Origin of the sequence: Corallococcus sp. RDP092CA, assembly GCF_041903675.1 — a bacterium.
Taxonomy (GTDB): domain Bacteria; phylum Myxococcota; class Myxococcia; order Myxococcales; family Myxococcaceae; genus Corallococcus.
In genome coordinates this window covers 56,937-108,537 of record NZ_JAYESI010000030.1, presented here as the reverse complement: position 1 = coordinate 108,537, position 51,601 = coordinate 56,937, and the positions used below count along the sequence as shown (strand labels likewise).

The 51,601-nt window shown below is 71.7% G+C and carries 48 protein-coding genes and 1 tRNA gene; 21 read left to right on the top strand and 28 right to left on the bottom strand.

Features of this window, described 5'->3' with window-relative positions; all coding sequences use genetic code 11:
* The 28 genes from U8525_RS27060 to U8525_RS26925 all read right to left on the bottom strand — a co-directional run.
* Positions 1-9,328, bottom strand: a 9,328-nt coding sequence (locus U8525_RS27060) for an amino acid adenylation domain-containing protein (RefSeq protein ID WP_374269448.1), incomplete at its 3' end; no start/stop codon positions are given.
* Positions 9,329-10,426: 1,098 nt separating this feature from the next.
* Entirely contained in the window at positions 10,427-11,260 is an 834-nt protein-coding gene (locus U8525_RS27055; RefSeq protein ID WP_374269446.1) for a mechanosensitive ion channel family protein, read from the bottom strand.
* 220 nt (positions 11,261-11,480) lie between these two features.
* Positions 11,481-12,026 carry a hypothetical protein gene (locus U8525_RS27050; protein WP_374269444.1) on the bottom strand — a complete coding sequence of 182 codons (546 nt, stop codon included), beginning with the start codon at positions 12,024-12,026 and terminating at the stop codon, positions 11,481-11,483.
* A 236-nt stretch (positions 12,027-12,262) separates the two neighbouring features.
* Positions 12,263-12,336, bottom strand: a tRNA-Arg gene (locus U8525_RS27045).
* A gap of 96 nt (positions 12,337-12,432) precedes the next feature.
* Positions 12,433-13,224 carry a DUF3626 domain-containing protein gene (locus U8525_RS27040; protein ID WP_374269442.1) on the bottom strand — a complete coding sequence of 264 codons (792 nt, stop codon included), beginning with the start codon at positions 13,222-13,224 and terminating at the stop codon, positions 12,433-12,435.
* Between the two features lie 67 nt (positions 13,225-13,291).
* A complete protein-coding gene (locus tag U8525_RS27035) occupies positions 13,292-14,389 on the bottom strand; it encodes a glycosyltransferase family 4 protein (RefSeq protein ID WP_374269440.1) in 1,098 nt (365 codons plus the stop codon).
* 121 nt (positions 14,390-14,510) lie between these two features.
* Positions 14,511-15,794: a hemolysin family protein gene (locus U8525_RS27030; protein WP_374269453.1), complete on the bottom strand. Its 1,284-nt coding sequence runs from the start codon at positions 15,792-15,794 to the stop codon at positions 14,511-14,513.
* A gap of 82 nt (positions 15,795-15,876) precedes the next feature.
* Entirely contained in the window at positions 15,877-16,260 is a 384-nt protein-coding gene (locus U8525_RS27025) for a response regulator (protein ID WP_374269438.1), read from the bottom strand.
* 95 nt (positions 16,261-16,355) lie between these two features.
* On the bottom strand, positions 16,356-17,189 hold the full coding sequence (locus tag U8525_RS27020; RefSeq protein ID WP_374269451.1) for a metallophosphoesterase: 834 nt from the start codon (positions 17,187-17,189) through the stop codon (positions 16,356-16,358).
* 91 nt (positions 17,190-17,280) lie between these two features.
* On the bottom strand, positions 17,281-18,468 hold the full coding sequence (locus tag U8525_RS27015; RefSeq protein ID WP_374269436.1) for a ceramide glucosyltransferase: 1,188 nt from the start codon (positions 18,466-18,468) through the stop codon (positions 17,281-17,283).
* An 89-nt stretch (positions 18,469-18,557) separates the two neighbouring features.
* The gene (gene phoU / locus U8525_RS27010) at positions 18,558-19,241 is read right to left on the bottom strand and encodes a phosphate signaling complex protein PhoU (protein ID WP_374269434.1); all 684 of its coding nucleotides are present in this window, start codon (positions 19,239-19,241) and stop codon (positions 18,558-18,560) included.
* 32 nt (positions 19,242-19,273) lie between these two features.
* A complete protein-coding gene (gene pstB, locus U8525_RS27005) occupies positions 19,274-20,017 on the bottom strand; it encodes a phosphate ABC transporter ATP-binding protein PstB (RefSeq protein ID WP_374269450.1) in 744 nt (247 codons plus the stop codon).
* Between the two features lie 49 nt (positions 20,018-20,066).
* Complete coding sequence (gene pstA, locus U8525_RS27000) at positions 20,067-20,978, bottom strand: phosphate ABC transporter permease PstA (protein WP_374269433.1); 912 nt, start codon at positions 20,976-20,978, stop codon at positions 20,067-20,069.
* Complete coding sequence (pstC, locus tag U8525_RS26995; protein ID WP_374269432.1) at positions 20,975-21,970, bottom strand: phosphate ABC transporter permease subunit PstC; 996 nt, start codon at positions 21,968-21,970, stop codon at positions 20,975-20,977. Before pstC ends, pstA begins: the two co-directional genes overlap by 4 nt.
* Before the next feature lie 58 nt (positions 21,971-22,028).
* Positions 22,029-22,853 (bottom strand): phosphate ABC transporter substrate-binding protein, encoded by an 825-nt coding sequence (locus U8525_RS26990; protein WP_374269431.1) that lies wholly within the window; start codon positions 22,851-22,853, stop codon positions 22,029-22,031.
* A 13-nt stretch (positions 22,854-22,866) separates the two neighbouring features.
* Positions 22,867-24,099: a porin gene (locus U8525_RS26985; protein WP_374269429.1), complete on the bottom strand. Its 1,233-nt coding sequence runs from the start codon at positions 24,097-24,099 to the stop codon at positions 22,867-22,869.
* Positions 24,100-24,259: 160 nt separating this feature from the next.
* The gene (locus tag U8525_RS26980) at positions 24,260-24,949 is read right to left on the bottom strand and encodes a response regulator (protein ID WP_374269427.1); all 690 of its coding nucleotides are present in this window, start codon (positions 24,947-24,949) and stop codon (positions 24,260-24,262) included.
* 89 nt (positions 24,950-25,038) lie between these two features.
* Complete coding sequence (locus U8525_RS26975) at positions 25,039-25,518, bottom strand: histidine phosphatase family protein (protein WP_374269425.1); 480 nt, start codon at positions 25,516-25,518, stop codon at positions 25,039-25,041.
* Between the two features lie 65 nt (positions 25,519-25,583).
* Positions 25,584-26,033 carry a DUF1634 domain-containing protein gene (locus U8525_RS26970; RefSeq protein WP_374269423.1) on the bottom strand — a complete coding sequence of 150 codons (450 nt, stop codon included), beginning with the start codon at positions 26,031-26,033 and terminating at the stop codon, positions 25,584-25,586.
* Positions 26,030-26,893: a sulfite exporter TauE/SafE family protein gene (locus tag U8525_RS26965; protein WP_374269421.1), complete on the bottom strand. Its 864-nt coding sequence runs from the start codon at positions 26,891-26,893 to the stop codon at positions 26,030-26,032. Before U8525_RS26965 ends, U8525_RS26970 begins: the two co-directional genes overlap by 4 nt.
* Before the next feature lie 96 nt (positions 26,894-26,989).
* The gene (locus tag U8525_RS26960) at positions 26,990-27,253 is read right to left on the bottom strand and encodes a hypothetical protein (RefSeq protein ID WP_374269419.1); all 264 of its coding nucleotides are present in this window, start codon (positions 27,251-27,253) and stop codon (positions 26,990-26,992) included.
* Positions 27,254-29,020, bottom strand: coding sequence for a chloride channel protein (locus U8525_RS26955; protein ID WP_374269417.1), 1,767 nt, complete (start codon positions 29,018-29,020; stop codon positions 27,254-27,256).
* A gap of 102 nt (positions 29,021-29,122) precedes the next feature.
* The gene (locus U8525_RS26950) at positions 29,123-30,730 is read right to left on the bottom strand and encodes a trypsin-like peptidase domain-containing protein (protein ID WP_374269415.1); all 1,608 of its coding nucleotides are present in this window, start codon (positions 30,728-30,730) and stop codon (positions 29,123-29,125) included.
* 186 nt (positions 30,731-30,916) lie between these two features.
* Positions 30,917-31,867 carry a metallophosphoesterase gene (locus tag U8525_RS26945; RefSeq protein WP_374269413.1) on the bottom strand — a complete coding sequence of 317 codons (951 nt, stop codon included), beginning with the start codon at positions 31,865-31,867 and terminating at the stop codon, positions 30,917-30,919.
* A 13-nt stretch (positions 31,868-31,880) separates the two neighbouring features.
* A complete protein-coding gene (locus U8525_RS26940; protein WP_374269411.1) occupies positions 31,881-33,239 on the bottom strand; it encodes a sensor histidine kinase in 1,359 nt (452 codons plus the stop codon).
* 7 nt (positions 33,240-33,246) lie between these two features.
* Entirely contained in the window at positions 33,247-33,927 is a 681-nt protein-coding gene (locus U8525_RS26935) for a response regulator (RefSeq protein ID WP_374269410.1), read from the bottom strand.
* Between the two features lie 135 nt (positions 33,928-34,062).
* Positions 34,063-34,560: a hypothetical protein gene (locus tag U8525_RS26930; RefSeq protein ID WP_374269408.1), complete on the bottom strand. Its 498-nt coding sequence runs from the start codon at positions 34,558-34,560 to the stop codon at positions 34,063-34,065.
* Positions 34,557-35,006, bottom strand: a complete 450-nt coding sequence (locus U8525_RS26925; RefSeq protein WP_374269406.1) for a hypothetical protein — start codon at positions 35,004-35,006, stop codon at positions 34,557-34,559. Before U8525_RS26925 ends, U8525_RS26930 begins: the two co-directional genes overlap by 4 nt.
* Positions 35,007-35,074: 68 nt before the next feature.
* On the opposite strand from U8525_RS26925, the gene U8525_RS26920 reads away from it, so the two are divergent.
* The 21 genes from U8525_RS26920 (at position 35,075) to U8525_RS26820 (ending at position 51,511) form a co-directional block, all read left to right on the top strand.
* A complete protein-coding gene (locus U8525_RS26920; protein WP_374269404.1) occupies positions 35,075-35,389 on the top strand; it encodes a hypothetical protein in 315 nt (104 codons plus the stop codon).
* Positions 35,390-35,616: 227 nt separating this feature from the next.
* Positions 35,617-36,216 (top strand): DUF177 domain-containing protein, encoded by a 600-nt coding sequence (locus U8525_RS26915; RefSeq protein ID WP_374269402.1) that lies wholly within the window; start codon positions 35,617-35,619, stop codon positions 36,214-36,216.
* Between the two features lie 58 nt (positions 36,217-36,274).
* Entirely contained in the window at positions 36,275-36,463 is a 189-nt protein-coding gene (gene rpmF / locus U8525_RS26910; RefSeq protein WP_014395447.1) for a 50S ribosomal protein L32, read from the top strand.
* Positions 36,464-36,483: 20 nt separating this feature from the next.
* Positions 36,484-37,545 carry a phosphate acyltransferase PlsX gene (gene plsX, locus U8525_RS26905; protein ID WP_374269400.1) on the top strand — a complete coding sequence of 354 codons (1,062 nt, stop codon included), beginning with the start codon at positions 36,484-36,486 and terminating at the stop codon, positions 37,543-37,545.
* A gap of 44 nt (positions 37,546-37,589) precedes the next feature.
* Complete coding sequence (locus tag U8525_RS26900) at positions 37,590-38,591, top strand: beta-ketoacyl-ACP synthase III (protein WP_374269399.1); 1,002 nt, start codon at positions 37,590-37,592, stop codon at positions 38,589-38,591.
* 28 nt (positions 38,592-38,619) lie between these two features.
* A complete protein-coding gene (gene fabD, locus U8525_RS26895) occupies positions 38,620-39,558 on the top strand; it encodes an ACP S-malonyltransferase (protein WP_374269398.1) in 939 nt (312 codons plus the stop codon).
* A complete protein-coding gene (gene fabG / locus U8525_RS26890; protein ID WP_374269396.1) occupies positions 39,555-40,304 on the top strand; it encodes a 3-oxoacyl-[acyl-carrier-protein] reductase in 750 nt (249 codons plus the stop codon). The genes fabD and fabG overlap by 4 nt, the downstream gene beginning before the upstream one ends.
* A 105-nt stretch (positions 40,305-40,409) precedes the next feature.
* Positions 40,410-40,658, top strand: coding sequence for an acyl carrier protein (gene acpP, locus U8525_RS26885; protein WP_014395452.1), 249 nt, complete (start codon positions 40,410-40,412; stop codon positions 40,656-40,658).
* A gap of 88 nt (positions 40,659-40,746) precedes the next feature.
* A complete protein-coding gene (gene fabF, locus U8525_RS26880; RefSeq protein ID WP_374269393.1) occupies positions 40,747-42,003 on the top strand; it encodes a beta-ketoacyl-ACP synthase II in 1,257 nt (418 codons plus the stop codon).
* A gap of 102 nt (positions 42,004-42,105) precedes the next feature.
* Positions 42,106-42,552, top strand: a complete 447-nt coding sequence (gene rpiB / locus U8525_RS26875) for a ribose 5-phosphate isomerase B (RefSeq protein ID WP_374269391.1) — start codon at positions 42,106-42,108, stop codon at positions 42,550-42,552.
* Positions 42,553-42,610: 58 nt separating this feature from the next.
* Positions 42,611-43,867 carry a serine hydroxymethyltransferase gene (gene glyA, locus U8525_RS26870; protein WP_374269390.1) on the top strand — a complete coding sequence of 419 codons (1,257 nt, stop codon included), beginning with the start codon at positions 42,611-42,613 and terminating at the stop codon, positions 43,865-43,867.
* A 9-nt stretch (positions 43,868-43,876) separates the two neighbouring features.
* Positions 43,877-44,380, top strand: a complete 504-nt coding sequence (gene nrdR, locus U8525_RS26865; RefSeq protein ID WP_374269388.1) for a transcriptional regulator NrdR — start codon at positions 43,877-43,879, stop codon at positions 44,378-44,380.
* A 10-nt stretch (positions 44,381-44,390) separates the two neighbouring features.
* Positions 44,391-45,554, top strand: a complete 1,164-nt coding sequence (gene ribD, locus U8525_RS26860; protein ID WP_374269386.1) for a bifunctional diaminohydroxyphosphoribosylaminopyrimidine deaminase/5-amino-6-(5-phosphoribosylamino)uracil reductase RibD — start codon at positions 44,391-44,393, stop codon at positions 45,552-45,554.
* Positions 45,555-45,593: 39 nt separating this feature from the next.
* Positions 45,594-46,259, top strand: coding sequence for a riboflavin synthase (locus U8525_RS26855; RefSeq protein WP_374269384.1), 666 nt, complete (start codon positions 45,594-45,596; stop codon positions 46,257-46,259).
* Positions 46,260-46,285: 26 nt separating this feature from the next.
* On the top strand, positions 46,286-46,786 hold the full coding sequence (ribE, locus tag U8525_RS26850) for a 6,7-dimethyl-8-ribityllumazine synthase (RefSeq protein WP_374269382.1): 501 nt from the start codon (positions 46,286-46,288) through the stop codon (positions 46,784-46,786).
* A gap of 5 nt (positions 46,787-46,791) precedes the next feature.
* The gene (gene nusB / locus U8525_RS26845; RefSeq protein WP_374269380.1) at positions 46,792-47,217 is read left to right on the top strand and encodes a transcription antitermination factor NusB; all 426 of its coding nucleotides are present in this window, start codon (positions 46,792-46,794) and stop codon (positions 47,215-47,217) included.
* The gene (locus tag U8525_RS26840) at positions 47,214-47,705 is read left to right on the top strand and encodes a M17 family peptidase N-terminal domain-containing protein (RefSeq protein WP_374269378.1); all 492 of its coding nucleotides are present in this window, start codon (positions 47,214-47,216) and stop codon (positions 47,703-47,705) included. The genes nusB and U8525_RS26840 overlap by 4 nt, the downstream gene beginning before the upstream one ends.
* A gap of 54 nt (positions 47,706-47,759) precedes the next feature.
* Complete coding sequence (locus tag U8525_RS26835) at positions 47,760-48,134, top strand: response regulator (RefSeq protein ID WP_374269376.1); 375 nt, start codon at positions 47,760-47,762, stop codon at positions 48,132-48,134.
* Complete coding sequence (locus tag U8525_RS26830; protein ID WP_374269374.1) at positions 48,131-50,389, top strand: chemotaxis protein CheA; 2,259 nt, start codon at positions 48,131-48,133, stop codon at positions 50,387-50,389. Before U8525_RS26835 ends, U8525_RS26830 begins: the two co-directional genes overlap by 4 nt.
* A 34-nt stretch (positions 50,390-50,423) precedes the next feature.
* On the top strand, positions 50,424-50,987 hold the full coding sequence (locus U8525_RS26825) for a chemotaxis protein CheW (RefSeq protein WP_374269372.1): 564 nt from the start codon (positions 50,424-50,426) through the stop codon (positions 50,985-50,987).
* Positions 50,984-51,511 (top strand): chemotaxis protein CheW, encoded by a 528-nt coding sequence (locus tag U8525_RS26820; RefSeq protein ID WP_374269370.1) that lies wholly within the window; start codon positions 50,984-50,986, stop codon positions 51,509-51,511. The genes U8525_RS26825 and U8525_RS26820 overlap by 4 nt, the downstream gene beginning before the upstream one ends.
* The last annotated feature ends 90 nt before the right edge of the window (positions 51,512-51,601 follow it).

Below are 51,601 nucleotides of genomic sequence, written 5' to 3'. Positions count from 1 at the left end.
CTTCGGGAGTGCGGGGTGCGACGAAGGAGGAGGCGGGAGCGGTGCCCTGGGGCGCGGGCAGGGCCTTGCGGTCCACCTTGCCGTTGGTGTTCAGCGGCAGGGACTCCAGCACCAGCAGCGCGGAGGGGCGCATGTGCTCCGGCAGGAACTGCTTGAGCCAGTCGCGGAGCTCCTCGGGCGTGGGGGCGGGCGTCGTGCCTTCCGGAGGCACCACGTAGGCCACGAGCCGCTTGTCGCCGGGCACGTCTTCGCGCGCCAGCACCACGGCGGCATGCACCTGGGGATGCTTGAGGAGGGTGGCCTCGATCTCACCCAGCTCGATGCGGAAGCCGCGGATCTTCACCTGGAAGTCGGCGCGGCCCAGGTAGTCGAGCATCCCGTCCGCGCGCCAGCGCACCACGTCGCCGGTGCGGTAGAGGCGTGCACCCGGGGAGGAGGAGAAGGCATCCGGGATGAAGCGGTCGGCCGTCAGCTCGGGACGGTGGAGGTAGCCGCGAGCGACGCCCTCACCGCCGATGAAGAGCTCCCCGGCGACCCCGACGGGGACGGGGCGCAGCGTCTTGTCCAGCACGTAGGCGCGGACGTTGGGCAGGGGCTTGCCGATGGTGGGGGTGGAGGAGGCATCGAAGGCGCAGGCGGTGGCGTCGACGGTGCACTCGGTGGGGCCGTAGACGTTGAAGGCGCGAGGACGCGGAGCCTGGGCCAGGCGGCGCCAGGTAGCCAGGTCCACGGCTTCACCACCGACGAGGAGGCGGCTGGGAACATCGGTGCGCTCCAGCAGGCCCTCATCCACCAGCAGGCGCAGGTGGGCCGGAGAGCAGTCGAGGACGTCCAGCGCGTCCTGGCTGATGCGCTTCACCAGCTCGCCGACGTCGGCGCGGGCCTCATTGGGGACGATGCAGAGGGTGCGGCCGTCGAGCAGCTGGACGAGCTGCTGGACGGAGGCGTCGAAGGAGAGAGGAGCGTTGATGCTGGCGCGCTCCCCCGGCCGGGCCTCCGCGTGGACGGTGGAGGCGAGGGCTGCACGCATGTTCAGCACGGAGCGGTGCTGGATCATCACGCCCTTGGGGCGGCCGGTGCTGCCAGAGGTGTAGATGATGTAGGCGAGGTGCTCCGGCGAGACGGAGGTGGAGGGGGCGTGAGAGGGCTCGCGAGAGAGGAGCTCGGAGTCGGAGTCGAGGAAGAGGGTGTGTGCGGAGTGAGGTGGCAGGGAGTCGCGCAGGCGCTGCTGGGTGAGGACGAGCGGGGCGGCGGTGTCGGCCAGGACGTGGGCAAGCCAGTCACGGGGGTAGCTGGGGTCGATGGGGACGTAGGCGCCGCCGGCCTTGAGGATGCCGAGGATGCCGACGAGGGCCTCGACGGAGCGCTCCACGCAGAGCACGACGAGGACGTCGGGGCGGACGCCGAGCTTCACCAGGCGGTGAGCGAGCTGGTTGGAGCGGACGTCGAGCTCGCGGAAGGAGAGGTGCTGGTCGCGGCAGATGACGGCGAGGGCGTCTGGGGTGAGGAGGGCCTGGGCGGAGAAGGCGTCATGGAAGCAGAGGTCGCGAGGGAAGTCCGCGCGGGGGCCGCTCCAGTCGACGAGGAGCTGCTGGCGCTCCGGAGCCGTGAGCAGGGGGAGGCTGGCGAGCGACGAGTCGGGCTGCGCGGCGATGGCCTCCAGCAGCACGCCCAGGTGTCCCACCATGCGCTGCACGGTCGAGGCCTCGAAGAGGTCGCTGCTGTACTCCAGGACCCCCATGAAGCCCTGGGGAAAGTCCTGGAGCGTCAGCGTCAGGTCGAACTTCGCCGAGTTCGATTCGAGCGGAAGCTGCTCGAACGTCAAGCCCGGTACGCGCAGGGCCTCCATGGGCGTGTTCTGCAGGGCGAACATCGACTGGAAGAGCGCGCTGCGGCTCAAGTCGCGCACGGGCTGGAGGGTCTCCACCAGCTTCTCGAACGGCACGTGCTGATGCTCGAAGGCCGCGAGCGTCGTGCCGCGCACCTGCGCGAGGAACTCACGGAAGGTCGACTGCGGCTGGACGCCTGCACGCAAGACCAGCGTGTTGACGAAGAAGCCGATGAGGCCTTCGGTCTCCGCCTGGGTGCGGCCGGCGATGGGCGTACCCACGCTGATGTCGTCCTGGCCGGAGTAGCGGGACAGGAGCACCTGCCACGCGGCCAGCAGCACCATGAAGGGCGTGGCGCCTTCGCGCTGGGCCAGGGCCTTGAGGGACTCGGAGAGCCGCGCGGAGACGCGCACGTCCACCGTGGCGCCCCGATGCGACTGCACGGGCGGACGCGGACGGTCCGTGGGCAGCTCCAGCGCGGCGGGCGCACCCGCGAGCTTCTCCTTCCAGTAGCCGAGCTGTGTCTCCAGCGTCTCGCCCTGGAGCCACGCCCGCTGCCAGACGGCGAAGTCCGCGTACTGCACAGGCAGCGGCGCGAGGGTCGGCAGGTGATGCGAGTGGAACGCCGCGTACAGCGCGGTGAGCTCACGAACGAGGACGCTCATGGACCAGCCGTCGGAGACGATGTGGTGCATCGTCACCAGCAGCAGGTGCTCCTCGGCGTCCAGGCGAACCAGCGAGGTGCGCAGGAGCGGTCCGGCCTCCAGGTCGAACGGCTGACGCGCCTCCAGGTTCGCGAGCCGGCGCGCCTCGCCCTCCCGCTGGGCCGCGGGCAGGGAGGACACGTCGAGCACGGGCAGCGTCCACGTCGCGTGCAGGTGGATCCGCTGCGCGGGTTGGCCCTGGTGCTGGAAGAAGGTGGTGCGCAGCGTCTCGTGCCGGGCGACCAGGGTCTCGAAGGCGCGGCGCAGGGACTCGACGTCCACCTGGCCCTTCAGGCGGAGGGCGGCGGGGATGTTGTACGCGGCGCTGCCCGGCTGGAGTTGATCCAGCAGCCACAGTCGCTGCTGGGCGAAGGAGAGCGGCGGCGGGCCCTCGTGGGTGATGGCGGGAAGCGCCGGGAGCCGGGGGGCCGAGGTGGCGGTGCTCAGGCGCTCGGCGAGCGCGGCGACGGTGGGCGCCTCGAAGAGGGCGCGCAGGGGCAGCTCCGCACCGAAGGCAGCGCGGACGCGGGAGACGAGCTGGGTGGCCAGCAGCGAGTGTCCCCCGAGCGAGAAGAAGTCGTCGTGGATGCCCACGCGCTCCACGCGCAGGAGCTGGGCGAAGAGGACCGCGAGCTGCTCTTCGGCGGAGCTTCGAGGAGCGACGAAGTCCGCGAGCGGTGCCGCATCCGGGACGGGCAGGGCCTTGCGGTCCACCTTGCCGTTGGCGTTGAGGGGCAGGGCGTCCAGGAAGACGAAGGCGGCGGGCACCATGTACTCAGGCAGGTGCTGCTTGAGGTGGGCGCGCAGGGCCGTGACGTCGGGGGCCTCCCCCACGACGTAGGCGACGAGGCGCTTGTCTCCCGGGGAGTCCTCGCGGGCGAGGACGATGGCCTGGTGCACGGAGGCGTGGGCGAGGAGCGAGGCCTCGATCTCGCCCAGCTCGATGCGGAAGCCGCGCACCTTCACCTGGAAGTCGAGGCGCTGGAGGTAGTCCAGCTGGCCGTCGGGGCGCCAGCGCACGACGTCGCCGGTGCGGTAGAGGCGGGCACCGGGAGTGGAGGAGAAGGGGTGGGGGATGAAGCGCTCGGCGCTGAGTGCGGGCTGGCCGAGGTAGCCCCAGGCGAGGCCCTCGCTGGCGAGGAAGAGCTCGCCGGGGACGCCGAGGGGCACGGGCTGGAGCTGGGCGTCGAGGACGTAGGTGCGGGTGTTGTCGATGGGGCGGCCGATGGGCGGCCGGTTGCCGTCGCCAGAAGTGACAGGCGTGGAGGTGGCGACGACGGTGCTCTCGGTGGGCCCGTAGTGGTTGAAGAAGGGGGTGGGCACCGAGGGAGGCGGGGCGAGGTGGAGCGCGTCGCCGCCCGTCAGGAGGGCGCGCAGGGCGATGGGGCGGGGCCACTCCTCGCGCAGCACGGCCTCGGCCAGGGGCGTCGGCATGAAGCAGGTGGTGATGGCCTCGCGGGCCAGCCACTGGAGCAGCTGAGAAGGCTCCGCGCGCACGGCGTCCGGAGGAATGACGAGGCATGCGCCGGAGGCAAGAGAGGGCCACACCTCCCAGGTGGAGGCGTCAAAGGCGACGCCCGCGGTGAGGGCGGTGGAGTCCTGGGGCGACAGCGCGTAGGTGCGCTGGTGCCAGGAGACGAGGTTCATCAGCGCGCGGTGGTGGACGGCGACGCCCTTGGGCCGGCCGGTGCTGCCGGAGGTGTAGATGACGTAGGCCAGGTCCTCCGGGCCCACGGGCGCCACCGGCAGCGGCTGTTGAGCCGTCGCGGCTTCCACCTCCAGCGACAGGACCCGCGCAGGGAGGGAAGGCAGCGAGTCGCGCAGGTGCTGCTGCGTGAGGAGGACGGAAGCCGCGCAGTCCTCCAGCATGAAGGAGAGGCGCTCCGGAGGGACGCCCGGAGAGACGGGGACGTAGGCGGCGCCCACCTTGAGGGCAGCCAGCAGGCCCGCCACCAACTCGGGGGAGCGCTCGGCGAGGACGGCGACGCGGCCTCCACGAGTGACACCGGCCGCATGCAACTGGACGGCAAGCGCGTGCGCCCAGGCGTCGAGGTCGGCGTAGCTGACGCTGCGCCCTCCCGCGCGCACGGCGAGGGAGGCAGGCGCGCGACGGGCCTGCCCGGCGACGACGTGGTGGACGCAGGTGTCGCGAGGGAAGGCGACGTCCGTCTGATTCCACTCGACGAGCAGTTGCTGCTGCTCCGCGGCCGTCATGAGGGGCAGCGTGGAGACGCGAGCGTCAGGCTGGGCGGCGAGCGCGGAGAGGAGGACGCCGAAGTGCGCCATGAGGCGCTGGACGGTGGAGGCGTCGAAGAGGTCGGTGCTGTACTCGAGGAAGCCGGTGAGGCCCTGGGGGACCTCGAAGAGGGTGAGGGCCAGGTCGAAGCGGGAGGAGTTGCCCTCCAGGGGAATGGGCTGGAAGGCCAGGCCCGGCACCCGCAGCGCCTCGGCGGGGGCGTTCTGCAGGACGAGCATCACCTGGAAGAGGGGGCTGCGGCTCAAGTCGCGCGAGGGCTGGAGGACCTCCACCAGCTTCTCGAAGGGGACGTGCTGGTGCTCATAGGCGGCGAGGGTGGTGGCCTTCACCTGGGAGAGCAGCTGGCGGAACGTCGCACGCGGGTCGACCTGGGTGCGGAGCACCAGCGTGTTGACGAAGAAGCCGATGAGGTCCTCGGCCTCGGAGTGGGTGCGGCCGGCGATGGGGGAGCCGACGCTGATGTCATCCTGGCCCGAGTAGCGCGAGAGCAGCAGCTGGAAGGCGGAGAGCAGCAGCATGAAGGGGGTGGCGCCCTCCCGCTGTGCGAGGCTGCGAAGGGAGTCCGTCAGCTGTGAAGGGAAGTGCACGGGCACGGTGGCACCGCGCAGCGACTGGACGGCCGGGCGAGGGCGGTCCGTGGGCAGCTCCAGGGCCGCGGGGGCGCCGGCGAGCTGCCGCTTCCAGTAGCCGAGCTGCGACTCCAGCGTCTCGCCCTGGAGCCACTGGCGCTGCCAGAGCGCGAAGTCCGCGTACCGCACCGGCAGCGGCGGGAGCGAGGGCGCCTGTCCGGCGCTGAAGGCCGCATAGAGGCTCGCCAGCTCGCGGATGAGGACGCCCATGGACCAGCCGTCGGAGACGATGTGGTGCATCGTCGCGAGGAGGACGTGGGACTCCTCCGAGAGCTTGAGGAGGGCGGTGCGCAGCAGGGGCCCATGGACGAGGTGGAAGGGACGCCGGGCCTCAAGGGTGGCGAGCCGCAGCGTCTCCGCTTCGCGCGCGGACTCTTCAAGAGAGGAGAGGTCCTCCACCGGGAGCGACCATGCGGCCGGAGCGTGGATGCGCTGGAAGGGCTGCCCCTCCTCCTCGAAGAAGGTGGTGCGCAGCGCTTCGTGGCGAGCCACGAGCGCTTCGAAGGCACGGCGAAGGGCCTCCACGTCCAGGCGCCCGATGAGGCGCAGCGCGACGGGAAGGTTGTAGGAGGCGTCGTCCGGGGTCAGCTGATCGAGGAACCAGAGGCGCTGCTGCGCGAAGGAGAGGGGCAGGGGGCCTTCGGTGCAGGTGCGCGTCAGGGATGGCAGGCGCGTACCGGTCGCGGCGCGCTGGAGGCGTTCGGCCAGGGCGGAGATGGTCGGGGCCTCGAAGAGGGCGCGGAGCGGCAGCTCCACGTCGAGGGCGGCCCGGACGCGAGCGACCAGCTGGGTGGCGAGCAGCGAGTGGCCACCCAGCTCGAAGAAGTTGTCCGTGCGGCCCACGGCGGGCACGCGCAGCACCTCGCTCCAGAGGGCCGAGAGCTGCTCCTCCAGCGGCGTCGCCGGTGCCTCGTAGGCGTGCGAAGCCCGGAGCACGCTTGCGTCCGGAGCCGGGAGGGCCTTGCGGTCCACCTTGCCGTTGGCCGTCAGCGGCAACGCCTCCAGGGGGACGAAGGCGGCGGGCACCATGTACTCGGGCAGGTGCTGCTTGAGGTGGGCGCGCAGGGCCGTGACGTCGAGGGCCTCTCCCACGACGTAGGCGACGAGGCGCTTGTCGCCCGGCGAATCCTCCCGGGCGAGCACGACGGCGTCCTTCACGGCGGGCGCGGCGCGCAGGGCGTTCTCGACCTCGCCCAACTCGATGCGGAAGCCGCGCACCTTCACCTGGGCGTCGATGCGGCCCACGAAGTCCAGCTGGCCGTCCGCGCGCCAGCGCACCACGTCGCCCGTGCGATAGAGACGGGCGCCCTCTTCACCCGAGAAGGCGTCGGGCACGAAGCGCTCGGCGGTGAGGCCCGGCCGTCCCGCGTACCCCCGCGCCACGCCCACGCCGCCGATGTGCAGCTCGCCGCGCACGCCCACCGGCACCGGCTGCCCGTGCGGGTCGAGCACGTAGACGCGCACGTTCGCCAGCGGCTTGCCGATGGACGGCACGCTCCCATCCGCCACCACGTCGCCAAACGTCGCGATGACGGTGGCTTCGGTGGGGCCGTAGGTATTGAGCAGGCGCCGTCCCGGAGCCCAGCGCGCCACGACTTCCGCGGGCAGGGCCTCACCGCCGGAGATGACGGTGCGCACCTTGGGCAGTCCTTCGGAGGACGTGGCCGCCAGCGCCGCGGGGGTGAGGCTGACCACGCTCAGCTCCTGCTCCCGCAGCAGCACGGGCAGCGGCGCGCCCGGCATCAGCTTCTCCAGCGGCGCGAGCACCAGCGTGGCGCCGTTGCAGAGGGTGGTGAAGATCTCCTCCACGGACAGGTCGAAGCTGAGGCTGGCGAACTGAAGCACGCGGCTGCCCGGGCCGATGCCGTAGGCCACCGCCTCGTGGGTGACGAGGTTGGCGACGCTGCGGTGCTCCACCGCCGTGCCCTTGGGCGTCCCCGTGCTACCCGAGGTGTAGAGCAGGTACGCCAGGTTGGAGGGCGTCACGCCCGTCACGGGGGCCGCCGTCGGCTCCTTCGCCAGCGACTCGCGCTCCGAGTCCAGGCAGAGCGCGCGGGCATGGAGGGCCTCCGGGAAGCGGTCCACCAGCGGCTGCTGGGTGACGAGGACCTGGGCCGCGCTGTCCTCCAGCATGAAGGCCAGGCGCTCCCGGGGCAGCAGCGGATCCACGGGCACCCAGGCGCCACCGGCCTTGAGGACGCCGAGGAGGCCGATGACGATGTCGAGGGAGCGCTCGACGCTGAGGGCGACGCGGACCTCCGGCCCCACGCCGCGACGACGAAGAGCGTGGGCGAGCTGGTTGGCGCGCGCGTCCAGTTGCGCGTACGTCAACTGCGTCCCCTCGAAGACGGCGGCCAGCGCGTCCGGGGCGCGTTGCACCTGCGCCTCGAAGAGCGAATGCATGCACGCCTCGGGGAAGGGGGCCCGCGTGGCGTTCCACTCCACCAGCATCTCGCGTCGCTCGGCGGCGGTCAGCAGCGGCAGTCGGGCCACCGCCTGGTGCGGCTGCGCGACAGCGCCCTCCAGGAGCACGCGGAGGTGCTCGGCGATGCGAGCCGCGGTGGCGGCGGTGAAGATGTCGGTGGTGTACTCGAGGTAGCCCTTGAGGCCGGCGTCCGTCTCCAGCACCTGGAGGGTGAGGTCGAACTTGGCGGAGAGGGTGTCGAGCTCGAGGGCCTCCATCTTGACGCCCTCGACGGAGGCGGCGCCGCGGAAGGAGGCCTGGTAGGTGAGCATCACCTGGAAGAAGGGAGTGCGGCCCGGGATGCGCTCGGGCTTCAACTCCTCCACGAGGCGCTCGATGGGGAGCTCCTGGTGCTCCTGGGCGCCGAGCACCGTCTCGCGCACCTGACGCAGCAGGGTGCGGAAGGAGGCGTCGTCCGTCACGCGAGTGCGGAGCACCTGGGCGTTGACGAAGAGGCCGATGAGGCCCTCCACCTCGCCGCGGGTGCGGCCCGCCATGGGGGAGCCGACGGTGACGTCGTCCTGGCCGGAGTAGCGGGCCATCAGCACCTGCCAGCCCGTCAGCAGCGCCATGTAGAGCGAGGCGCCTTCCTGCTGGGCCAGGGCCTTCAGCGCGTCCGTCAACTCGCGAGGCAGCAGCACGTCGTGGCGTGCGCCACGGCCGTCCCGGGTGGCGGGACGGGGAAGGTCGGTGGGCAGCTCCAGCGCGGAGGGCACGCCGGCCAGCTGGCGCTTCCAGTAATCGAGCTGCTTCTCCAGCCGGGGCCCCTGCAACCACTCGCGCTGCCAGACGCCGAAGTCCGCGTACTGAATGCCCAGCGGCGGCAGCGGCGCCGCCTGTCCACGCGCGAGCGCGCCGTAGAGGAGCGCCACCTCGCGCACCAGCAGCGTCATGGACCAACCGTCCGAGACGATGTGGTGCACCACCACGACGAGGAGGTGCTCCGCTGGCGCGGACGTCAGCAGCAGCGCGCGCAGCAGCGGCCCCCTGGCGAGATCGAAGGGCTGCGCCGCGGCCTCACGCGCCAGGCGCCAGGCGTCATCCGGAGGCGCGCCCGTGAGGTCCCGGCGCTCCAGGGTGAGCACGGGCTCCGGGGACACCACCTGCACGGGGCCGGAAGCGTCCTCGCGGAAGGTGGTGCGCAGCACCTCGTGGCGGCGCACCACCTCGCGCAGGGCGCGCTCCAGGACGGCCACGTCGAGAGGGCCGTCCAGGCGCACGGCCATGGGCACGTTGAAGAGCGAGGTGCCGGGCTGAAGCTGGTCGATGAACCAGAGGCGCTGCTGCGCGAAGGAGAGGGGCAGCGGACGCGAGCGGTCCTGCACCGGGATGAGGCCCTGGGCGGAGGCGCCGGCGGAGGCCTTCTGCGCGGCCATCTTCTTGAGCAACTCGGCGCGCTTCTCCGGTGAGAGGTTCGCGATCCGCTTCGACAGCTCCTGGCTCATCTCATGTACTCCGCACTCGGGGATGCCATTACGCACGAGCGCCACCCGGGACGGTGGGGCTCGTGAGAACTCGGACTGCTGCTGATACCGGATTGCCGTTACGCGCCGCTCTCACGGGGGGAGTGCGGCGGTGGGCTTGCTCGCGGTGGCTACATTATTCGCTAACAACATGACGTGTCATGAGGACGGCTCGGCGCTCCTGAGGCATCACACGGGGTGAGTAAATCCCCGTGTTTACGGCCCCCACCATAGGAGGAGGCTCTGACGTCGGCGCGGCCACCCGACCCGAAAAGCCGGATCTCAGGTGAGGCCCTGACGAGTTGGGGCCACCAAGGAGCGCGCTGGATGATCCGTGCGGTGCTCCTGGCTTCCTGGGCGCGGAATTCCCGCGCCGCTCCCATCCGGAGCGGCGGGCTTCAGCTCCCCGTGGACGAGCGCGACGCACGTGCGCGGAGCCTCCGCAGCCTCTCCACGACGGGGCCTCACGCGCCAGGCGCCAGGCGTCATCCGGAGGCGCGCCCGTGAGGTCCCTGCGCTCCAGGGTGAGCACGGGCTCCGGAGACACCACCTGCACGGGGCCGGAAGCGTCCTCGCGGGAGGGGGGGCGCAGCACCTCGTGACGGCGCACCGCCTCGCGCAGGGCACGCTCCAGGACGGCCACGTCGAGAGGGCCGTCCAGGCGTACGGCCATGGGCACGTTGAAGAGGGCGGTGCAGCGCTTCGACAGCGCCTGGCTCGGCTCATGGACTCCGCACTCGAGGGCGCCACAGCGGGATCGGCGTGCGCGAGAGGTCAGGCCTGCTGCTGACTTGAGCTTGACGCCCTGTGCTGCTCTCTCGGGAGAAGCGGGAGGGTGGGGCAAATTCACACTGGCCACAGTATTCCGTGGGCAGCCGAGCTGTCATGGGGGCGCCCTGCCGGAAGTCCGAGTGAATTCGAGTATTTATTGGAAGTGATGGGATCCCCGAACATGCCACCGGAAGGACTCACGGTGTCGCTCCGAGGGGAACCTGCTCGCGAGGGCGTCCCCCCGCCTGGAGGGGGCTCAGGCGGGACGCCGGCTCGGGGCGTCTCGCGCTGAGCCCTCCGGTCCTGCGCTCAGCCCGCCTTCGCGAGCGGCGGCGGCGGCGCGGCCAGCAGCGCCGGCATGGGAACGGTGTAGCCCACGGCCAGGAGGACCTCCGCGATCGCATCGCCGACGTTGGCCTGCGTGTCGTTGAACTCGGTGGGCTTGCAGAAGATGCACACCGCGAGGATGGGACCCTGGACGGTGAACTCCGCGATCTCCACCTGGGGCTCGGGCGTGGACTGGACGCCCTTCACCGCGGGCAGGCGCTCCAGCAGGGCCTGCTGCAGCACCCGCACGTCCACGCCGTACATCAGCGGCACCTTGACCGTCATCTTGCGGTGCGGGTGGTGGCTGTAGTTGATGATGTTGTCGCTGAACATCTGGTTGTTGCCCACGGCGATCCGCACGTTGTCGGACGTGTCGAGCGTGGTGACGAACAGGCCGATCTCCTGGACGATGCCCACGACGCCGCCGGCTTCGATCTCCTCGCCCACGCGGAAGGGGCGCAGCACCAGGAGGAAGACGCCCGCGGCGAAGTTGGCCAGCAGGCCGGACCACGCGGCGCCGATCGCGATGCCCGCGGCGGCGATCAACGCGGCGAAGGACGTCGTCTCCACGCCCATCAGCCCCAGGATGCCGACGATCAGCATCAGCGTGAGCGTGCCGGTGAAGAGCGACCCGACGTAGCGGATCAGCGTGGGGTCCAGCTGCCGCCGCTGAAGGCCCAGGTCCAGCACCTTGCGGAAGCCGGCGATGATCGTCCGCCCGATGAACCAGAGGAACAGCGCCCCGATGACCTTGAGCAGCAGGGGGAGCGCTTCAGTCAGGGCCAATGCCTTCAGCTGAACAATGACTTCATCCATGGAGCGAACTCCCTTGACCTGGGGCCGGGGGTGCGCCGTGCGTTTTGCACGGGACCGGCCACGGCAGGCAAGCCGAGCTGCCTTGAATCCAAAGATTTCCTGGAGGGCATTCCTGACCCATCCGTCTGGCGCGGACGCACCCGAGGCGTGGACGCGTCAGGGCTCGTGAAGCACGGCCAGCGTGGCGGCGCTTCGGAGGGAGGGGGCGCCGCGGAGGGCCTCAGTCACCTTGGATGGCGGCCTGCCAGTCCCCGTCCGCGGAGATGCCCACGCGCATGCCGATGTAGCTCTTCTCCTTGCGCATGTCGGCGATCATCTCGTCCGGGTAGATGCCCTGGAGCAGCGCGAAGTCCCCGTCGGTGGCGTCCTTGCGGAAGGCGGTGGGCCACCAGTAGACGTCCCCCTCCTGGAAGAAGGGGAGGTTGAGGACGTGGACCAGCCGCGCCAGCACCGGCTGCGGGCTCTCCTGCCACTCCTCCTGGATGCGCCAGGTGGTGGCCATGTCCTGGTCGGGGTCGTAGGAGAAGCGCACGCTCTGGCCCTTCTCGTCGCCCAGCTTCTGGAGGCCCGCGTAGTCGCACGCCACGGCGGCCTTGATGATGCGCTCGCGCATGGACGCCACGGCCGGGGGCAGGGGCTTCGCGGGGGGCCTGGGGATGGGGTTCAGGCGGCTCGCCGAGCACGACGCCGCGGCCGGAGCGCTGACCCCGCTCGGCTTGGAGGCAGGTGGGGCAGGCGGCGGGGCGGGCTTGGGCGGGGTGGGCATGGTCGGGCTCGGGGCGGGGGACGCCTCGGGCGTCCGGGGTGACTCCGTGCAGGCCAGGCAGGCGGCGAGGAGACCAGCGGATAGCAGGGGAGCGCGGTTCATGTCCCCCAGGTCTAGTCCATCACACGCGGCGAGCGGACAGGAGCCCGCGCCCGCTGTGCACGAGCCGCCACGCGGAAAGGCAAAGGCCCGGAATCCCTGGGATTTCTCCCAATGATTCCGGGCCCTTACGTCTGCGCGCGATGCAGGATTCGAACCTGCGGCCTTTGGCTCCGGAGGCCAACGCTCTATCCAGCTGAGCTAATCGCGCAGAACCGCTTTCCGGTGCCGGAGGAGTAACCGAAGTCCCCAGGCGACGCAAGCACGCATTCCAGGCCCAGCGCACGGGTGTCCGGGAGCCCAGACCTCAGCTTTGGGGCGGAGCGGGCCAGTCCCAGGCTCGTCCGAAGCGGGCCGTGCAATGCCAGAGCTTCTTGAGCTGCTGCGGCTCCACCGACGCGTCCGCGCGCGCCCGGCCCAGGATGCGCGGCGTGAGGCGCTCGTCCTCCGCGAGCCGCTCCGCGAGCCGGAGGGTGTCCTCGCCCCGGTAGCCCGGGTGCTGGCGCAGCGTGCTCAACGTGACGGCATGGCCCGGATGCCACTCCACGCGGACGCCCAGCGCGCGCGCCTCGTCCTCGACGGGGGTCCCCGCGTAGCTGGGGTCGAGCACCAGGGCCTCGATGTCCTCCGGAATCCGGAGGTCGCCATGGACGTGGGCCTCGATGTACCAGTCCAGCGGATCCTCGAACCGCGCGGCCTCCGCCAGGCCAACCAGGGCCATCCGCTCGGAGGTCCCGAAGGACGTGGGCTCGAAGACGCTGTCCGGGAAGCAGAAGCTGGCGCGGTCCAGCGCGCCTTCCGTGAGCCGGAAGTAGCTGGAGCCGAAGCGCGGCGAGCCGCCGTATGGGTCGCGCCGGAAGTCGAGCGAGCCATACTTGGGGCGCTCACTGGCGTGGCGCGCGTCATAGAAGCCGTTGAAGAGGCGGCTCTCCCACCGCCAGCGGGCACCGCCGGGAAACGCCGTGAGCCCTCCGTTGCTCGTGCGCGTCTCGAACTGGGAGCGGTACAGGCCGTCCCGCCGCATCGCCGCCAGGACGCCGCCGCCCTCGAAGATGGCATCCGGGTGGAAGTGCAGGGTGATCCGGAGCTGGCGGTCCATCGGGCCGCCCCGGGCCTGCGGGTGGACATGTTCCAGGGCGGGATGGAGGCGGCGCATGGTCCTCCGCTCAGACGCCCGTCACCTGGCGGATGAACGCGAGCATCCGCGCGCACGTCGCGTCCAGGTCCATGTGCTGCTCCGCCATGCGGCGCGACTCCCGTCCCATGGCCGCCAGGGTGTCCGGCTGCTGCACCAGCGCGTCCAGCGTGTTCGCCAGCGCCGCGTAGTCGCCCACCGGCACGACGCGCCCGTCCACGCCGTCGCGCACCAGCTCCCCCACGCCGCCGGCGGGCGTCGTCACCACCGCCAGGCCCGCCGCCTTCGCCTCCGCGATGGCCCAGGACGACATGTCCGCCATCGTCGGCAGCACGAAGAGGTCCGCCGCCTGGGCCAGGCGGATCAGCTCCGGCGAGTTCGGCTTCACCCCCACGTGGACGCGCACCCCCGGCGGCGCCTCGAAGGAGGCGGACGTCACCACGTCCAGCAGCCAGTTCCTTCGCCGTGTCTCCCGCGCCCAGCGCAAGAGCAGCTTGCCGCCCTTGCGCCCCAGGTCTCCTCCCACGAAGAGCAGCCGCACCACGCCGTCCCCGGGCTTCTTCTCCGGCGCGGGCCGCCACAGCGCCGTGTCCACGCTGGGCCACACGACGTGCACGTTCGCGTCCGGCACGCCGTACTCCTCCACCAGCGAGCGCTTGGTGAACTGCGAGAAGGACAGCATCCCCTTCGCGATGGCGTACGTGCGCCGGTGCAGCGCGTGCTTCGCCCGGCCCACCCAGCCCGCGTGCTGCGTGCGCAGGCCGTAGTAGCGCAGGTAGTCCTCCAGCCCGCTCGGCGTCGCGTCCGTGGAGATGACGCTCGGCACCTGGCGCATGAAGTCGTGCGCCAGGTGCGCCAGCCGCTGCGTGTGCACCACCGCGGCCCGCACCGGCTCCCGCGCGGAGGCCCGGTGCAGCGCGCTGCGCGCCCGCAGCCCCCCGCGCACCGACAGCCGCGAGCGCACCAGCGGCAGCTGCTCCCAGACGTCATCCGCGTGCTCGTCGATGGGCAGCCACACCGGCACGACGTCATCGCGGCGCGCCATGGCCCGCTGGAGGTTGTGCAGGAACACCGCGTTGCCGAGCGTCGTCTCGATGGCGAAGGCGATACGTGGAGGGGATGACGACATCCGCGGCGCGAGCCTCCCGGGGGCGGGGAAAGGTCCCTCGCGCATATCAGAGACCGGGCGCTGCGGCAGCAACGCGATCCCAGGGCACGTGTCCGATTCGAATGGAACACTTCGACGCGGGTCATGCCTCCGATTGCGCGGGCTGCTCCGGCAGGTGGACGCGCACCTCGCGCACCCGGCGCGGCGAGGCCTCCACCACCTCCAGCACCGTGCCGTCCGGCAGGGACAGCCGCGCGCCCGGCTCAGGGATGGCGCCCCCCGCGAGCGCGATGCACAGCCCCGCGACGGTGGAGTAGTCCTCGCTCTCCTCCAGCTCCAGCCCCAGCGCGCGGTTCACCTCGCGCAGGCTCGCCTCGCCCTGCACCACCGCGACGGTGGGGCCCTCGCGCCGCACGCGCTCCTCGGGCGTCTCGGACTCGCTGAGGATGTCCCCCACCAGCTCCTCCACCAGGTCCTCCACCGTCACCAGCCCCACCACGCCGCCGTGCTCGTCCACCACCACGGCCAACTGCATCCGCCGGCGCTGGAGCTCCTTCATCGCCGCGATGGCGCGCATGGACTCCACCAGGAACAGCGGCGGGCGCAGCACGTCCTCCAGGACGATGAGGTGCCCCTCCCAGGCCACGCCCAGCAGGTCCTTGGCCACGATGTAGCCCACCACGTTGTCCAGCGTGCCCTCGTACACCGGCATCCGCGAGTGCCCGTGCTCCAGCAGCACCTGGCGGATCTCCTCGTTGCTCGCGTGGCGGCGCAGCGCGACGATGTGCTCGCGCGTCACCATCACCTCGCCCAGCGTCAGGTCCCCCAGCTCGAAGGCCCGCGACGCGATCTCCCCCGCGCGCGGATCCAGCGTGCCCTGCTTCGACGCCTCCTCCACCAGCTGGAGCAGCTCGTCCGGCGACAGGCGCGACTCGGAGAAGTTCGTCTTGTCCCCGAAGAGCTTCAGCACCACGTTGGAGCTCGCGGTGAGGAACCACACCAGGGGCCGCATCACCCACGCGAGCGCCTTGAGCGGCCGGCCCAGCGTCAGCGCGTACTGCTCGGAGAAGCGCAGCGCCAGGGACTTGGGGACCAGCTCCCCCAGCACCAGCGACAGGTACGACACCAGCGCGACCACCCCCGCGAACGCCACCTGGCTCGCGGTGGCCTCCGGCACGCCCAGCCCGGCCAGCAGGACCGCCAGCCGCTGCGCGATGCTCGCGCCGCCGAAGGCCGCCGCCGTGGAGCCAATCACCGTGATGCCGATCTGCACCGTGGCGAGCAGCCGCTCCGGATCATCCCGCAGCGCCGCCACCGCCCTGGCGGACTTGTTGCCCTGCTCCAGCAGCTCCTTCAGCCGCGTCTTGCGCACGGAGAGGAGGCCCAGCTCGGCGCCCGCGAAGACGCCGTTGGCCAGCACCAGCAGCAGGATGATGACGAGCTCCGTGACGATGGCGGACCTCCACGCGGGTGGACCCCCGCCAGCGTCGGCGGGGGCGCCTCCTGTCCTACACCCCCAGCGACTGTAGAAGCAGCGACAATTGGTCGCGGCTCGCTCCCTTGGGCAGGTAGTAGTGGGGACCGGACATGAGCGCGCTGCCCACATCCTGGGCCGCCGCGGAGGTGAGGAAGACGATGCGCGGGTTCGTCGCCGCGCGCGGCAGCTTCGCCACCACCTCCAGGCCGCTCATGCCCGGCATGTTCAGGTCCAGCAGCATGACCCCGAAGCGCTCGCCCCGCTTCAGCGAGTCGAGCGCCTCCTGGCCGTCCGCCGCCTCGGTGGTCTCATAGCCGAGGTCCTCCAGGCTCACCCGGAGGAACTCCCGCCAGTCCGCGTCGTCGTCCACGACCAGGACCTTCCGAGAACCGTCGTCCACCGCGAGTCGCCCCAAGCATCCTCCTGACCTGGGGAGAACCTCCCGGGGGCCACGGGCATTCGCGACCGCGTGCGCGTCGGTTCGTCCGGAAGCAGGCGGCCGGGCGAGCCCTAGAACAGCGCCATGCCCAGCTGGCCCACCAGGTACTGGAGGGCGGGCCTGACGTTGTGCACCGCCGTGCGCGGCTTCGCCGGCTCCGATGCCTGGCACCACGCGGGCTCGCTCACCAGCTGCCCGGCCATATGGCTGAAGACGCGGAAGCGCATCAGGTCCGTGCTGCTGCCCGAGTTGTAGACGCGCAACGCGCGCTCGCCCGGGCGGCCCAGGTCCGCCTCGCTGGGGACGTGCCGGTGGCCGTGCAGCACCAGGTCGCACCGGCCGCCCACGCGCTCCAGCAGTCGACTTCCCAACGCGAGCTCCGACGCGTGGGGCAGCCCGAGCCTGGTGGCGATCCACTCCGGGAAGCTCTCCAGCGGCAGCGGCAGCACGTGGTGGTGCAGCAGCACCGCCACCAGCGCGTCCCCGGGCGCGGCCCCCAGCGCCCGGTCCACCTCGTCCACGACGCCCTCCGTCAGCTCTCCGTGGCTGTGGAAGTAGTTGCGGTTGTGCTCCCCGGTGGAGTCCACGCAGACCAGGAAGAGTCCCGCCGTCTCCACCGTGTGGACCTTGCGACCCTGCATGAACCCGCTGCCCACGTCCTCGCCGGGCCGGTCGTGGTTGCCGGGGATGAAGGTGAGGCGCCCGGTCTCCAGCCAGGGCGCGAAGTGTTCACGGAAGCGCTGGAACTCGGCGTGCGAGCCACGGTGCGTGAGGTCTCCCGTGACCACCACGTGATCCACCTCCTGCGCCACCAGGGCCTTCACCAGTGAGGACGCGGAGGCGTCGCTCTCGCGGCTCATGTCCAGGTGGAGATCCGAAAGATGCGCCAGCTTCAGGGAGGGCATGCTCAAGGAGATAGGCATCGGGGTCGCGTGCGGCGAGGGTTGCACGACGAAGTGCTGTACGAAGGTCCATCAAGCGTCGCGCCCGCGGCGTTCACCCCACCCCGTTGCTGGGGAGCCACCCCGCGGCGGGCGTGCTCCGCGCGCGCAGGGGCACCAGGCGCGTGCCGGCGACCACGCGCAGCCGCGTGCCCCGCCAGTCCACCGTGCGCCTGAACGCGCCGTGCCACCACGCGGCGAAGAGCAGGGCGTCCTTGACCAGCACCGCGGGCGCCGCGCGCAAGCCCACCGGCTGCGGCCTCAGCGAGCGGAACACCGCCACGTCCACCCAGACCTTGCCCAGCGCCACCGCCAGCGCCGCCAGGCCGGTGAGGGCGGACGGGTGGAGGAGCGCGCCCAGCACCGCGAGCGGAGCCGGGTTGAGGAGCGCCTGCGCGAGGTACGTCGAGGGCGATACCGCTGTGCGGTGGATGACGCTCCAGCGCAGGTAGCGCTGGAAGAAGGCGTCCACGCTCTTGCGCAGGGACACGTTGAAGACAGGGGCGTGCGCCAGCACCACGCGCTTGCCCAGCTTGCGCGTCACCCACTGGCCGATGACGTAGTCCTCCGCCAGCACGTCCTTCACGGAGAAGAAGCCGCCCAGCGCCTCCACGTCCTCGCGGCGCAGCGCCATGGACTTGCCCACCACGATGTCGCGGTCCGCCACGTGCTTCGCGGCGATCATCCCCGCCGCCGCGCTGGAGGACAGGTGCAGGTTGTCCAGGAGCGAACCGAAGCTCCGCTCCCCCAGGCCCGCCACCGGGTGCGTCACGCAGCCCACCGTGGGGTCCTCGAAGGCCGCGGCGATCTCCTCCAGGTAGCCTGCGCCCACGCGGGTGTTGCTGTCGCTCACCACCCAGAGGTCGTAGCGGGCCTCCGACGACAGCGTCACCAGCTGGTTCACCTTGGGGTTGAGGCCGGGCTCGCCCTCCTGGAGCACCGCGCGCATCACGTGGGGCCACTTCGCCTCCGCGGCCCGCGCCACCGCCCAGGCCGGGTCGCGCGCGTCCTTCACGCCCAGGAGCACCTCGTAGGTGGGGTAGGGCAGCCGCGCGAACTGGGCGAGGTTGGCCTCCAGGTCATCATCCACGCCGCACAGGGGCTTGAGGATGGACAGGCCGGGCTTGCGCGTGGGGGCCGGGGGGGCGGCGCGGCGGTGGCGGCGCACGAACAGCGCCTGGAGGAGGAGGGCCACGAGGCCCACTGCGGACGCGGCCAGGAGGAGGCTGGAGGCGATGAGCATGTCGCCACCCTAGAGGCCCCACGAGGCGGGACCGGGGCGGCGGGGCGGCGGGACGGCCAACTCGCCGTGACACCGCCGTGAAGCCGCGCCTACTCCAGGTCGCGGCTGCGCGGGTGGCGCACGTCCTTGCCGCGCACCATGTAGATGACCATCTCCGCCACGTTGAGCGCGTGGTCGCCAATGCGCTCCAGGTGCTTCGCGATGAACATCAACGCCGTGGCCCGGCGGATGTTGCGCGAGTCCTCCATCATGTAGGCCAGCAGCTCGTTGAAGATCTTGAGGAAGAGGGCGTCCAGCAGGTCATCCCCCTTGAGGACGTCCTCCGCCTTGGCCGCGTCCCCGGACACGAACGCGTCCAGGGCCCTCTTCACCTGCTGCTGCGCCAGCTCCGCCAGCTTCGGCGTGTCCACGTAGGGCGCCAGGGGCGGCACCTGGTTCAGGTCCATGGCGCGCTCGGCGATGTTCACCGCCAGGTCGCCGATGCGCTCCAGGTCGGTGACGATCTTCAGCGCCGTGGTGATGAGGCGCAGGTCGGACGCGGCCGGCTGGCGCAGCGCGAGGATGCGGCGGCACAGGTCGTCGATGTCGACCTCCAGCCGGTTCACCTCGCGGTCCGCGCCCACCACCTGCTCCGCCAGCGTGGAGTCCCGGTCGGTGAGGGCCTTGGTGCTCTGGGAGATGAGGGTCTCCACCTTGGCCCCCATGGCCAGCAGCTTCTCGCGCAGGTTGCGCAGGTCCTGCTCGAATGCCTTGTCGGTGTGCGTGGCCGCCATGTCGTCCTGCTCCGTCGCGCGCGCGGGCTCTTTCAGCCGAACTTCCCGGTGACGTAGTCCTCCGTGCGCTTCTCGTGGGGGTTGGTGAAGATCTGCTCCGTGGGACCGCACTCCACCAACTCCCCCATGTAGAAGAAAGCCGTCCGGTCGCTCACGCGGGCGGCCTGCTGCATGTTGTGGGTCACGATGGCGATGGTGTACGTGGCCTTGAGCTCGTGGATGAGCTCCTCGATCTTGGCCGTGGCGATGGGGTCCAGCGCGGACGCGGGCTCGTCCATGAGCAGCACCTCCGGCTCCACCGCCAGGGCCCGCGCGATGCACAGGCGCTGCTGCTGGCCGCCGGACAGGCCCAGGGCGCTCTCGTCCAGCCGGTCCTTCACCTCGTCCCACAGCGCCGCGCCCCGCAGGGACTTCTCCACCCGCGCGGCCAGCCTCGCCTTGTCCTTGAGGCCGCCCACGCGCAGGCCGTAGGCGACGTTCTCGAAGATGGACTTGGGGAAGGGGTTGGACTTCTGGAAGACCATGCCCACGCGCCGGCGCAGGTCCACCACGTCCAGCGAGCGGTCGTGGATGCTCTGGCCGTCCAGGAAGACGGAGCCGTCGTGGTGGGCGCCCGGGATGAGGTCGTTCATCCGGTTGAGCGAGCGCAGGAAGGTGGACTTGCCGCAGCCGGACGGGCCGATGAGCGCCGTCACCCGGTGCTCGGGGATGATCAGGCTCACCTGCTTGATGGCCACCTTGCTGCCGTAGCGCAGGGTGAGCTCGCGGGCTTCCATCTTGTTGCGCGGCGTGGCGGAGGAGAGGGGCATGGGCGGGGAGGGAGCGTCAGTGGCCGGCCGCGGCCTTGCGGCGCGTGCGCGTGCGGATGAGGACCGCGACCAGGTTCAGGGCGAAGGTGAGCAGCAGCAGCACCAGCACCGTGGCGTACAGCAGCGGGCGGGTGGCCTCCACGTCCGGCGACTGCGTGGCCAGCACGTACGTGTGGTAGCCCAGGTGCATGAACTGGGAGTTCAGGCCGGTGGGCAGGTCCGGCAGGAAGTACGCCGCGCCGGTGAAGAGGATGGGGGCCACCTCGCCCGCGCCGCGGGAGATGGCCAGCACCGCGCCGGTGAGGATGCCCGGCAGCGCGCCCGGCAGCACCACCCGCGCCAGCGTCTGGGACTGGGTGGCCCCCAGCGCGAGGCTCGCCGTGCGCTGCTCCTGCGGCACGGCGCGCAGGGCCTCCTCCGTGGACACGATGACGACGGGCAGGGTGAGCACCGCCAGCGTCAGCGACGCCCAGAGGATGCCCGGCTGGGCCCAGTGCAGCTCCTGGTACCCCAGCGCGTGGTCCAGCCCCCTGCCCACGAAGAGGATGAAGAAGCCCAGGCCGAAGAGGCCGAACACGATGGAGGGCACGCCCGCCAGGTTCGCCACCGCCACGCGCACCGCGCGGGCCAGGAGGCTGGAGGGAGGCGCGTACTCGTGCAGGTACACGGCGGTGAGCACGCCCACCGGCATCACCGCCAGGGTCATGAGCAGCGTGAGCGCCGCGGTGCCGAAGAGGGCGGGGAAGATGCCGCCGCCCATCATCCCGTCCGTGGGCGCCTCCGTGAGGAAGCGCCAGGAGAGGTGGCTCCAGCCTCCCTGGACGACGTCCAGGAGGATGAGGGCCAGCATGGCCACGATGACGAGCGCGGCCAGCCCCGTGAGCGACACGAGCGACAGGCCCACGACCTTGCGCGTGGTGTGCTTCACCCCGCACCTCCCTTGAGCCGCTGGATGACCTTCCGCGTCCACACCCCGGCGAGCATGTTGAGCACGAAGGTGAAGAGGAACAGCTCCACGCCGATGAAGAAGAGCAGCGCGTAGTGCGGGCTGCCCACCACCACCTCGCCCATCTCCGCGGCGATGGTGGCCGACAGCGAGCGCACGGAGTCCCCCAGCTTCCAGGACACGATGGCCGCGTTGCCGGACGCCATGAGGACGATCATCGTCTCGCCGATGGCGCGCCCGAAGCCCAGCACGCACGCGGCGAGGATGCCGGGGGCCGCCGCCGGGAGCACCACCTTCCACGCCGTCTCCCAGGGCGTGGCGCCCAGCGCCAGGGACGCCTCGCGGTAGCTGCGCGGCACGGCGGTGAGCGCGTCCTCCGTCACCGTGAAGATGACCGGCACGATGGCCAGCGCCAGGCCCAGCCCCGCCACCACGGCGTTGAGCCGGGACGTGAAGCCGAAGGCCTCCTGGAGGAAGGTGGCCATCACCATCAGCGCGAAGAAGCCCAGCACCACGGACGGGATGCCGGCCAGCAGCTCGATGGTGGGCTTGAGCACCTCCCGCAGGCGGCGGGGGGCGAACTCCGCGGCGAAGAGCGCCCCGAAGATGCCCAGCGGCACGGCCACCACCATGGACACCAGCGTCGTCTTCAGCGTGCCGATGAAGAGCGGGATCATGCTGACCTTGGGCACGCCGGACACCGGCTGCCACACGTAGGCCAGGGGCTTCCCCTTCCGCACCAGCTGCGGGAGGAACATCCTGGAGAAGCTGGCCTCCTCGCGCGCCGCCGGGTCGGTGACGAGCGTCAGCGCCTCCTTCGCCACGAAGACGAGGATGAGCACCAGCGCGGCGATGCCGGTGAAGGCCACCCCCGTGATGAGCCCGGCGATGGCCCGCTCCTTCAGCTGCCGCCGCCGGGCCGCGGGCGACAGCGTGGGCAGCGCCACCGGGGGCGCGAGGTCCTGCTCCTGCATGACGGCCTGTCTATCCAACATGGGACCCCCGCGCCGGGTGACAATCGCGTGACGGCGACTACTTCACAGGGAAGTAGCCGACCTGGGTGACGATGGCCTGACCCTCCGCGGACAGCGCGAAGTCGATGAAGGCCTTCGCCTCGCCGGAGGGCTTGTTGCGCAGGTAGAAGAAGAGGTCGCGCGACAGCGGGTACTTGCCGCTCTTCACGTTCTCCGCGGTGGGGGCGAAGGCGTCGCTGCCCTTCTTCACCTTCAGCTCCTTGATGCCCTTGGCGTACGCGGCGCCCCCGTAGCCGATGCCGTTCTTCTCCTTGGACACCGCGTTGACGACGGCGGCGGTGCCCGGGAGCGTCTGCGCGGCGGCCGCGAAGTCGTCCCCGCCCAGCACCGTGTCCTTCACGAACACGTAGGTGCCGGAGGAGTTCTCCCGCGAGTACAGGACGATGGGGGCGTCCGCGCCGCCCACGGCCTTCCAGGACGTGGTGTCGCCCAGGTAGATGTCCTTGAGCTGCTCCACCGTGAGCGCGTCCACCTTGTTGGACTCGTTGACGTAGAAGGTGACGCCGTCCCTGGCCACGGACACGGCGGTGGGCGGGGTGTTGTAGCGGGCGCGGAGCTTCTCCTCCTCCGCCTCCTTGATTTCGCGGCTGGACATGGCGATGTCCGTGGTGCCGTTCTGCAGGGCCGCCAGGCCCGTGCCGGAGCCGCCGCCCGTCACCTGGATCTTCGTGGCGGGGTTCTTCTTCATGAACGCCTCGGCCCAGCGCTGGACGAGGATGACCATGGTGTCCGAGCCCTTCACGGTCACCGTGCCTGCCCGGGCGGTGAGCGGGAGGACGGCGAGCCCGAAGGCGACGAGGCTGGAAAGCAGTGTCTTCTTCATGGAGGTGACTCCTCTAGAAACGGGCCTGCATCTGCAGGGTGAACAGGTTGTCGTGCGGGTCCAAGGCCTGGGCCACGGCGTGCGTCATGGGGAGCTCGTAGCTGGCGGAGAGCTTCAGGTTCTCCCCGAAGTGGTGCTGGACGACGACGCCCACCGTCTCCACGGTGTTGTCCGCGCCCGGCACCTCTCCGGCGGCGGCGTCCGCCTGGCCGTTGTGCGGGTCGAAGGCGTCGTAGCGCACGCCCACCGCGTCGTTCAGCCCGATGTTCTGCACGAGCAGCAGGTACCAGCCGTGCGCGGGCACATCCAGGTGGGTGGCGTTGTTGGCGGCGCCGTAGGTGCGGCCCGCGATGAACTCGCCCTTGATGGAGGTGCCGCCCAGGGGCACCACGTCGAAGTAGGCCTGGAGGTCCGCGCCGACGCGGGTCCGCTCGTACGCGCGGCGGAAGGGGTCCGTGGGCAGCCGGCCCAGGTCGTGGCCGTACCAGCCGGAGATGCCGCCGGCGAGCCACTTCAGGTCGAAGCCCAGGTGGCCGACGACGTCCTTCTCCTTGTCGTTGTCCTGGGTGGTGCCGCTGTCGGTGCCGTTGCCGTCGAAGACGCCCACCGCGAGCCGCAGGAACTTGTAGCGGCCGTTCACCTTCGCGCCGCGGTCGCGCTCGCTGGGGAGCAGGTTGCGCACCACGCGGCTGCGCTCGGGGAACTCGCGGTCGCTGGAGGACTGGGGGCCCTCGTAGCCGAAGGGCCACTTCATCTGGCCCAGGGTGACGGACAGCTGCTGCTTCGTGCCGGGGACGAAGAGGGTGGCCTCCGCGTCCTTGAGCGTCACGCCCGCGGGCACCGCGTCGATCTGCAGCATGAGCTGGGCGACGTCGCCGGTGTACGTGGCCTTGAGGCGACCCCGGCGGATGCCGAAGCGGCTGGAGCCGCCCGCGCCGCTGGCATCCAGGTCCTGCTGGTACTGGTAGCGGCCCTGGATGTAGCCGGAGAAGCGCAGCTTCTTGAGCGCGGACAGGTCGCTCTTCGTCTCCGTGCTCTGCTCCTCCAGCGCCTCCAAGCGGTGCTCGTCCGCCGTCAGCCGCTCGTCGATGGAGGGCGACAGCTCCGGGACGGTGGGCGCGTTGGCGCGCGGGGGAGGCGCTCCGGCGGGCGCCTGGGCCTCCGCGGCGGAGGGCTCCACGGCCTCGCGCGGCTCGGAGGCCGGCGGGGTGGGGAGCGCTTCCTGGGAGGGGGCAGCCTGGGCCATGGCGGCGCTGGAGCTCAACAGGGTGAGGGCAACGAGGAATGGGCGCATAGAAGGTCGGCGGGCGTCTCGGGGGTGTCGAGAACGCGTGACGATCTATGGGTCGGATGTGGCCGTTTGACGGCCCTCGCGTGACAAATGGGCAACGGAAGCGCCTCCGGACCTACCCCGCGGCCGGGTCCACGATGCGGTAGCCCACACCGCGCACCGTCTCCAGGAGGGAGCGCGCGGGGCCCAGCTTGTCGCGCAGGCGCATCACGTGGGTGTCGATGGTGCGGGTCTCCAGGGCGCTGGACAGGCCCCAGACCTGCTCCAGGAGCTGCTCGCGCGTCTGCACCCGGCCCAGCCGGGCCATGAGGAACTCCAGCAGGCGGAACTCCAGCGCGGTGAGGGGCGTCTCCTTGTCCTCGACGAAGAAGCGGTGCTGGGTGACGTCCAGGCGCAGGGGGCCCAGCGCCAGGGGCGGCGCGCCCTCCTGGGGCGCGGAGGTGCGCCGGAGGATGGCCTTGAGCCGGAGCACCAGCTCGCGGACGGAGAAGGGCTTGACGACGTAGTCGTCCGCGCCGACCTCGAAGCCCCGGATGCGGTCCGCCTCCTCGCTCTTGGCGGTGAGCATGACGATGAGCACGTCGCGCAGGCGGGGGTTGGCGCGCAGGTGGCGGCAGACCTCGATGCCGGACAGGTCCGGCAGCATCAGGTCCAGCAGCACCACGTCCGGGGACTGCTCGCGAGCGGCGGCGAGCGCCGCCTCCCCGGTGAAGGCCACGTGGGTGGTGAAGCCCGCGCCGCGCAGGTTGAAGTCGATGAGCTCGGCGAGGTCGCGCTCGTCGTCGACGATGAGTACGTGGGACATGGCGGGCACGTACTGTGCGCGCACCGCTTCGCGCCCACGTGACGCGCTGGCAACAAGTGCGTCACGTCCGCCGCGCCCGTGTGGGTGGCTCACGGGCGTCGCAGGGAGCGCCCCGGCGCCGCCATCCACTGCAGGGAGAACCCGCGGCCGTCGGCCCGCAGGGCGACCGCGCAGCCCTTGCGCAGCTTGTCCGGCAGGGGCTGGCCCAGCGCGAGCGCGGCGGCGCGCTCCAGGGAGGGGTTGTGTCCCACCAGCGCCCAGCCGGGGCCCACGTCCCGCCCCAGCTTGAGCACGTTGCGGGCCGCGCCCTTCATGGGGACGAGCGCGGGGTGGACCTCCACGTGGGACAGGCCGAGCGCGTCCGCGAGCAGCTCCGCGGTCTGCACCGCGCGCACCAGGGGGCTGGTGATGATGCCCATGAGCGGCGTGAGGCGCGCGAGCTTCTTCGCGTGCTGACGGAAGGCGGCGCGGCCCTGGGGCGTGAGGGCGCGGGCCTCGTCGCCCAGGGCGTTGGAGTCCTCGGCCACGGCGTGGCGCACGAGGAGGAGGGGGAGATCGCGTTCGGCCATGGGCGCGCGTTGTATGGCGTTTCCAGGCCGCGTGGATGTGACGAACCGGTGGACTGCGGTGTGGACTACTCGACGCCGCCCAGCAGGAAGGCGAGCAGCAGCAGCCCGAGCACGCACGTGGTGATGGCGGCGAAGGTGCGGTCCTTCTGGGCGCGGAAGATGCCCAGGGACAGGGCCACGCGCAGCACGGGCACGGTGATCATCACCAGGAGCCCCGCCATCACGAAGGACTGGCCGCGCACGGCCATGACGCCCTCGAAGACATCCGTCAGCCGGTGCGGCGCGGCGTCCGGGTCGGTGAGGCGCTGGAGCGCGTCCCGCGACGAGAAGTAGTCCGGGTGGCGGAAGAAGGTCATCACCATGCCGCAGGCGACGAGCGACAGGCTGAGCAGCACGCCGCCGCGCAACAGCTGGCTGATGAGCAGCTCCGGCGTGAGGGGGGCCACCTCCTCCTGCGCGACGGCGGTGGTGGCCGCCGCCTCCCGAGGCGACGGAGGTTCAGCGGGCGCGGTCATCCGTGGATCCCCTTGGACAGCATCTCGTATGACACCCACAGCAGCACGGCCACGAAGAGCATGCGCAGCGAGCCGCTCTTGAGCTTGGTGAGGAAGCGCGAGCCCATGAAGGCGCCCAGCGTGACGCCCACGCAGACGGGGCCGGCGATGAACGGGTCGATGTCCCCGCGCGCGAAGTAGATGCCCGCGCTGGCCGCCGCCGTGACGCCGATCATGAAGTTGCTGGTGGCGGTGGAGACCTTGATGGGCAGCCCCATCGCCAGGTCCATGGCCGGCACCTTCAGCGCGCCGGAGCCGATGCCCAAGAGGCCGCTCACCGTGCCCGCGACGTACATGAGCCCCAGGCCCACGAGCGGCCGGTGCACGCGGTAGGACACCTCGCCGCCGGTGGACACGTCGTAGTAGCTGCCGTGCAGCCCCAGCCGGTCCGCGAAGGCGTTCGGCGGGGGCTCCGCGCGGGGGGCGCCGTCCTCGCGCAGCTTGCGCAGCATCGCGAGCGCCGAATAGGCCATCACCGCGCCGAAGAGGAAGTACAGCGCGCGGCCGCCCACCATGCCCGCGAGCATCGCGCCCGACACCGCGCCCGCCACGGTGGCCAGCTCCAGGAACATGGCCACGCGCATGTTGGCCAGGCCGTCGCGCACGTACGCCGCCGCCGCGCCGCTGGACGTGGCGATGACGGACACGATGGAGGCGCCCACCGCGTAGCGGATGTCCACCTTGAGCACGAGCGTGAGGACGGGGATGAGGATGAGCCCACCGCCGAGCCCCAGGAGCGAGCCCAGGAGGCCCGCTCCCACGGAGACACACAGCACGATGGCGACGAAGTTGAACGGAGTGGCGTCCAAGGCGGTGGCCATCTTCCTCCCCGCCCTCGCGCTTGCAAGCAGTTCACGCGGAGCCTGCCCGGTTGCCCGCTCCAGGCCCTCCCCGGGGTGCGAGGTGCTGGCGGCCCCTCAACGTTGGCGGGGCGCGTCGTCGGACGGCTTCCCGTCATGGGGCGGGGGCGTGTCCGGGGGCTGCGGCACGGGCCACCCCTGGAAGAGCGGCCAGCCCCGGTAGGGGTTGCCCCGGGTGGGCTCCTCGCCGGCGGGCTCCGACGCCTCGGGGCGGTGCCGGCCGGGGTGCGGCGGCGAGCGCAGCAGCACCCACGTCAGCACGAGGCACAAGAGGCTCATGATGACGATGCTCCACGCGCGCGTGCGGGGCTCCAGCTCCATCTAGAAGCGCCCCCGCTTGAGCAGGTCGCCCTTGGACAGCGAACCCAGCAGGCGCCGCTGCCCGTCCACCACGGGCAGCCGCTCCAGCTCCGTGTGGCCGAACCTCGCGGCCACCTCCGCCAGCGACAGGTCCGGGGTGATGGGCTGCACGCCGGTGTCCATCACGTCCGCGGCCACGGTGGCCTGGAGCAGGGAGTGGTCCGGCAGGTGGCCCTTGAGCGCGTCCAGGGTGATGACGCCCAGCAGGCGCCCCTCCGCGTCGGTGACGTACAGGTCCGCGCCCGCGGGCTGCTCCAGGAGCAGCACCACCACCTCGTCGAAGGACGCGGCCGGGGGCACGCGCTGCGTGGCCGGGGACAGGAGCGAGCGCACCCCCTCCTCGCGCAGCCAGTGCGGCACGGAGGCGGGCACGCGCACGTCGCGCTTCACGAGCACGGACGTGTAGAGCGACTCGGGCTCCAGCCGGCGGCTGACGACGGCGGCCACCACCGCGGTGAGCATCAGCGGGAGGATGAGGTCGTAGTCGCCGGTCATCTCGAAGATCATCAGCACCGCGGACACGGACGCGTGCGTGGTGCCCGCGAGCACCGCGCCCATGCCGAGCAGCGCGTAGGCCCCGCTGGGCGCCGCGCCGCCCGGGAGCGCCTGCTCCACCAGCATCCCGAACGCGCCGCCCAGGAGCGCGCCGAAGAAGAGGGAGGGGGTGAAGAGCCCGCCCGGCACCCCCGAGCCCGCGCACAGCGACGTCACCACCAGCTTCGCCAGCGGCAGGAGGAGCAGCAGCGCCAGGGGCAGCGTCCCGTGCAGCGCCATGTTCACGGAGTCGTAGCCGTTGCCCATGAGGTACGGCCCCGCGATGGCGGTGGCGCCCACCACCGTCATCGCGACGAGCGGCATGAACGGCGTGAGCCACGACGGCAGCCTGTCCAGCAGGTCCGACGCCAGGTTGATGCCGCGCACGTAGAGCGCGGACGCCCCGCCCACGAGCACGCCCAGGAGGATGGCCAGCACCAGCTCGCGCGGGTGGGTGAGGGCGTAGTGGGGGATGACGTAGCTGGGGTGGTCCGCGATGAGCGTGCGCGACACGAGCGTCGCCACCACGCACGACACGACGATGGGGCCGAACAGCTCCAGCGCGAAGCTGCCCAGCAGCACCTCCAGGCCGAAGAGGGCCGCGCCGATGGGGACGTTGTACGCGGACGCGATGCCCGCGGAGGCGCCGCACGCCACCAGCACGCGCGCCTGGCCCGGCCCCAGCCGCAGCCACCCGGACAGCGCGGAGCCGCTGGCCGCGCCCGTCTGGAGCAGCGCGCCCTCGCGGCCGAGCGGCGCCCCGAGCGCCACCGCGAGGATGGACACGAAGCCGCGGAGCAGCGCGCGCGGGAAGGGCAGGCGGCCGGACTTCACCCAGATGGACTCGATGATGCCCGCGGTGCCGTGGCCGCGCAGGGGCTGGCCCACCACCAGGGACACCAGCGTCACCAGCGCGCCGCCCAGCACCGGCACGAGGAACCGGCGCCAGCCCGGCGACGCGAGCGCGCCCTCCAGGAAGTGCTCGGTGTGGGTCTGCCAGAACAGGTGCTGGGTGAAGCGCAGCACCGCGAGCAGGGCCACCGCGCCCAGCCCGGAGGTGAGCCCCACGCCCACCACCAGCACCCAGAAGCGCCGCTCCTGCCCCAGCATCCCCCGGAGCACCCGCCGCAGCCAGGGCGAGGGCTCGCCCGTCCTCAGGTCGGGATGCACGGCTCCGGATGCGGGTTCGGGCATGGCCTCCACACCTGTCCAATGTAGGGAGGCGGAAGGGGCCTTCCCGGGGTCGCGCGGTCTTTCTCGGAAGGCGCTCGCCCGGCCGCCTGCCTTCCGAAGGGCCTACCTGACTCCCGGGTTCCTGGCCGCCTTTTTCTGCGGGCTCTTCGCGGGCTGGCGCGCTCCGGCGTCGCGGGGCGGCGCGTCTGTCGGGGGAGGCCTGCCGCCCGGCTCGGTCGCGACGCCCAGGTGGACGCCGGGCGGCGGAGGCTTGTTCAGCACGGAGTCCGAGCGCGTCGCGGGCTCCATGGTGTCCGGCGCGAAGCGGTCCGCCAGCTCCGCCGCCGCGTCGCTCAGCTCTCGGTGCGCGACCATGGTGCGGTCCAGCGTCTTGCCCAGCCGGGCCGACGTGTCGAAGGTCTGCCGGGACTCGTCCGAGCCCGGCAGCGAGTCCTGATACGAGAACGCGAGCGTCGCGTCCCGGCGCAGGGCGTCCAGCAGCCGGGCCAGCTGCTGTTGCAGCTCCGCGTCCTGCTCCGCGCGCGGGCGCTCCAGCAGGCCGCGCGCGCCTCCGAACCAGACGCGCCCCACCTTCCCGAAGCCCTCGTCCACGGAGGCCACGGGCAGGTCCTCCATCACCACGAGCGGGTACACGCGGCGCGGGAAGTCCTGCGCATACAGCGCGAAGAGCAGGGCGCCGTCCGCGCGCGGGAACACCGCCGCGGTGCGCGAGCCGAAGGGGAAGAAGGGCGTGGCGGACACCTCCGCGCGCTTCGCCACGCGGGCGCGGGCCAGCGCGTCCAGCGGCGTCGTGCCCTCCAGCGCGCGCCTGGGCGAGCGGCGCAGGTTGTTCATCAGGTCGCGCGCCTGGTCGATGCCCACCACCACGTTGAGCGCGCTGCCCCGCGAGTAGCCCGCGTGGTAGACGCCCACCAGCTCGAACTCGCCCGTCTTGCAGGAGATGGCCAGCACCGGCGACCCCGAGTTGCCCTGCGACAGGAGCGCGTCGATGACGAAGTCGTCGTGGTACCACTCCTTGTACTCGTCGCGGTCGTAGGCGGAGATGACCTTGCCCATGTTGGTGGCGTTGAAGACGCCCAGCGGGAAGCCGCGCACGTCCACCACGTCGCGCTCGCGCACGGCGGCGCTCTTGCCCACCTTCCACGGCATCACCGTCAGGGGCGTCTTGGACTTGATGACGGCCAGGTCCAGCTGCGGATCCACCACCGCCCGGGACAGCGGGATGTCGTCGCGGTCGTACTGGTCCGCCTCGTTCTCCACGATGCTCAGGGCGTCCTTCACGCGCTTGCAGCCGCCGGGCACGCCGTCCACCGGGTGCGCGTCGCTGGTGACCTCCGGCCACTCCACCACGTGCTCGTTGGTGAGCAGCAGCGTCTCCCCGCCCTGCTGCCGGTACGCGAACGCGGTGCCGTGCGCGGACACCGGCGTGCGCGTGCGGCGCACGTTGCCCTCCGCGCCGTAGGACAGGCACTCGTACACGGCGGTGCTGCGCACGCAGTACGTGTACTTCTTCTGCATCGCCTGCTCGAAGGCCCGTGCCTTGGGGGACAGCGCGCTGTAGCTGTCCGCGTACTCGCCCTCGCAGTACGGCGCGGGCGGCGCCTCCACCGCGGGCGCCTCCGTGGGGGGCGGCGTCGAGGCGGGCGCCTCTGTGCCGGAGGTGGCCAGGGACACCGTCACCACCGACAGTCCGACCATCCACCCGACCATGGTCCCTCCCGCGTCGTCGTCGCCTGAGGTGTTGCTAAGGCCCGGAGCGCCCCCGTGCACCTGTGCGTGTGGGAGGCCGGGCGGATTTCGCGGTGCGAAAAGCCCGCTGTCCGTCAGAAGCGCCGGCGCGCGTGTCCATTCCCGGACGCGCCCGCCCCACGCGCACGCACCCGGTGGGCGCGGGCCTCACCCGTCCAGGTCGGTGAGCGCGTCGGGCGGCAGCGGCGCGGCGCCCGTCACCGTGCCGTCCAGGTCCAGCGGCAGCGTGGCCGGATCGACCTCCGGCGGAGGGCTCTTCTCGAAGGGCGCGGCGAGCGTGGGCCGCGCGCCCCCGGCCCCCGGAGGCGGGCGCAGCACGGGCCCCGGCGGGGGCAGCCCCGAGTGCCGCCGCGCGGCCTCCATCAGGGCGTTGTGGTGGCGGTATCGCGCCTCCACGAGCTTGTGGATGAGCAGCGGCCCGCCGGGCACGCGGCGCGCGGTGAGGGCCTGGGTGGCCTTGCGCACCGGGTAGCGCACGCGGCGGATCTGCACGCGCCAGCCCTTGGGGGTGAAGGTGAAGACGCCGTAGGCGGGGCGCAGGTCGCCGTCGCGGGGAATCCCGGCGCTGGCCACGTCCGCGATGAGCATCCGGCCCACGCGCCGCCGGTAGGGGAAGTGCAGGTGCCCGAAGGCGCACGCGGCCGCGTCCAGGTGCGTGAAGAAGCGGCGCACCGCGTGGTCGTCCAGCGTGGGGTCCAGCGACTCCTCCAGGTTGCGGGGGTTCGCGTGGCAGATGAACAGGTCCTGCCCCTTGCGCGGCGTGTAGCGCAGGGAGAAGGGCATCTGCCCCAGCTGCTGGAGCAGCGCGTCGCCCAGCTGGTCGCGCGTCCAGCGCAGCAGCTCCGTCTTCCAGTGGTCGCGCTCGCGGTACGCGCCGCCCAGGTAGGTGCCGGCGAGGTAAGCGTCCGTGTTGCCCATGATGAGCGCGTGGCAGCGGCTGAAGAGCAGCTCCACCGTCTCGCGCGGGTGCGCGCCCCGCAGCGCCAGGTCCCCCGCCGCGACGATGTAGTCCGGCGCCACCGACTTCGCGATGTCGTCCAGCACGGCCTCGCAGGCCGGAAGGTTCCCGTGAATGTCCGCGAGGATGGCGACCCGCATGGCCGCCCCCATCCTAGCCCGTCGCCGCCGTCGGGCCAGCCGCCGCGGGTAGAAAAATGACAAAGGTACTGCCCGCGTTCGGCTGGCTCTCCACCTTCACCTCGCCGTCCATCGCGCCCATCAGATGTTTCACGATGGAAAGGCCCAGCCCCGTGCCGCCCATGTCCCGGCTGCGCCCCTTGTCCACCCGGTAGAATCGCTCGAAAATCCGGGAAAGATGCTTGGGCTCGATTCCCACGCCTGTGTCGCGCACGCGCACGACGCACCGGCCGCCCTCGTACGCTCCGTCCACGTCCACCCGGCCGCCCTCGGGCGTGTACTTCACCGCGTTGTCGAGCAGGTTGAGGAGCACCTGCTCGATGGCCCTCCCGTCCCCCAGGGCCACCAGCTCCGGCGGCACGTGCAACCCGATTTGCTGGTTCTTGCCCTCGGCCTTGGGGCGCACGCCCTCCGCGGCGCGGGAGACGGCCAGGGCCAGGGGCACCTCCGTGCGCTGGAAGCTCATCTCGCGCGCCTCCAGGCGGGAGAGCTCCAGCAGGTCCTCCACCAGCTCGGAGAGGCGCTCGGACTGGCGGTGGATGATCTCCACCATCTTCGGGGCCACCCGGGTGTCCTGGAGCGCGCCGCCCTGGAGCGTCTCCGCGTAGCCGCGGATGGCGGTGATGGGCGTGCGCAGCTCGTGGGAGACGTTGGCCACGAAGTCCTTGCGCACCTTCTCCAGCCGGCGCAGTTCGGTGACGTCGTGGAAGACGGCGGCGCTGCCGGGCAGGTCGCGGCTCACGGGCGTCACGCGCACGGCCAGGGTGCGGGAGAACAGGCCCTCGAGCGTCAGCTCCAGCCGCGTGGAGGCGCCCTCCTGACAGGCGCGGGCCACCGCCTCGTTGAGGGCCTCGTTGCGGATGAGCGCGAGCGGCCGCTGGCCCACGATGGCGTTGGCGGGCCGGAGCATCTCCGCGAGCGCGTCGTTGTGGCGCACCACGGTGCCCTCCGCGTCCGTCACCCAGAGCCCCTCCGCCATGCCGTCCAGCACGGCGGTGAGGATGCGCGCCTCCTGGTTGAGCGCGGCGGCGCGCGTGGACAGCTTGTCGTCCAGCGTGTCGATGGCGTCTTCCAGCTGCGCCAGGTCATCCGTGCGCTCCAGGCCCGCGGGCGCCGCCACGTCCACGCCCGCCGCCAGCGACTGCGTCTTCTGGGTCAGCGCGCGCAGCTGCCGCTCCATGGCCACGCGGCTCGTCCCCAGGGCCAGCGCGGAGCCCGCCAGCGTGACGAGCCCCGCGGCGAGCGCGCCCGCCGGGTGCCCGAAGACGACGAGCAGCGTCGCGACCAGGAGGGGAGGCACGAGCAGGGACAGGAGCGTGAAGCGCAGGGGCATGGCGGCCTCACGGGGGGCTGAGCTTGTAGCCCACGCCGCGCACGGTCTCGATGATGTCGCCCGCGGGCCCCAGCTTCTCGCGCAGGCGCTTGATGTGCGTGTCCACGGTGCGCGTGTGGATCTCCGCCTGGATGCCCCAGACGTCGGACAGGAGCACCTCGCGCGTCTGCACGCGGTCGCTGCGCTCCAGGAGCGTGCGCAGCAGGCGGAACTCCAGCGCGGTGAGGATGACCTCCTCGCCCTTCACCCGGACCTGGTGGCGCGACGTGTCCAGGCTGATGTCGCCTGCGGCCAGCACCGCGGCGGGGCCCTCCTCCGCGTCCGCGCGGCGCAGCACCGCCTTCACGCGCAGGAGCAGCTCGCGCACGGAGAAGGGCTTCACCACGTAGTCGTCCGCGCCCAGCTCCAGGCCCTGGATGCGGTCGGCCTCCTGGCCCTTGGCGCTGACGATGACGACCGCGGCCTTCTTCAGCTCCGGGTCGTTCTTGAGCATGCGGAGGACCTCACCGCCCGCCACGTCCGGCAGCATCAGGTCCAACAGCACCAGGTCCGGGGGGTGGGCCCGCGCCCGGGCGAGCCCGCCCGCGCCGGTGTTCGCCGTGTCCGTCTCGAAGCCCGCGGCGCGGAGGTTGTAGTCGACGAGTCCGGCCAGGTCCTGCTCGTCCTCGATGATGAGGATGCGCGCCATGAAGGTGCTCCCGCGAAGGGGATGGAGTGCGTGGCGTCCCGTAACAGATTCGTTCCGGTCCGCTCGGGACATCCATGTGACATCCGTGCGCCAAGTCCGCCCGCCCGCCCCCCAGGGCGCGGGCGGGCGGCGGCTTCAATGGGCGAACACCGGGTCGCAGTCCTGCGCGGTCAGCTCGATGGGGGCCGCCACCAGGGGCGCGTTCGTGCCGGAGTGCACCTCGCGCAGGTAGTTGCAGGAGCTGCCGAGGAAGCGGGTGGGCGTGTCGGCCGTCAGCGCCTCGATGACGAGCGCGTAGTCGCGGCCCACCGGGACGTCCACCGAGAGACCCTGGGCCGCGCCGCCGGGGGCGGAGGGGAAGCGCAGCGTGCGCCCCGAGTGGCCCTCCGCGTCCTTCAGCTCCAGCAGGTCGCCCGCGGCCACCTGCGACGACAGGCAGGTGCGCTGCAGCTCCGTGCAGTTGCGCTTCGCGCCGTCCTTCAGCACCGCCACCTGGTAGGCCCCCACCTGGCTGGCGACGGCGCGGCTCAGCGTGATGTCCAGCCCCAGCGGCGGCGCCTCCGACGCGGCGCCCGGCCCACAGCCGGTGACGAGGGCCAGCAGGCCCGGGAGCAACAGCGCCGGGGGCTTCATGGCGCGGCGTCCTCCACGCGGATGGTGATGGGGACCCGGCCGCGCTCCTCCGACGAGGACAGGGCCACCACCCCGGCCGTGCCGCCGATGGCCACCGCGCCCACGGCCACCCAGAGCCAGGGGCTCTTGTACCAGGGGCGGCTCGTCCCTTCCGTCACGGCCGGGGTCGGCGCGGTCCGCGGCGCCACCTGGAAGAGGAGCGGGTGGAACGGGTCCCCGCGCCCGGCCAGGCGCCGCTGGGCCGCGTCCACGACCTCGAAGTAATACTCCACCTCATAGGACGTGCTCTCCACGGGCAGCTCGTAGCCGGGCAGCACGGCGCGGTAGTGCTCCGGCCGGCCGCGGTCGCGCACGAAGTCCACCGAGGAGAAGCCCTGCGCCCCGGCGCGCCGGTAGAACAGCCGGGCCCTCGCGCCCAGCGCCATGTCCCGGAGGACGGCGTCCACCTCCACGCGCTCGCCCGGCGCCGGGTCCGGGATGGGTCCACCTCCAGGGTGACGGGGAGGACGCGGCGGTGGCGCAGGTCCTCCTTCAGCTTCGCGAAGAGGCTGCGGACCTTCGGCGGCGCGGAGCGGGGCAGCTCGAAGTCCGGCCGGGCCTGGAGCAGCTTCTCGTACGCCCCGCGCGCCAGGGCCTCGTCGCCCAGGTAGAGGGCGGTGAGCCCCTGCAGCCGGTAGAGCTCCACCAGCTCGTCGTCCGTGACGTCGGGGGCGTCCAGCCCGCCCTGCACCACGCCCAGGGTCTCCTGGAAGCGGCCGGCCTCCAGCAGGGCCTGCGCCTCCTCGATGGCGGCGTTCGTCGGGCCCAGCTGGAAGAGCAGGGGGGATGAGGGAGGAAGGGGCGCACGGGCCTGCGCCGGCAGGGCGAGCATCAGCCCGAGCCCCCAGACGCAGGGTGCGCCCCGCCAACCGCGGGCAGGGGTGCGCATCAGATGGAAAGCTACCAGAGCGGTGTTGAGTGGATCCATGCGGCGCGGCCTGGGGGCCCAACCCGGCGTGTTGACTGACGGGGGGAGTCCCTCTATGTTGCGCGCCCTTTTGCCGGGAAGCCTTGTAGATGGTCGTAAAGATTGAGCAAATCAAAGACGCGGGGCTGACGCTCGACGAGCCCATCGCTCCCGAGGTCCTCAAGGAGGCCCTGGAAGGCCAGGGGTCCGGCGAGGGCACCGGCTTCCAGGCGACCGGTCCGTCCACGCTCCACGCCACCCTGCGCAAGGTCAGCGGCGGCGTGCTGCTGCGGGGCGGCTTCACCGCCCATGTGGGCGCGCCCTGCAAGCGCTGCCTCGCGGACGTGAAGCTGGACCTGCCCGTGTCCTTCACCATCAACCTGGTGCCGGAGTCCCTGGCCCGGGGCGACGACTTCCTGGACGACGACGAGAAGTCCATGGAGAAGAAGGAACGCACCCAGGGTGAATCCGCGGGTTCCTTCGAGCTGAACGACACCGACGAGCAGGTTTTCGATGGCAAGACGATCGATCTGGATCCGATCGTCCGGGAGCAGGTATTGCTCGCGCTCCCGATGAACGCGGTCTGTCGGGAAGACTGCCAGGGGCTCTGCTCGCAGTGCGGCCAGAACCTCAATGAGAAGAAGTGCGGCTGTGAGCCGAAGGTCGTGGACCCTCGACTGTCGCCGCTGAAGAACATCAAGCTGAACTGACGGTCCCTATGCCCCTCGCAGGTCGCGAGGGGGGACGGGTCCGATGCCGAGGTGAGCCGTGGGAGTTCCCAAGAAGCGGACGTCGAAGATGCGCCGGGACCGTCGTCGGGCCGGCAACAACAACCTGCGGACCCCCGTGCAGGTCATCAAGTGCTCCAAGTGCAAGGAGCCCGTGATGCCGCACCGCGCCTGCGCGGCCTGTGGCAACTACGGTGGCCGTGAGGTCATCGCGACCGCCGCGGAGTAGTTGAAAGCGGAAGGCTGCCGGTGCGGCTCGTCCTCGACGCGATGGGTGGCGACCACGCCCCCGACGCCGTCGTGGAAGGGGGCGTGCTGTTCGCGCGAGCGTATCCCGGGCACGAGCTCGTGCTGGTCGGGGACGCCACGCGTGTGCGCCCCGTCCTGGAGCGCGCCGGCGCGCCCCCCAACGTGCACCTCCACCACGCGTCCGAAGTGGTGGAGATGGACGACCCCGCGACGGCCGTGTTCCGGCGCAAGCGGGACTCCTCGCTCCGGGTGGGCTTCGAGCTCGTCCGGCAAGGGGAGGCGTCCGCCCTCGTGTCGGCGGGCAACTCCGGCGCGGTGATGGCCGGCGGCATGCTGACGCTCGGCCGCATCCCCGGCGTGGAGCGTCCGGCCATCGCGGCCCTGTTTCCGGCCCTGAAGGGCGAAGGCCGCTGCCTCCTGCTGGACGCCGGCGCCAACGTGGACTGCCGCCCCTCGCACCTGGCCCAGTTCGCCGTGCTCGGCGAGGCCTACTCGCGCACCCGCCTGGGCGTGAAGCGCCCCCGGGTGGCGGTGCTCTCCAACGGCGAGGAGGAGTCCAAGGGCACGCAGCTCACGCGCGACGCGAGCGCGCTCCTGCGGCGCTCCGACCTGGAGTTCGTGGGCTACGTGGAGGGCAAGGACCTGTTCTCCGGCGACGTGGAGGTCGTCGTGACGGACGGCTTCACCGGCAACATCGTCCTCAAGACGTCCGAGGGCGTGGGCATGGGCATCACCGGCCTCTTGCGCTCCGCCATCGAGAAGCGCGGCGGCCTGCCGGAGAAGCTGGGGGCGCTCCTGCTCAAGCCCACCCTGGCGGGGCTGCGCCGCGTCATGGACTACGCCGAGTACGGCGGCGCGCCGCTCCTGGGGTTGCAGGGGGTGGGCATCGTCGCGCACGGCCGCTCCTCCCCCCGGGCCATCCACAACGCGCTCGTCACCGCGCTGCAGCACGTGCGCGCGGGCGTGCAGGAGGAGCTGACGCGCTGCATCGCCAACGCCGCCGCCTGGCTTCCTCCCCACCAGCGGGGAAGGAAGGCGGACGGAGACGAAGGGGCCGATTAGAGCGCGCCGCCCGGGCGTTGGACTCCGACGAATTCGGAGGCCCCGTGGCACGCACGCACATCATCGGAACCGGTTCCTATGCCCCCACGCGGGTCCTGACCAACCAGGACCTGGAGCGCCTGGTGGAGACGAGCGACGCGTGGATCCGCGAGCGCACCGGCATCCAGGAGCGCAGGCAGGCCGCCCCGGACGAGGCGACGAGCGACCTGGCGGTGAGCGCCTCCCGCAACGCGCTGGAGATGGCGGGCGTGGCGCCTGGAGACCTGGACCTCATCGTCGTGGGCACCGTCACCGCGGACATGCCCATGCCGTCGTGCGCCGCGCTGGTGCAGGCGAAGCTGGGGGCCAGGCGCGCCTTCGCCTTCGACGTGTCCGCCGCGTGCGCCGGCGGGCTGTACGCGCTCAGCGTGGCGGACCAGTTCGTGCGCTCGGGGCAGGTGAAGCGCGCGCTCGTCGTGGGCGCGGATCTGCTCACCCGCGCGGTGGACTGGAAGGACCGCAACACCTGCGTCCTCTTCGGGGACGGCGCGGGCGCCATGGTGCTGGCGCCCGCCCCGGACGCGGAGGACGACGCCATGGCGCCGCGCGGCATCCTCTCCACCCACCTGCGCACCGACGGCGACCTCGCCAACCTCCTCTGCATCCCCGCGGGCGGCTCGCGCACCCCCGTCACGTCGGACAACGTGGATGCAAATCTCCACAAGCTCAAGATGAACGGGAAGGAGGTGTTCCGCTTCGCGGTGCGGGCCCTGGTGGAATCCACCCAGGCGTCGTTGGGGGCCCACGGACTGGACACGGCGCAGGTGGACCATGTCATCGCCCATCAGGCCAACCTGCGAATCCTGGAAGCGGTGATGGAGCGGCTGGAGATTCCCAAGGAAAAATGCTGGCTCAACCTGCACAAGTACGGCAACACGTCGTCCGCCTCGCTGCCCATGTCGCTGGATGAGGCGCAGCGCGCCGGCCGCCTCCAGCGCGGGGACGTCATCGCGATGATGGCCATTGGCGCGGGCATGGCGTGGGGCAGCGCGGTGGTGCGCTGGTAGGCAGGACGACACAAGGAAGGACCGCAACATGGCGAAGGTCGCGTTCGTGTTTCCCGGGCAGGGCAGTCAGGCCGTGGGGATGGGCAAGGACCTCTACGAGCAGTTCCCTGAAGCGCGGGCCGTCTTCGACGCCGTGGACGACGCGCTGCACGAGAAGCTCTCCACCACCTGCTTCGAGGGCCCGGAAGAGGCGCTGAAGCTCACCGCCACCACCCAGCCGGCCATCCTCACGGTGTCGGCCGCGGTGCACGCGGTGTTCCAGAAGCGCGGCCCGGCCCCGGCGTTCGTCGCGGGCCACTCGCTGGGCGAGTACTCCGCGCTGGTGGCCGCGGGCGCGATGTCGCTCCAGGACGCGGCGCGGGCGGTGCGCGCGCGCGGCACCTTCATGCAGGAGGCGGTGCCCGTGGGCACGGGCGCCATGGCCGTCATCCTGGGCCTCACCCCGGACGCGGTGAAGGCCGCCTGCGACGCCGCGGCGGAGGGGCAGGTCGTCGCCCCGGCCAACTACAACTCGCCCGAGCAGACGGTCATCGCGGGCCACGCGGCCGCGGTGGAGCGCGCGGGCGCGAGGTGCAAGGAGGCCGGGGCCAGGCGCGTGATGCCGCTGCCCGTCTCCGCGCCCTTCCACTGCGCGCTGATGGACCCCGTGAAGCCGCGCCTGGCGGAGGTGCTGTCGGGCGTGCGCATCCAGGCGCCGTCCGTGCCGGTGGTGACCAACGTGGAGGCCCGCCCCAACGCGGACGCCGCGCGGGTGGTGCCGCTGCTCCTGGAGCAGGTGAGCGCGCCGGTGCGCTGGATTGAGTGCGTGGAGGCGCTCAAGGCGAACGGCGTCACGCACGTGGTGGAGCTGGGGCCGGGCAAGGTGCTGGGCGGCCTCATCAAGCGCATCACCAAGGACATCGAATCGTTCAACGTCGAAAACGCCGCGACCCTGGAGAAGGTGCTCGCCGCGCTGGGGGCAGCATGAGCGGCTTCAAGGACAAGGTGGTGCTGGTGACGGGCGGCTCGCGCGGCATCGGCCGGGCGTGCGCGCAGGCCTTCGCGAAGGCCTGCGCGTCCACCGTGGTCATCAGCTACGTGGGCAACGAGGCCGCCGCCCAGGAGACGGTGGGCCTGCTCCAGCAGGCGGGCGCGAAGGCGGAGGCCGTGAAGTTCGACCTGGCGGACACCGCCGCGTGCGCGGGCGCCATCGACGGCATCGTCAAGGCGCACGGCCGGCTGGACGTGCTCGTGAACAACGCGGGCATGGCCATTGACGGCCTGGTGATGCGCGTCAAGGACGAGGACTGGGACCGGCAGCTGGACACCAACCTCCGGGGCGCCTTCGCGCTCATCCGCGCCGCCAGCCGGCCCATGATGAAGCAGCGCTCCGGCGCCATCGTCAACCTCACCTCCGTGGTGGGGGAGATGGGCAACCCGGGCCAGGCGGCCTACTCGGCCGCCAAGGCGGGGCTCATCGGCCTGACCAAGTCGGTGGCCCGGGAGCTGGCCAGCCGGAGCATCCGCGTCAACGCCGTGTCCCCCGGCTTCATCGGGACGGACATGACGTCGCACCTGGACGACGAGCTGCGGCAGAAGATGGTGGGCGGCATCGCGCTGGGCCGCCTGGGCAACCCGGAGGAGGTCGCCGGGGCCGTGCTCTTCCTCGCGAGTGATGCGGCGTCCTACATCACCGGCGAGGTCCTGAAGGTCAACGGCGGCATGTACATGTAAGCCAAGGTTGGATTGCCGCCGGGCGTGGGATATACCGCGCCCGCCTTGAAGACGGCCCGCGAATCAAACGGCGGGCCCCATCTGGAGCTGGAGGGTTCCGTACGTATGTCCACCACCGCAACCGACGTGGAAACCAAGATCAAGTCCATCATCGCCGACCAGCTCGGTGTGGGTGAGGATGAGATCAAGCCCGAGTCGTCCTTCATCGAGGACCTGGGCGCGGACAGCCTCGACATCGTCGAGCTGGTCATGGCGATGGAAGAGGAGTTCGAGGTCGAGATTCCGGACGACGAGGCGGAGAACATCAAGACCGTCGGCGACGCCGTGAACTACGTGAAGACCCACAAGAAGTAGGCAGTCGCGACACCCGGAAGTCCGGGGCCCTGGGGGAGCGTCCTCAACCGGCGCTTCCGCGCCCCATCGCGGTCAGCGGAGAAGAACAGTGTCAAACCGTCGAGTCGTCATCACCGGCACCGGCATGATTTCCGCGCTGGGCACCGGCACCGAGAAGAACTGGCAGGCGATGCTGGCCGGTCAATCCGGTATCGGTACGATCACCCGCTTCGATGTGAAGAAGCTCGGTGCGAGCATCGCGGGCGAGGTGAAGGACTTCGAGCCCGAGAAGTTCATCGACAGGCGCGAGGTGCGCCGGATGGACCTGTTCGCCCAGTACGCGATGGCGGCGGCCGACATGGCGGTCAAGGAGTCGGGCCTGCCCATCGGCCCGGACGCGCCCCATGGCTACCGCCCGGAGCGCGTGGGCGTCATCGTGGGCTCCGGCATTGGCGGCATCTCCTCCCTGGAGGAGCAGCACCAGAAGGGGCTGGAGAAGGGGTTCGACCGGCTGTCGCCCTTCTTCATCATCCAGATGATCGTCAACATGGCGCCCGGGCTCATCTCCATGCGCTACAACTGCAAGGGCCCCAACTGGGCCCCGGTGTCGGCCTGCGCCACCAGCGCCCACGCCATTGGCGAGGCCTGGAAGTCCATCCGCCTGGGTGAGACGGACGCGGCCATCGCCGGTGGCGCGGAGGCGGCCATCACCCCGCTGGGCATGGGCGGCTTCTCCGTGATGAAGGCCCTGTCCACCCGCAACGACGACCCGCAGCGCGCCAGCCGTCCCTTCGACAAGGAGCGCGACGGCTTCGTGATGGGCGAGGGCGCGGGCATCGTCGTGCTGGAGGAGCTGGAGGCCGCGAAGAAGCGCGGCGCCAGGATCCTGGCGGAGGTGGTGGGGTACGGGGCCAACTCGGACGCGTACCACGTCACCCAGCCGGCGCCGGAGGGCGAGGGCGCGGCGCGCTGCATGCGCTTGGCGCTGGAGTCCGCGGGGATGCGGCCGGAGCAGGTGGGCTACGTCAACGCCCACGGCACGTCCACGCCGTTCAACGACGCCAACGAGACCAAGGCGCTGAAGGCCGTGTTCGGCGAGCACGCGCGCAAGCTGATGGTGTCGTCCACCAAGTCCATGACGGGCCACATGCTCGGCGCGGCGGGCGGCGCGGAGGCGGTGGTGAGCGTGCAGGTGCTCACGAAGAACGTGATTCCGCCCACCATCAACCTGACGTCGCCGGACCCGGACTGCGACCTGGACTACGTGCCCAACACGGCGCGCGAGGCCCACGTCGACGCGGTGATGAGCAACTCGTTCGGCTTCGGCGGCACCAACGCGGTGCTGGTGTTCAAGCGCTTCGCCTGACGGCCCTTCCGGCCCGCTGCCTCCGGTGACGGGAGCGGCGGGCAGGGGCCTCCTACCCGGCCCCGCCCCCAAGGCGCGGGCCCCGCCTCCCGGAGTCCGGCCGTGAAAGTCATCCTCGCCTCCGACCACGCGGGCATCGAGCTGCGCCAGGAGCTGGTGGCGCTCCTGGAGGAGCGCGGCACCGGGTACCAGGACCTGGGCCCCCAGACGCGCGAGTCCGTGGACTACCCGGACTTCGCCTCGCGGGTGGCCCGCCAGGTGGTGGCGGAGGCCGGCACGCTGGGCGTGCTGGTGTGCGGCACCGGCATCGGGATGAGCATCGTGGCCAACAAGCACCGGGGCATCCGGGCGGCCCTGTGCACCACCGAGTTCGAGGCGCGGATGACCCGCGCGCACAACGACGCCAACGTGCTGTGTCTGGGCCAGCGCGTGGTGGGCGCGGGCGTGGCGCGCGGCATCCTGGAGGCCTTCCTCTCCACCGCCTTCGAGGGCGGCCGCCACGAGAAGCGCGTCCAGAAGATTCGCGACGTCGAGGCCCAGCAGCGCTGACGGGCCGGTGAAGCGTCCCCTCGCAGTTCCCTTCGTTCGCAGGCCAGGAGGCAACCCCATGGAGAACACCCGCACGCTGTCCCAGGTGGATCCTGAAATCGCCCAGGTGCTCCGGCACGAGACGGAGCGTCAGGAGGAGGGGCTGGAGCTCATCGCCTCGGAGAACTTCGTCAGCCCGGCGGTGATGGAGGCGGTGGGCTCCGTGCTCACCAACAAGTACGCGGAGGGCTACCCCGGCAAGCGCTACTACGGCGGCTGCGAGGTGGTGGACGTGGCGGAGAACCTGGCCATCGCCCGCGCGAAGGAGCTGTTCGGCGCGGACGCGGTGAACGTGCAGGCGCACTCCGGCAGCCAGGCCAACATGGGCGCCTTCATGGCGCTGATGAAGCCGGGCGACACCATGCTGTCGCTGGACCTGAACTCCGGCGGCCACCTCACCCACGGCGCGGCGTTCAACTTCTCCGGCAAGCTCTACAAGGTCGTCCACTACGGCCTGTCCCGCGACACGGAGACCATCGACTTCGCGCAGGTGGAGTCGCTGGCCCTGGAGCACAAGCCCAAGGTGCTGGTGGTGGGCGCGAGCGCGTACCCGCGCACGCTCGACTTCGCGAGGTTCCGGGAGATCGCCGACAAGGCGGGCGCCGCCATGCTGGTGGACATGGCCCACATCGCGGGCCTGGTGGCCGCGGGCGTGCACCCTTCGCCGGTGCCCTTCGCGGAGATCGTCACCACCACCACGCACAAGACGCTGCGCGGCCCACGCGGCGGCATGGTGCTCAGCCGTGAGGCCTACGCGAAGACCATCAACAGCCAGATCTTCCCCGGCATCCAGGGCGGCCCGCTGATGCATGCCATCGCGGGCAAGGCGGTGGCCTTCAAGGAGGCGCTGTCGCCGGAGTTCAAGGCGTACCAGAAGCAGATCGTGTCCAACGCGCAGGCGCTGGCGGAGGCGCTGAAGTCTGCGGGCCTGCGGCTGTGCTCGGGCGGCACGGACAACCACCTGATGCTGGTGGACCTGCGCGCCAAGAAGCTCACCGGCAAGGTGGCCGAGGACGTGCTGGGCAGGGCGGGCATCACGGTCAACAAGAACATGATCCCCTTCGACCCGGAGAAGCCCACGACGACGTCCGGCGTCCGGGTGGGCACCCCGGCCATCACCACGCGCGGCATGCGCGAGGCGGAGATGGCGGTGGTGGGCCGGCTCATCGGCCAGGCGCTGGACGCCGCGCAGGACGACGCGGCGCTCGCGCGGGTGAAGGGCCAGGTGAAGGAGTTGGCCCAGGGCTTCCCGCTGTACGCCTCGCGCCTGAAGTAACCCAAGCCCGTGCGCTGCCCCTTCTGCCAGGACCCCGAGAACAAGGTCATCGACTCGCGCGAGTCGCACGAGGGCTCCGTCATCCGGCGGCGCCGCGAGTGCTTGGCCTGCAAGCGCCGCTTCACCACGTACGAGCGGGTGGAGGAGCTCTACCCGCTCATCGTGAAGAAGGACGGGCGCCGCGAGGCCTTCGACCGCGAGAAGATCCTCAACGGCCTGAAGAAGGCGTGCGAGAAGCGCCCGGTGTCCGCCGCGCAGCTGGAGGCGACGGTGGAGGACATCGAGCGGATGCTCCAGGGGATGGGGGAGAAGGAGGTGCCCTCCTCATCCATTGGCGAGCAGGTGATGCGGCGGTTACAGCAGCTGGACGAGGTGGCCTACGTGCGCTTCGCGTCCGTGTACCGAAGCTTCCGGGACATCTCCGAGTTCATGCACGAGCTGAAGGACCTGCTCGAGGACCAGGAGCGTGAGCGCAAGGCGAAGCCGCCTGTGACTCCGCCCAAGGACGGTTAGGAAGGGCGGTATGCGCTTGCTCACGCGGTCACGGTTGCAGGCGGAGAAGGCCCCCCGCTCCAAGCGCGCGGCGGACTTCGACCGCGCGGTGGCCGAGTTCTTCATGCGCATCGCGCTGGAGGAGGCCGCCAAGGGCCTGGGCCGCACCAGCCCGAACCCCGTGGTGGGGGCGGTGCTGGTGAAGGGCGGCCGCATCATCGCGCGGGGCCACCACAAGAAGGCCGGCACGGCGCACGCGGAGGTCGTCGCGCTGGAGGCCGCGGGCTCCAAGGCGCGCGGCGCGGACCTCTACACGACGCTGGAGCCGTGCGACCACTACGGGCGCACCCCGCCGTGCAGCCTGGCGGTGCTGGAGGCCGGCGTGCGGCGCGTGTTCAGCGCGTCCTCGGACCCCAACCCGCTGGTCAGCGGCAAGGGGCTCAACCGGCTCAAGCGCGGCGGCGTGGCGGTGGTGACGCACGTCCTCAAGGAGGAGGCGGACGCGCTCAACCGGCCCTTCCTCAAGATGATGCGCACGGGCCTGCCCTGGGTGACGCTCAAGGCGGCGGTGACGCTGGACGGGAAGATCGCCGCGCCCTCGGGGGACTCGCGGTGGGTGACGGGCGAGGCGTCCCGCGCGTGGGTGCACCGGCTGCGCAACCAGGTGGACGCCATCCTCGTGGGCGCCAACACCGTGCGCATGGATGACCCGCAGCTCACCACGCGGCTGCCCGGCGGCGGCGGGAAGGACCCGGTGCGCGTGGTGGTGGACTCGCACCTGCGGCTGTCCCCGGGCCACACCGTCTTCGCGCAGCGCAGCCCGGCCCGCACCATCGTCGCCACGCTGGAGGATCCGGAGGGCCGGCGCGCCCGGCGCTTCCTGGCCCAGGGCGTGGAGGTGTGGAACGTGCGCGCGAAGCAGGACCGCGTGGACCTGAAGGCCGTGCTCAAGCGCGTGGGCAAGGAGGGGCTCAACCACGTGCTCGTGGAGGGCGGCGCGGGGCTGTACGGCACGCTGCTGCGCGAGCACCTGGCGGACGCGCTCGCCCTGTTCCTCGCCCCCAAGCTGGTGGGAGCGGGGGGCCTGACGTGGGCTGGCGAGCTGGGCGTGAAGGACATGGCCCACGCCCTGGCCGTGAAGGACCTGACGGTGGAGAAGGTGGGGGAGGACGTCCTCCTGCGCGCGCTGCTCTGAAGGCCAGCGCCCGGCCGGGGCATCCGTTAGAGTCCGGCCATGTTCACCGGCCTCATCCAGGACACTGGCACCATCACCCGCGTCGCCTCTGGCGCGATGACCGACTACTGGATTCGCACCTCGCTGGGCGCGGAAGCGTTCGCCCTGGGTGAATCCATCGCCGTGGACGGCGCCTGCCTCACGGTGGTGGAGAGGGGCGGGGACACCTTCCGCGTGCAGGCGGCCCCGGAGACGCTGCGGCGCACCACCCTGGGGGCCCGGAAGGCGGGCGACCGGGTGAACCTGGAGCGGGCGCTCGCCCTGGGGGACCGGCTGGGCGGGCACCTGGTGTCGGGCCACGTGGACGCCGTCAGCGAGGTCCTGGAGACGTACGCGGAGGGCGGCTCGTGGGTGATGGTGTTCCGGCTGCCCCCGGAGCTGGCGCCCTGCTTCATCGAGAAGGGCTCCGTCACCATCGACGGCATCAGCCTCACGGTGAACGCGGTGGGGGCGGACCGCTTCCAGGTGCAGCTGATTCCGGAGACGCAGCAGCGCACCACGCTGCACGGCAAGGGCCCCGGGGCGAAGGTGAACCTGGAGGGCGACCTCATTGGCAAGTACGTGGCCCGGCTGTACGCCCTCCGGGGCGCCCCGGAGGCCGCCGCCCAGGGCGTGGGGCTGACGGAGGCGGTGGTGCGGGCGGCGGGTTTCAGCCCTCGCGGGTAGGGGGCAGGTGGTGTAAGGAGCGCGCCATGCCTCGCTATTTCGAAGGGGACTTCCTCCCCCCCCTGGGCCGGTTCGCCATCTGCGTGTCCCGGTTCAACAGCTTCATCACGGAGGAGCTCTTGAAGGGCGCCGTGGACACCCTGGTGCGCCATGGCGTGAAGGACGACGCCATCGACGTGTACCGCTGCCCCGGCACCTATGAGCTGCCCGGCCTCACCCGCCGCGTGTCCGAAGGCGGCCAGTACGCGGGCATCATCGTCCTGGGCGCGGTGATTCGCGGCGGCACCCCCCACTTCGACTACGTGGCCGGCGAGTGCGCCAAGGGCATCGGCTCGGTGGCGTTCAGCGCGGCGGCCGGCGCGAAGCCGGCGGCGGTGACGTTCGGCGTGCTCACGTGCGATACCGTGGAGCAGGCCATCGACCGGGCGGGCGTGAAGGCGGGCAACAAGGGCGCGGAGGCCACGCTGGCCTGCATCGAGATGGTCAACCTCTTCGCGCGCATGACGGGCGCGGAGCGAAAGGGGTAGCCGGGATGGGCGCGCGCAGAACGGCACGGGAGCGGGCGCTGCAGGCCCTCTACCAGATGGAGATGACCCAGGGCGCCACCACGCGGGAGGCCCTGGACTCGGCGTGGGCCGCCTCCGCGGAGGAGGGCAAGCCGGAGCCGGACGCGGTGAAGTTCGCCCGGGAGCTGGTGGAGGGCGTGGAGGCGCACCGCGCGGAGATCGACGCGCTGATTGAACGCCACAGCCACAACTGGCGCCTGGACCGCATGTCCCGCATCGACCGGAACGTGCTGCGGGTGGGCATCTTCGAGCTGAAGTACCGCCCGGACATCCCCCGCAAGGTGACCATCAACGAGGCGGTGGAGCTGGGGAAGAACTTCGGCAACGAGGAGTCGAGCGCCTTCGTCAACGGCCTCCTGGACCGCGTCGCGGTGGCGCTCGGGAAGCCGTGAGCCAGACGCAGACCCTGGACGTGGGCCTGGAGGGCCTGGACGCGCTGAGTGGGGTGGACGCCCTCTGCCTCTTCGTGGCCGAGGACGACCGCCCCCTGCCGTCCTCCGCGGGCTTCGTGGACTGGCGGCTGTGCGGCGCCCTGTCGCGCGTGCTCCAGGGCGGGTTCTTCACCGGCGTGAAGGACGACTGGCTCCTCCTCCCGTCGGACGGGAAGCTCTCCGTGCCGCGCATCTTCGTGGTGGGGCTGGGCTCCCGGAAGCGCCTGGACGCGGCCGCGCTGGGCGAGGCGCTGGCGGAGGCGGGCCGGGTCTTGAGCCGCGCGAAGGTGGAGTCGGTGGCGCTGGAGGTGCCCCAGGGGTCCTCCTTGAGCGACTCCGCCCGCGCGGAGGCGTACCAGCGGCAGTTCCTCCCCGCGTTCAAGGGGGGACGGGTGTCGCTCCTCGCGGACAAGGGGCTTGTCGGGTCGCTGTCATCCCGGAAGGGCTGACGCACAGCGGCCGGGTGGGGGTTCTGCTAGCATCCGGCCCCCGAGGCGCGCGCGATGAAGTTCAAGGTGTTGATCGTCGAGGACTCCAAGGTGTCGCGCGAGCACATCGCCGCGACCGTGGAGGCCGTGGAAGGCGTGGAGGCCGTCACCACCGCCAGCGGCTTCGAGGCGCTGAAGCTGCTGCCGCGCCAGCGCTTCGACCTCATCATCACCGACATCAACATGCCCGACATCAACGGGCTGGAGCTCATCAACTTCGTCAAGAAGAACCCCAACTACCGGGACGTGCCGCTCATCATCGTCACCACCGAGGGGCGTGAGCAGGACCGCTCGCGGGGCATGGCGCTGGGCGCCGCCGGCTACCTGGTGAAGCCCTTCCAGCCGGAAGAGCTGGAGGCGCTCGTGCGGCGCTTCCTGAAGCCGCTGTGACGCCCGGGGGCAAGGCGCTGGCGGAGTTCGTCGCCGAGGCCACCGAGATCCTGGACGCGCTGGGCCGCGACCTCCTGGCCCTGGACGAGGCGCGCGGCCAGGAGGCCGACCCCGAGCACATCAACGGCATCTTCCGCGCGGCGCACTCGCTCAAGGGCCTGTCGGGCCTCTTCGGCCAGGAGCGCATCAGCCAGCTGGCGCACGCGGCGGAGGACCTGCTGGACCGCCTGCGCCTGGGCCGGCTGACGCTGGACGACCAGGTCCTGGACACGCTGGTGGACGCGCTGGACACGTTCCAGGCGCTGCTCGGGGAGGCGTCCCGGAGCGAGGAGGGCGCGGAGCTGACCCAGCGCACCGGCGACATGGAGGGGCGCATGGCGCGGCTGGGGTCGCCCCCGCCCGCCGTGGAAGAGGATCCGCTGGAGCGGCTGGAGCTGGACGCGGCGGTGCGCGCCGTCTTCACCGAGTACGAGGAGCACCGGCTGCGCGAGAACGTGCGGCGCGGGGTGGCGCTGTGGCGGGTGCGGGCGGCGTTCGACCTCACGGACTTCGACCAGGGGCTGGCGGACCTGAACGCGCGCCTCAAGCCCCTGGGCGAGGTCATCAGCACGCTGCCCTCGTCGCGGCCGGGGGGCGCCAACGGCATCGCGTTCGACCTCATCTTCGGCGCGAAGGTGGGCGCGCGGGCGCTGGAGGAGGGCCTCCAGGGCACGCCCGCGGAGCTGGCGCCGCTGTCCGTCCGCCCGCCCGGAGCGGCCCCGGCGGGGCCCGCGCTCGACGCGCCTCCGTCCCGCGACGCGGCCCCGGCCACGCTCGCGCGGCAGGACGTCCAGGCGCTGCCCCCGGACGACGACGCAGGGGAGGCCGAAGAGGACGCCGAGGCGCCGGTGGAGGCCACCCGCCTCGCGACCGTGCCCGTGAGCCCGGCGGGTGGCCCTCCGCGCGTGCACGCGGTGGCGCCTCCGGCCACGGTGGTGGGGCTCCAGGCCGCCGCGTCCGCGCCCATCCCCGCGGGCCGTCCCCGGGCGGAAGAGACGTCGCTGCGCTCGCTCACGCAGACGGTGCGCGTGGACATCGGGCGGCTGGACGGGCTCATCAACATGGTGGGCGAGCTGCTGCTCATCAAGGCCAACCTCCAGCGGCTGGCGGAGACGTCCCGGCAGGACGGCACCGTCGCGCTGTCCAAGCTCTTCGGCCAGGAGCTGTCGCGCGAGACGCGGCAGCTGGAGCGCAAGCTGGAGGCGCTCCAGGAGGGGCTGCTCGAAGCGCGCATGGTCCCGGTGGGCCAGGTCTTCGACAAGCTGGCGCGGCTGGTGCGGAAGATCGCCCGCGAGGCCGGCAAGGAGATCGACTTCGTCAGCTCCGGCGGCGAGGTGGAGCTGGACAAGCTCATCGTCGAGGAGCTCAGCGATCCGCTGATGCACCTCATCCGCAACGCCATCGACCATGGCGCGGAGGGGCCGGAGGCGCGGCTCGCCGAGGGCAAGCCCCGGCGCGCGGTGGTGCGGCTGAGCGCGGAGCAGAAGGGCAACCACGTCGTCATCAGCGTGTCCGACGACGGCTCGGGCATCGACGAGGTGCGCGTGCGCGAGGTGGCGCTGTCGCGCGGGCTCGTCACCCCGTCGCAGGTGAGCGAGATGACGCGGCGCGAGCTGCTCAACCTCATCTTCCTGCCGGGCTTCTCCACCCGCTCCAGCGTCAGCGCGCTCTCCGGGAGGGGCGTGGGCCTGGACGTGGTGAAGAACAACCTGGGCAACCTGTCCGGCGTCATCGACGTGTGGAGCGAGCGCGGCCGGGGCACGGCCTTCCACCTGACGCTGCCGGTGACGCTGGCCATCGTGCGCGCGCTGGTGGTGGGCGTCAGCGGCCGCACCTACGCGGTGCCGCTCAACAGCGTGCTCGAGATCCTCTCCGTGCAGCCGCGCGACATCCGCACCGTGGAGCGCCGCGAGGTGCTGGACCTGCGCGGCCAGACGCTGCCCTTCCTGCGGCTCGGGCGCCTGTTCCACCTGCCGGAGCGCGAGGTGAGCCGCCACTTCGTCGTCGTGGTGGGCCTGGCGCAGCAGCGGCTGGGCATCGCGGTGGACGAGCTGTTCGGCCAGCAGGACATCGTCACCAAGCCCCTGGGCGGCCGGCTGAGCCGCGTGAAGGGCATCTCCGGCGCCACGGACCTGGGCAACCGCCGCACCGTGCTGGTCCTGGATGTCGCGGAGCTCCTGGAAGAGGGCATCGCGCAGGAGCGGCGCCGCGCTTGAGGCGCCCGCGCCGGGGGCTGCTATCCTCCCGGGCGTGTCCCGTTTCGAAGCCCTGCTCGACGCGTTCTTCTACCGCCCGGACGAGGACGTCGGCGGCCTGCTGGACTTCGCCGCGGGCAGCGACGACCTGGCGCGGCCGCTCCTCGAGGAGGAGCCCGTCGAGTACCTGGCCTTCCGCCTGGAGACGGAGTGCTACGCGGTGCCCATCCTCGCCGTGAGGGAGATCTGCAAGGTGCCGCTGCTCACGGAGATCCCGCGCGCGGAGCCGCACCTGCTGGGCGTGATGAACCTGCGCGGGGAGCTGCTGCCCGTCTACGACGTGAAGCTGCGGCTGCGGCTGGCGGACGCGCCGCCGGTGGTGGCGGGGCCGGACGCGGGCCTGCCGCCCCGGGCCGCGCGCATCCTGGTGCTCAAGATGGAGGACGGGCCCGCGGGCGTGTGGGTGGATTCGGTGGCGGGCGTGGTGCGGCTCAAGCCGTCCATGGTGGAGCTGTCGCCCGCGGGGCTGCGCGGGGACCGGGACTGCGTGGCGGGGCTGGGGCGCAAGGGCTCGCAGCTCTACATCCTGTTGGATCCGGAGCAGGCGCTCGCCCCATGACGGACCCCGTGAACCTGCTGGCCCGCCGCCCGCGCGGCGCGCGGCCTTCCGAGACGCCCGCGGGCGACGCGGAGGTGCAGCTGTGCGCCTTCTTCGTGGGCAACGAGGAGTACGTGCTGGACATCATGCGCGTGGAGGAGATCCTCCCGCCCCAGCGCGTGATCCCCATCCCGCATGCGCCCGCCTTCGTGGAGGGCGTGCTGCACTTGCGGGGCGCGATGCTGCCCGTGGTGGACCTGCGGCGGCGCCTGCTGGGGGAGCCCTCGCAGGAGACGCGGCGCACGCGGATGCTCGTGTGCCGGCTGGGGACGCGCCGCGTGGTGACGCGGGTGGACCGCGTGGCGGAGGTGCTGCGCGTGCGCCGCTGTGACATCAAGCCCGCGCCGGCGCTCATGGCCGGGGGGCGCACGCCGTTCGTCGTGGGCGTGTGCGGACCGCCCGAGCGCCTGCGGCTCCTCCTGGACCTGAAGGCGCTCCTGCGCGCGGAGCTGGAGCGCGACGCCCGCCCGCCCTCGCCCGGGTGAGCGCGCTGCTTCCCGCGGGGCGCGGTGCCGGGCGTCGATGCCCTGGGGTCCTTCGACCCGGACGGTGGGACGCGGAGCCCCGAGGGGGCC

What these genes read in the sequence shown, in the direction of transcription:
- ribD (WP_374269386.1), top strand. Translation starts at nt 44,391, where the DNA reads ATGCGCTTGCTCACGCGGTCACGGTTGCAGGCGGAGAAGGCCCCCCGC.
- U8525_RS26930 (WP_374269408.1), bottom strand. Translation starts at nt 34,560, where the DNA reads ATGAAGCCCCCGGCGCTGTTGCTCCCGGGCCTGCTGGCCCTCGTCACC.
- U8525_RS26945 (WP_374269413.1), bottom strand. Translation starts at nt 31,867, where the DNA reads ATGCGGGTCGCCATCCTCGCGGACATTCACGGGAACCTTCCGGCCTGC.
- U8525_RS26960 (WP_374269419.1), bottom strand. Translation starts at nt 27,253, where the DNA reads ATGGAGCTGGAGCCCCGCACGCGCGCGTGGAGCATCGTCATCATGAGC.
- U8525_RS26940 (WP_374269411.1), bottom strand. Translation starts at nt 33,239, where the DNA reads ATGCCCCTGCGCTTCACGCTCCTGTCCCTGCTCGTGCCTCCCCTCCTG.
- U8525_RS26820 (WP_374269370.1), top strand. Translation starts at nt 50,984, where the DNA reads ATGACGGACCCCGTGAACCTGCTGGCCCGCCGCCCGCGCGGCGCGCGG.
- U8525_RS26990 (WP_374269431.1), bottom strand. Translation starts at nt 22,853, where the DNA reads ATGAAGAAGACACTGCTTTCCAGCCTCGTCGCCTTCGGGCTCGCCGTC.
- fabG (WP_374269396.1), top strand. Translation starts at nt 39,555, where the DNA reads ATGAGCGGCTTCAAGGACAAGGTGGTGCTGGTGACGGGCGGCTCGCGC.
- glyA (WP_374269390.1), top strand. Translation starts at nt 42,611, where the DNA reads ATGGAGAACACCCGCACGCTGTCCCAGGTGGATCCTGAAATCGCCCAG.
- ribE (WP_374269382.1), top strand. Translation starts at nt 46,286, where the DNA reads ATGCCTCGCTATTTCGAAGGGGACTTCCTCCCCCCCCTGGGCCGGTTC.
- U8525_RS27015 (WP_374269436.1), bottom strand. Translation starts at nt 18,468, where the DNA reads ATGCTCATCGCCTCCAGCCTCCTCCTGGCCGCGTCCGCAGTGGGCCTC.
- pstB (WP_374269450.1), bottom strand. Translation starts at nt 20,017, where the DNA reads ATGGAAGCCCGCGAGCTCACCCTGCGCTACGGCAGCAAGGTGGCCATC.
- U8525_RS27040 (WP_374269442.1), bottom strand. Translation starts at nt 13,224, where the DNA reads ATGGACCGCCAGCTCCGGATCACCCTGCACTTCCACCCGGATGCCATC.
- U8525_RS26975 (WP_374269425.1), bottom strand. Translation starts at nt 25,518, where the DNA reads ATGGCCGAACGCGATCTCCCCCTCCTCCTCGTGCGCCACGCCGTGGCC.
- U8525_RS26855 (WP_374269384.1), top strand. Translation starts at nt 45,594, where the DNA reads ATGTTCACCGGCCTCATCCAGGACACTGGCACCATCACCCGCGTCGCC.
- U8525_RS27035 (WP_374269440.1), bottom strand. Translation starts at nt 14,389, where the DNA reads ATGTCGTCATCCCCTCCACGTATCGCCTTCGCCATCGAGACGACGCTC.
- U8525_RS26935 (WP_374269410.1), bottom strand. Translation starts at nt 33,927, where the DNA reads ATGGCGCGCATCCTCATCATCGAGGACGAGCAGGACCTGGCCGGACTC.
- U8525_RS26970 (WP_374269423.1), bottom strand. Translation starts at nt 26,033, where the DNA reads ATGACCGCGCCCGCTGAACCTCCGTCGCCTCGGGAGGCGGCGGCCACC.
- U8525_RS26835 (WP_374269376.1), top strand. Translation starts at nt 47,760, where the DNA reads ATGAAGTTCAAGGTGTTGATCGTCGAGGACTCCAAGGTGTCGCGCGAG.
- U8525_RS26965 (WP_374269421.1), bottom strand. Translation starts at nt 26,893, where the DNA reads ATGGCCACCGCCTTGGACGCCACTCCGTTCAACTTCGTCGCCATCGTG.
- U8525_RS27050 (WP_374269444.1), bottom strand. Translation starts at nt 12,026, where the DNA reads ATGCCCACCCCGCCCAAGCCCGCCCCGCCGCCTGCCCCACCTGCCTCC.
- pstC (WP_374269432.1), bottom strand. Translation starts at nt 21,970, where the DNA reads ATGCAGGAGCAGGACCTCGCGCCCCCGGTGGCGCTGCCCACGCTGTCG.
- U8525_RS26915 (WP_374269402.1), top strand. Translation starts at nt 35,617, where the DNA reads ATGGTCGTAAAGATTGAGCAAATCAAAGACGCGGGGCTGACGCTCGAC.
- phoU (WP_374269434.1), bottom strand. Translation starts at nt 19,241, where the DNA reads ATGGCGGCCACGCACACCGACAAGGCATTCGAGCAGGACCTGCGCAAC.
- U8525_RS26985 (WP_374269429.1), bottom strand. Translation starts at nt 24,099, where the DNA reads ATGGCCCAGGCTGCCCCCTCCCAGGAAGCGCTCCCCACCCCGCCGGCC.
- acpP (WP_014395452.1), top strand. Translation starts at nt 40,410, where the DNA reads ATGTCCACCACCGCAACCGACGTGGAAACCAAGATCAAGTCCATCATC.
- U8525_RS26980 (WP_374269427.1), bottom strand. Translation starts at nt 24,949, where the DNA reads ATGTCCCACGTACTCATCGTCGACGACGAGCGCGACCTCGCCGAGCTC.
- U8525_RS27020 (WP_374269451.1), bottom strand. Translation starts at nt 17,189, where the DNA reads ATGCCCTCCCTGAAGCTGGCGCATCTTTCGGATCTCCACCTGGACATG.
- fabD (WP_374269398.1), top strand. Translation starts at nt 38,620, where the DNA reads ATGGCGAAGGTCGCGTTCGTGTTTCCCGGGCAGGGCAGTCAGGCCGTG.
- nusB (WP_374269380.1), top strand. Translation starts at nt 46,792, where the DNA reads ATGGGCGCGCGCAGAACGGCACGGGAGCGGGCGCTGCAGGCCCTCTAC.
- U8525_RS26955 (WP_374269417.1), bottom strand. Translation starts at nt 29,020, where the DNA reads ATGCCCGAACCCGCATCCGGAGCCGTGCATCCCGACCTGAGGACGGGC.
- U8525_RS26950 (WP_374269415.1), bottom strand. Translation starts at nt 30,730, where the DNA reads ATGGTCGGGTGGATGGTCGGACTGTCGGTGGTGACGGTGTCCCTGGCC.
- U8525_RS27055 (WP_374269446.1), bottom strand. Translation starts at nt 11,260, where the DNA reads ATGGATGAAGTCATTGTTCAGCTGAAGGCATTGGCCCTGACTGAAGCG.